Here is a 57,671-nt window from a genome sequence, read left to right as displayed (position 1 = left end):
CGGCATGGCCTTTGCCGTTTTCTTCCTGGCTGAATACGCCAACATGATCCTGATCGCCGCACTGGCCACAATTATGTTTGCCGGCGGCTGGTATTCCATACTCCCCGAGGCATGGATACCCGGCGGCGTTATCGGTAGCTTGCTTGGCCATGGCATACACTGGTTTATTCTGAAGACAGCATTTTTCCTGATCTTCTTTTTATGGTTCCGTGCTACTTTCCCGCGTTATCGCTATGACCAGATCATGCGTCTGGGCTGGAAAGTATTTATTCCTGTTACTATCGTCTGGCTGCTGGTTGTGGGTGTGCTCATCCTTTCCCAGGTCGGGCCATGGTTTGATTAAGAGGGTATACCGATGATCAATTCCATGAAAAAAGTTTTCAAAAGCCTGTTCCTTATTGAGCTGCTGAAGGGGATGGGTCTGACGGGACGTTATTACTTCCGCAAGAAGTTCACGCTTTACTACCCGGAAGAAAAAACGCCACAGTCGCCACGTTTCCGCGGTCTGCATGCGCAGCGTCGTTATGAGAACGGCGAAGAGCGCTGCATCGCCTGCAAGCTGTGCGAGGCTGTTTGTCCGGCAGTGGCGATTACTATCGAGTCTGCCGAACGGGAAGACGGTTCACGCCGGACGACACGTTACGATATTGACCTCTTTAAATGCATTTATTGTGGTTTCTGTGAAGAGGCCTGTCCGGTCGATGCGATTGTTGAGACCCGCCAGCTTGAATATCATTTCGAAAACCGGGGCGAGAACATTATGACCAAGGAAAAATTGCTGCGTAATGGTGATGTATACGAAGCAGAGATCGCCGCAGACCGCGCTCAAGACGCGGCATATCGTTGAGGTTGGTAAGGAATGACTATTGAGCAATTAACCTTTTATGTCTTCGCCTCCATCCTGGTGTTTGCCGCAGTTATGGTGATTACGGTACGCAACCCGGTGCATGCCTCATTGTTTCTGGTGGTCGCGTTTTTTAACAGTGCCGTGTTGTGGTTGCTGCTGGAAGCGGAGTTCCTTGCCATTACCCTGGTGCTGGTCTATGTCGGCGCGGTCATGGTGCTGTTCCTGTTTGTGATCATGATGCTTGATATCAACATTGCCAGACTCCGAGAGGGATTCGCCAAATACCTGCCGATAGCCACGCTGGTTGCCTTTATCATGGTGGTGGAAATGGTATTTGTTGTCGGCCCGGGTAATTTTGGCCTTGAGCAGTTTGCCGAGCCTGCCCGTCACAGCGCTGATTTTAGTAACACCAGGGCACTCGGCAGTGTGCTCTACACGGTTTACCTGTACCCGTTTGAAATCGCAGCTGCCATTTTGCTGGTAGCCATTGTTGCCGCGATTTCCCTGACCCTGCGGCGACGTCCGGGGACACGGCACCAGGAGATTGATAAACAAGTAGCCGTTCGTGCTGCCGATCGTCTTCGCATTGTGAAGATGGATTCCGAGAAGCAGGAGTAGGGCATGATACCGCTTTCAAATTATCTGATTATTGGTGCGATTCTGTTTTGCCTGTCCGTGGCAGGTATTTTCATTAATCGTAAGAACATCATTATTCTGCTCATGGCCATTGAGCTGATGCTGCTGGCCGTGAATATGAATTTTATTGCCTTCTCACATTATCTTGGCGATACCGCCGGACAGGTATTCGTATTCTTTATCCTGACGGTGGCCGCTGCCGAAGCCGCGATTGGCCTGGCCATCCTGGTTGTGCTGTTCCGTAATCGACGTACGATTAATGTCGATGACGTAAGTGAAATGAAGGGCTGATATGGAAAATATCTATCTGACAATTGTCCTTGCACCGCTTCTCGGCTCCATTCTTGCCGGGCTGTTCGGTAAGCAGCTGGGCCGCACTGCCTCGCACTGGGTGACCATTCTGGGTGTTGCCATATCCTGTGTGCTTTCACTGTATGTCATGAAGGCCTTCCTGATTGACGGCATGCCGACCTATAACGAGAGCGTATATACCTGGCTGGTCAGTGATGGCATTCGCTTTGAAATCGGTTTCCTGGTCGACCGCCTGACGGCCATCATGCTCGTCGTGGTGACCTTTGTCTCTCTCATGGTGCATATCTATACCATCGGCTACATGCGTGAAGATCCAGGTTACCAGCGCTTCTTCAGTTATATCGCATTGTTTACCTTCTCTATGCTCATGTTGGTGATGGCTAACAACTTCCTGCAACTGTTCTTCGGCTGGGAGGCCGTGGGCCTGGTTTCTTACTTGTTGATCGGTTTCTGGTATACGCGTGATACAGCGATCTTCGCCAACATGAAGGCCTTCCTCGTCAACCGCGTGGGTGACTTCGGTTTTCTGCTTGGTATCGCCGCAGTGCTCATGTATGCGGGTTCCCTGGATTACGCCACCGTGTTTGCCAGGGCTCCCGGGCTGCTCGGCGAGACCATGCAGATCATCCCGGGCTATGACTGGTCAGTGATGACCGTGATTTGTATCCTGCTCTTCATCGGTGCAATGGGTAAATCGGCACAGGTACCGCTGCATGTCTGGCTGCCGGACTCAATGGAAGGCCCGACCCCGATCTCGGCCCTGATTCACGCCGCGACTATGGTAACCGCGGGTATCTTCATGGTTTCGCGGATGTCGCCGCTGTTTGAACTTTCTACCACGGCGCTCAGCTTTGTATTGGTGATCGGTGCCATCACGGCACTATTCATGGGCTTCCTGGGCCTTGTCCAGCACGACATCAAGCGCGTCATTGCCTATTCGACACTCTCGCAGCTTGGTTATATGACTGTTGCCCTCGGTGCCTCAGCGTATTCGGCGGCGATCTTCCACTTGATGACACATGCCTTCTTCAAGGCCTTACTGTTCCTGGCGGCTGGTTCCGTGATTATCGCCATGCATCACGAGCAGGACATGCGCAAGATGGGCGGCTTGAAAAAATACATGCCCATCACCTACTGGACCTCGCTAATCGGTTCGTTGGCCTTGATCGGCTTCCCGGGCTTCGCCGGCTTCTTCTCCAAGGATACGATCATCGAAGCCGTACATGCCTCGACGATTCCGGGCAGTGACTTTGCCTTCTACGCCGTGCTGGCAGGTGTCTTCATCACCGCCTTGTACAGCTTCCGCCTGTTCTTCCTGGTCTTCCATGGCAAGGAGCGCATGGATGAACATACCCGCGAACACCTGCATGAAACCCCGGCGGTGGTCACCGGTCCGCTTATCATGCTGGCGATTCCTTCGGTGCTGGCCGGTTATCTGATCAGTGATGTGGTCTTCGGTGATTACTTCGGCACGGCTATCTATGTGGCTGCGGAACATGATGTACTGGCAAAGCTCGGTGAGAGCTATCACGGCATATGGGGTTTTGTCCTGCACGGTATTCAGGGGCCGGCCTTCTGGCTGGCGATGGCGGGTCTGTTCAGCGCCTGGTTCATCTACATGCGACGCCCCGATATTGCCGACCTGGCTGAAAAGAAGTTGTCCTTCCTGCACAAGTTGTTTGAACGCAAATACTTTATGGACGACCTGTATATCAACATCTTCGCTGCGGGTGGCCGTGCCACCGGTGGCATCTTCTGGAAATTTGGTGATGTGAAGTTCATTGATGGCCTGCTGGTCAACGGCAGTGCCGCCACTGTTGGCTGGTTTGCCTCCATCGCACGCCGTATCCAGACCGGTTATCTGTATCACTATGCCTTTGCCATGATTGTGGGCCTGCTGCTTCTCATCAGCTGGGTATTGATGGGGGCCTTGGGGAAATAACGCATGTTTGCTGATTTACCATTACTCAGTTTAGTAATATGGACACCAATCATCGGTGGCCTGTTTGTTCTGGCGGTCGGCGACAAGGACCCGTGGGGCGCACGTCCGGTTGCCTTGATCGTGAGCCTGCTGACCTTCCTTCTCAGTATCCCGTTGTATACCGGCTTTGATACCACGACTGCCTCGATGCAGTTTGTCGAGAAGACACCCTGGATTGAGACCTTTGGTATCCACTACTATCTCGGTGTTGACGGCATTTCCATGCCACTGATCCTGCTGACCACCTTTATCACGGTGCTGGTGGTGCTGGCGGGCTGGCAGGTGATCCAGAAACGTGTGGCGCAGTACATGGCCGCCTTCCTGATTATGGAAGGTTTGATGAATGGCGTGTTTGCGGCACTGGATGCGATTCTCTTCTATGTCTTCTGGGAAGGCATGCTAATTCCGATGTTCCTGATCATCGGTATCTGGGGCGGCGCTCGTCGAGTCTATGCGACCATCAAGTTCTTCCTTTACACCTTCCTCGGTTCGGTGTTGATGCTGGTGGCGCTGATCTATATGTTCTACCAGGCCGACAGCTTCGATATCCTGGCCTTCCATAATCTGAAGCTCGGCATGCAGGAACAGATCCTGATCTTCCTTGCCTTCCTCGCGGCCTTTGCCGTCAAGGTGCCCATGTGGCCCGTGCACACGTGGTTGCCGGACGCCCACGTCGAGGCGCCGACCGGTGGCTCGATTGTGCTGGCGGCAATCATGTTGAAGATCGGGGGCTATGGTTTCCTGCGTTTCAGCCTGCCGATTGCGCCGGATGCCAGCCGCAGCCTCGACTGGTTAATTATCGGCATGTCATTGGTCGCCGTGGTCTACATCGGGTTTGTCGCGCTGGCTCAGCGTGATATGAAAAAGCTGATTGCCTATTCATCGATTGCCCATATGGGTTTTGTCACACTCGGTTTCTTCCTCTCGTTCAGCATCTTCGAGGCTACCGGCAGTTACAGTGGTGCGGCGCTGGCCATGGAAGGCGGCATGATTCAAATGATCTCACACGGCTTTATCTCCGGCGCCATGTTCTTCTGCGTGGGGGTCATGTATGACCGTATGCATAGCCGGGAGATTGCCGACTATGGCGGTGTGATCAATACGATGCCGAAATTCGGTGCCTTCATGGTGCTGTTCGCGATGGCGAATGCCGGCCTGCCGGGCACCTCGGGCTTTGTCGGCGAGTTCATGGTTATTCTGGCCAGCTTCAAGTCCAGTTTCTGGATCGCCTTCCTCGCCGCGACCACCCTGGTTCTTGGCGCGGCCTACACCTTGTGGATGGTCAAGCGCGTTATCTTCGGCAAGGTCGCGAATGACAACGTCGCTGCATTAACTGATATTAATAACCGTGAATTCCTGATCCTGGGCGTGTTGGCGATTGCCGTATTGCTATTCGGTGTCTGGCCAAATCCGCTCATTGAGGTCATGCACGTATCTATAGACAACCTGCTGCAGCATATTGCGCAGTCCAAGCTGTGACGGGAGTAGGGTGACAATGACAACAACTTTTACCATGCCGGATTTTGCACTTGCCGCACCCGAGATATACATGCTCATCATGGCCTGTGTCGTTCTCGTGGCTGACCTGTTTATTAGCGACAAGAACCGTATTGTGACTTATGCATTGACCCAGTTAACCCTGCTCGGGGCCGTGTTGATCACGATTATGGGGGCGCCGGCCGTGACCAGCTTCACCTTCAGTGGCTTGTATGTCAGTGATGACCTCTCCATGATCCTGAAGACAGTCATTTATGTCGTGACTGGTTTTGTCTTCCTGTACTCCCGTGATTACCTGCGTGACCGCGACATCTTCAAGGGTGAATATTACGTGCTGGGCCTGTTTGGCGTTCTGGGCATGATGGTCATGGTCTCGGCACACAGTTTCCTGACGGTCTACCTGGGTCTTGAATTACTGTCCTTGTCACTTTATGCCATGGTTGCCTTCCGTCGTGACTCGCTGAGCGCTTCCGAAGCCGCAATGAAGTATTTTATTCTCGGCGCCCTGGCCTCGGGCATGTTGCTGTACGGCATGTCGATGATTTACGGCGCGACGGGGACACTGGATATCGCCGGACTGAGTGACCCCATTATGGCGCGCGGCACGGATGACATCGTGCTAATCTTCGGCCTGGTGTTTATCGTTGTGGGCCTGGCCTTTAAACTTGGTGCCGTACCCTTCCATATGTGGATCCCGGATGTCTATCAGGGCGCGCCGACCTCGGTGACCATGTATATTGGTAGTGCGCCGAAGATCGCCGGGTTTGCGCTGGTCATGCGTGTACTGGCAGAGGGGCTGGGGGATTTGCATAGCGACTGGCAGGGTATGCTCGTCATCCTCGCGGTGCTATCGCTCGCCGTGGGGAATATCATTGCGCTGGCCCAGACTAACCTGAAGCGCATGCTGGCCTATTCAACTATTTCCCATGTCGGTTTCCTGTTACTCGGTATCCTTGCCGGCACCAAGGCCGGTTACGCCGCCTCAATGTTCTACATCATTACCTACGCCATTACCGCCGTCGGTGGTTTTGCCATGGTAATCCTGCTCAGCCGTCGCGGCTTCGAGGCCGAGAATCTGGATGATCTGAAGGGCTTGAATGAACGCAGTCCCTGGCTGGCATTTATGATGCTGTTGCTGATGTTCTCCATGGCCGGGGTTCCACCAACTGTCGGCTTCTATGCCAAGTTGATTGTGCTCAAGTCGGTCATTGATATCCAGATGGTCTGGCTGGCGCTGACGGCTGTTGCCTTCTCTGTAATAGGTGCCTTTTACTACCTGCGCGTCGTCAAACTCATGTACTTTGACGCGCCGGTAGAGAACCCGGAACCAATCCGGATCGGGGCCGATACCAACATCGCCTTCAGCGTAAATGCCCTGTCGGTACTCATGCTGGGCCTGCTGCCGGGCGGTTTGCTGGCACTTTGTACCGCAACGCTGTCCTGATCGGGTATAATCCACGGTATGTGGATTACAATACTTATTATTATTGCCGTTATTGCGGCCAACCTGCCATGGCTGAGCGAACGCCTGTTTCTTATCAAGACATTACCTGAGAATGGCAAGCGTGCATGGATGCGCTTTCTGGAATGGTTCATTCTTTACCTGATCGTCGGCGGCATCGCGATCGGTCTTGAGATTCGGGCTACGGGTGGTTCGCATGCGCAGGACTGGGAGTTTTACGCCGTGACGCTATGCCTGTTCCTGATTTTTGCCTTGCCCGGATTCATTTATCGCCACGATCTCAAACACCTGCTGGATCGTGCGCGACGCTGAACAGCCCTGCCGGCACTCGAGATCTAAACGTCTATCAGCCTCTGGAGGGCGATCCAGACCTCAGACATCATTCCCCGACATCGCTGGAGATGCCCATCGCCCTGCAAAAAAAGCTCAGGGAAGCGACAATGCCGGCAGTCCCGGCCTGGCGAACTCATACGCCGCGCATATCATTGATTGTACATACTAATCCCGCCAATCTTGAATATTAATATGTTCTAATATTCCATAGCATTATGTTTTTTATAAATAAACAGATGTGAACATGAGAATACCTGTGCTAGGATTCTGCATATTGCAATGTTTTCAGGCAGAAGGGCATGCGTTTACGCCAAAAACTATTCCTTATCCTTGGCATGATGACGCTGGTGCCGTTGCTCGTCCTGCAGTTTGGCGTGGTTGAGCAAATCGAGGCCGATTTAGAGCGCCGGATCACCGCCGAACTTCACGGCAAGCTGAGCAAGCTGGGCGTGGAACTCGATACCCTCATCGAAAGCCAGAAGGCGCTGACCGCCGGTCTCGCCGAGGCTCCCGTGCTGCGGAACTTCAGCCGTGTCGCCGCAAGCAAGAGCGATGATAGCGCCTATGATGAGATGGTTCTCACTGTTCAGGATTTCTTCTATAACTACCAGCAGAGAATAGGCAACATACAGGCATTACGTTTTCTGGATAACAATGGCAAGACCGTGCTCAAGGTCAAGGAAGGTCATCGAATAGTGCCGGAACTCTTTGATGATGAGCGTGGTCGTTATTATATTGCTGATCAGTCAAACCGCCCATTCTATAAAGCCGCAATAAAAGATCCGAATGACGTCTACGTATCTGACTTCGAACTTGGCCAGGTACAGAGTGATGCAGACTTTTGCCCGGCGATGATACGTTATTCCGTGCCCATTCGTAACGAGTGGAATGAAATTGAAGCCATGGTGATCATTAATATGTGGGGAACACGTATTGATGAGGCAGTAAAATCCGCGATCAGAGGTTATACCGGCAAGGCCTATATCGTTGAAGTGAATGACAAGCAGCATCGTGATGGTATTTACCTTTTTCACGAAGATGCTGAACAGCGCTTTGCCAACCAGTTAGGTAGTGATTATCGTTTTTCCAATGAAGTCGGTAACGAACACTGGCAGCGAATACGACACGCAGATGCCCCTGGCTATATGCTTATGGATGATGGCCGGATGTTTTTTTACCAGCATTACTCACCGTACCAGGACAAGCGTTCCAGATGGGTGCTTTTGATCGAGACATCACACGATGAAGTCTTTGCGCCGATAAAAAAAATCCGTGCCACAATCTGGTTATTGCTGGGTATGTTATTGATCCTGAGCCTGCTAATGGCACGCTGGGTCGCCTCCAGGCTTGCCCGGCCTGTACAGGACCTGGCGCAAACGATTACCCGTTATGCCGATGGTGAAAGTACGGCACGTTATCGTGACAGGGAGCGCGTCGATGAAGTCGGCGTGGTAGGCAAGGCATTCAATTACCTGTGTAGCACCCTTGAACGCACACGTGATGAACGTGACAAGGCAGTGCAATCGGTATGCCAGTCAGAACGGCTTGCCGCCGTAGGCCAGATGGCCGCGGGGATTGGGCATGAAATCAACAACCCCTTGATGAATATCATGTCATTGGCCAAGCTGATTGAGGAGTCTGTAGCACAATATGACGACGATGAAATCATGGCCGATTTGCAAACCTTGCAGGATGAAGGTAGCCGTTGTGCCCGCATTGTGCAGGGGATTCTGAAATTTGCCCGAGCCAGCGAGCCGAGTTACGAGGACTTTGTGCTGGGCGTATTAATGCATGACACGATACGTTTGCTCAAGCACCGGGCAGATGCCGCCGCATTGACCATCAATGCGGATATCGAAGAAGGCATTGAGATGCAGGGTGATCCTAACCAGTTGCAACAGGTATTCGTTAACGTCTTACTGAATGCCATCCATGCTTCATATTCCGGCGGCAGCATCAGGATCAGGGTATGTCAGCAGGCTGATAATGCACTTATCGAGATAGTTGATCAGGGCAAGGGTATTTCTGAACAGGAAGTGCCGCGGGTTTTTAACCCCTTTTATTCGACTAAGCCGGAAGGCCAGGGAACCGGGCTGGGGCTGGCGGTGAGTTACGGTATTGTCAACAAGCACGGCGGCACCATCACAATTGAAAGTAAAGAAAACAAGGGGACTTGTGTAAGTATGTTGTTGCCACTAATTGCTGTGCCGCTGGAAGATACAACAGAAGATCAAGAGCAGCACCTGAAATATGATATGAATGGAGAATTGAAACGTGCAGGCGGGTAATGTAAAAATCTTGTTCGTGGATGATGACCCGGTAACCTGCAAGGTGATGTCGCGCCAATGTGACAAGGTAGGCTATGACTGTCGTGTCTTCCAGTCAGCACTGGAGTGTCTGGACATATTCGCCAGCTCAGGGGCAGATATTGTGGTCACCGATTTGCGTATGCCGGAGATGAATGGTTTTGACCTGTTAACAGAGCTACGTGCCATTGACCCTGAAATTCCGGTTATGGTGATGACTGGTCATTCGTCGGTTGAAAACGCCGTCGAGGCAATGAAACGTGGTGCGGCCGACTTTATTAAAAAGCCTTTTGATTTTGACGAATTCAAGTTGATCCTGGAAAGAACCATTGAGGCGCAACGACTCAAGAAAGAAAACAAGCTGCTGAAAAAACGTCTGCGTCGTTCAGGTAACCGTTTCGGCATGATTGGAGACAGCCCGGCCATGCGCTCGCTGTTTACCAAGATTGAAAAGGTCTCGGAGGTCAGTTGTAACGTCATTATTACGGGTGACTCGGGTACGGGCAAGGAACTGGTCGCGCATGCCCTGCATGAATACAGTCCACGCAAGGACTCGCCACTGGTAGTAATCGACTGCGGGGCGTTGACCGAGACCTTGCTTGAATCCGAGCTGTTCGGTCACGAGAAAGGGTCTTTCACCGGCGCAACCCACCGCAAGCAGGGGTTGATGGAGCAAGCCAGTGGCGGCACGTTATTCTTTGACGAGATTTGCAACATCTCCGATGCCATGCAGATGAAGCTGATGCGGGCAATCGAGGATCAACGCGTCACCCGTGTTGGTGGCACCAGGTCGACGCCGATCGATCTGCGTATCGTTACCGCGACTAACCGGGATCTGGAAGCGCTGGTCGAGGAAGGCCGCTTCCGCCATGACTTCTATCATCGTCTTAATGTCGTCAATATTCGCGTGCCGTCACTCGATGAACGCCGGGAAGACATTCCCTCGCTGGTGGAGTTTTTCGTTGATGACTTTGCCACCAGGTACAACCGCAACGTGCAGGGCTTTGATACTCCCTCAATGAAGCGCCTCTGCGACGCCCCCTGGCAGGGCAACATCCGTGAGCTGAGAAACAACATCGAGCGCAGCGTCATCCTTGCCGAAGGCCCGGTACTGAAATGGGCCGAGGACGCTGTTGAGGATAAAGACAAGGCGGTCTTTAATGAGGGCTTTTTTGACGGCTCGAGCTTTGTCACCCTGGAAGAGCTGGAACAGGCCTATATCAGTCATGTCCTGAGCCATGCGGCGGGTAAAAAGACACATGCCGCACAGATTCTGGGTATCGACAAGACCACCCTGTGGCGCAAGCTGAAAAAGAATAATGCCGACACATAATAGAGGGTTGTATTTTACAGCAGGAAAGATGGTTAATGGTGCATATTGCAATAATATAAATACGGAACAGTTCCGACTATTCAAGCCTGGATATGTCGTAATTAGTTGTATTTGAAGGGAATTCAAATGCGAGAACGGAATCCGAATTAATGGAATGGTATTTGCTCTGATTTAGATGTTATAAAAGTATTACAACACAACGATATTGTTGATTTGGGAAACGAGAGAGGAGAAATAATATGCTTACAATTAAAAAAAGCCTGACACTTGCGGCCGCTGGTATTGCCGTTATCGCCCTGACCGGTTGTGCTGGAACGAGCAATGACCGCGGCGCTGCCAAGAACGGTTACCAGAAGCAGAAAGTGGTTTACCACATGAATGACATCAACTGGGGTTACCGTGGCCTGAAAAATATGGTGAACCATCTGAATGCCCTCGGTGACGAGAACCTTGACGCTGTCATGGTATTCCATAGTTCAGGTGGCTTTATCCTGGTTGACGGCAAGACAGACAAGAAGGGTCATAGCTTCGGTGATCAGATCCAGGGCCTGGCCAATCGCGGCGTCAAGTTTGCCCTGTGTGCCAACACCGTCCGCGGCAAGAAGATCCCCAAGGACAAGATCAACCTGAATGCCGAGATCGTCCCTTCAGGTGTTGCTGAAGTTGCCGAACTGCAGCACAAGGGTTACGTCTACATTAAGCCTTAAGTCGCAGTTGTTGTACAAAAAACCGGGCCTTGCGGCCCGGTTTTTTTATGCGCGCCCTTGCGCCGGGCGGTGCAAGTCAGTACACTGCGCGCCATTGATGCGGGGTGGAGCAGTCTGGCAGCTCGTCGGGCTCATAACCCGAAGGTCGTAGGTTCGAATCCTGCCCCCGCTACCATTTTTTGTGTTACTGACAATAGCTTATGAGCTGCCTGCTATTGCGTAGTGGCCTGGTACGATAAAAAAGCCTCTGTTAGAGGCTTTTTTTATAGCCGAAGCCCGGTGTTTATTTGTAACTCATTGATTATGAATGAACAATGAAGCGGGATTGAGCAAGTGCCGAAAGGACTACCCTGTGCCTGCCAGAACGCGGATGAATCCGTGGCTTTCACGGCTAACCCCGTGTCGGTACTGGTATTTTATCTGGCACAAGGCTATAATATAGCCCGCTCCAGAAGAGGCCGGTTAGGGGTCTCCTGAGAGTAATGAATATATGGAGTGGGCCTTGTGCCCACTTTTTGTTTCCGGAAGCAGAGAACATGAGCCAGCAAGCAAGCCGCGTAGCAGAATTAATCGAGCCGTCGGTGACGGCGCTGGGCTATGAACTGGTTGGAGTGGAATACCTGCCCCAGGGCAAGCATTCCATTTTACGGGTGTACATCGACCAGGCCGACGGTATTCGGGTCGAAGACTGCCAACAGGTGAGTCGACAGATCAGTGGCGTGCTGGATGTCGAAGACCCCATCGCCGGGCAATTTTCGCTCGAGGTTTCGTCACCGGGAACGGACCGGCCCCTGTTCAAGGCCGAGCACTATGAACGTTTTAGTGGTGAGAAGGCAGAGATAAGGCTGCGCGCACCACGACAAGGTCAGCGTAAGTTTACTGGACGGCTGGCTGGTGTAGAGAACGACTGTGTGTTGTTGGATATGGAAAATGGTGATCAGGTGGATTTACCCATTAACGATATTGAACGCGCACATTTAAAGCCGGAGTGGTAGGCCGGATATCTTGAGTTAGAGGCAGAGGATATGTCGAAAGAAATTTTGTTGGTTGCAGATGCCGTTTCAAATGAAAAGGGCGTCGATAAGGAAATCATTTTCCAGGCGATCGAAGCCGCATTGGCAACCGCCACCAAGAAGCGTCACGAAGGTGATATCGACGTGCGCGTGAATATTGACCGTGAAACGGGTGACTATGAGACCTTCCGTCGTTGGATAGTCATTGCCGATGAGGATTTCGATGTTGAAATTGCCAATCAGATTCTGACTGTTGATGAAGCCCAGGAATATAAACCGGGTGCTGATGTCGGTGACATCATCGAAGAGCAACTTGAGAATGAAGAGTTTGGCCGTATCGCTGCACAAACTGCCAAGCAGGTTATTATGCAGAAGGTGCGTGAAGCCGAGCGCGCCCAGGTGGTTGATGCTTACAAAAGTCGTGTCGGCGAACTGGTTAACGGTATCGTCAAACGTGTAGAACGCGGCAATGTCATCCTGGACCTGGGGAACAATGCCGAGGCCCTTATTGCCCGTGAAGAAATGATCCCGCGTGAACCGGTCCGAAGCGGTGACCGTCTGCGTGGCTACCTTTACGAGGTGCGTTCAGAACCGCGCGGTCCGCAGTTGTTTGTCTCGCGCGTGCGTCCCGAGTTTTTGATTGAACTGTTCAAGCTGGAAGTGCCCGAAGTCGGTGACGAGCTGATTGATATTCTGGCGGCTGCCCGTGACCCGGGCCTGCGTGCCAAGATCGCCGTTCGTAGTAATGACCAGCGCATCGACCCGGTAGGTGCCTGTGTGGGAATGCGCGGTTCGCGCGTCCAGGCCGTTTCTGGTGAAATTGCCGGCGAGCGCGTCGACATTATCCTCTGGGACGATAACCCGGCACAGTTTGTGATTAATGCCATGTCACCGGCAGAAGTACAGTCGATTGTGATCGATGAAGATTCACACAGCATGGATGTCGCCGTTGATGAAGACCAGCTCTCCCAGGCCATTGGTCGTGGCGGCCAGAACGTTCGCCTTGCCAGTGAGTTGACTGGCTGGGAACTGAACGTGATGACCGAAAGCCAGGCTGATGAAAAGAATGAAGTTGAAGCGGGTAAGGCACAGCAATTGTTTGTCGAGCAGCTCGATGTTGATGAGGAAGTGGCTGTTATCCTGGTACAGGAAGGTTTCACTACCATTGAAGAAGTCGCTTATGTGCCAATGGAAGAAATGCTCGAAATCGAAGAGTTTGACGAAGATATTGTGGAAGAACTACGTAACCGTGCCAAGGATGTCCTGTTGACACGAGCTATCGCTACAGAAGAATTGCTCGGCGATAAAAAACCGGCAGATGACCTGTTAAATATGGAAGGCATGGATGAGAGCCTGGCTTACATGCTGGCCAGCAAGAATATTATCACAATGGAAGATCTCGCTGAACAGTCGATTGATGAGTTGATGGAAGTTGAAAACATGGATGAAGAGCGTGCCGGTGCACTGATCATGAAGGCACGTGAGCCATGGTTTGCCGAAGCAGAAGAGTAATCGAAGAGCAAAGCTGAGTATTTACAGCAGAGAGTGACAATTAATGTCAGAAGTTACAGTTAAACAGTTAGCCGAAGTTATCGGAATTTCCGCAGACCGCCTGATCTCCCAGTTGGAAGAGGCTGGCTTGCCCATGAAAGATGCCGATGGCACGATCAGTGATGATGAAAAAGTAAAGCTACTGAGTCATCTGCGCCGATCGCACGGTAAGGCAGCCGATGAAACCGGCGATACTGATATCGCTGAACCGAAGAAGATTACCCTGAAGCGTCGTACGGTTAGTGAACTTCGCCAGAGCGGAAGTGGTCCGGGCAGATCATCGAAGACAGTTAACGTTGAGGTACGCCGCAAACGTACCTATGTAAAACGCAGCGTGGTTCAGGCTGAAGAACAGCGTAAGCTGGATGAACAGGCGCAGATAGAAGAGGAAGCACGCCGCAAGGAAGAAGAGGCCCTGCGCATCGCCGCGGAAGCCGCAGCGCGTGAGGAATCAGAGCGACAGAAAGCTGAAGAAAAAGTCGTCGCCAAATTACAGGCCGAGGAAGAGACCCGTGCCAAGGCCGAGGAAGAAGAACGTGCCCGGCTTGAGGCAGAAAAACGCGTCGCAGCAGAGGCCGCCGCCGCTGCAGAGCCACGTAAGCCAGCTGCCAAGAAAGAGGCACCTTCCAGAACCAAGTACGGCCGCAAGGAATTACATGTTGCCGGTGACAAGTCAGGACGCCGCAAGAAGAAGTCAAGAGGGCGCTCACGGGTAACCTCCCCAGGTGGCGAGCACGGCTTTGAAAGACCGACCGAGCAGGCAGTTCATGAAGTCTCTGTCCCGGAAACTATCTCGGTAGGTGAACTTGCCCAACGCATGAAGATTAAGGCCGGCGAAGTCATCAAGGTCTTGATGGGCATGGGCAGCATGGTCACGATCAACCAGGTGCTTGATCAGGAAACAGCCAGTATTGTTGTTGAAGAGATGGGCCATATTCCCAAGCTGTTCCAGGAAAATGCCATTGAACAAGAGGTGATCGCTACGGTCGCCGGTAATGTGGAGGGCGAAACTATCCCGCGTGCGCCGGTCGTTACCATCATGGGTCATGTTGACCATGGTAAGACCTCCTTGCTGGACTACATTCGACGCACCAAGGTTGCCTCAGGTGAGGCCGGTGGTATTACCCAGCATATCGGCGCATACCATGTTGAGACCGACAAGGGCATGATTACCTTCCTGGATACGCCGGGTCATGCCGCATTTACCGCCATGCGTGCTCGCGGTGCCAAGGTCACGGATATCGTCGTGATCGTTGTAGCCGCGGACGATGGCGTGATGCCGCAAACCCGGGAAGCCATCCAGCATGCCCGCGCCTCCGGCGTGTCCTTGATTATTGCCATTAACAAGATGGACAAAGAAGGCGCAGATCCGAAGCGTGTTTCGCAGGAACTGGTTGCTGAAGAAGTTGTACCTGAATCCTGGGGTGGCGACACGATGTTTGTCGAAGTCTCCGCACAGACCGGTCAGGGTGTTGATAACCTGCTGGATGCAATTTCATTGCAGGCCGAGGTGCTCGAACTGACCGCCATCACAGACTGCCCGGCATCAGGCGTTGTTATCGAGTCGCGTCTGGATAAGGGCCGCGGTACAGTTGCGACTATCCTGGTGCAAAACGGTACCTTGCGGAAGGGCGACTTCCTGCTTACGGGTAGCGAATACGGCCGCGTCCGTGCCATGCTCGACGAAAACAGCAAGCCGATTGATGCCGCCGGCCCTTCTATTCCGGTAGAGATTCTCGGTCTTTCCGGTACGCCGAATGCCGGTGACGATGTGCTGGTGGTCGAAAACGAACGTAAGGCCCGCGAGGTTGCTGAATTCCGTCACAGCAAGGAACGTGACAGCAAGTTGGCACGTCAGCAGGCTGCCAAGCTTGAAAATATGTTCTCGCGCATGGAAGGTGGTGAAGTTACTGATTTGAATATTGTCCTCAAGGCGGATGTGCGTGGTTCCGTTGAGGCGCTGTCCGATGCACTGACTGACCTGTCCTTCGATGAGGTAAGAGTCAAGATCGTTTCCAGCGGTGTTGGTGCTATTAATGAATCGGACGCGCAACTGGCACTGACTTCCGGTGCAATCATAATCGGCTTTAACGTGCGTGCCGATGGTTCAGCGAAGAGACTGATTGCTGACGAGGGCATTGACCTGCATTACTACAGCGTAATCTATGATGCGATTGATGAAATCAAAAGCGCCGTCCTTGGCATGCTTAAACCGATATACAAGGATGAAATCATTGGTCTTGCCGAGGTGCGAGATGTGTTCCGCTCCAGCAAGCTTGGTGCCATCGCCGGTTGTATGGTGGCGGAGGGTACGATTAAACGTAGCAGCCCGATCCGTGTTTTGCGTGATGAAGTGGTGATTTATGAAGGTGAACTCGAATCACTGCGTCGTCACAAGGATGATGTCAATGAAGTTAAATCAGGTACCGAGTGCGGTATCGGCGTGAAAAACTACAATGACGTCAAGCCGGGTGACAAGATCGAAGTCTATGAACGCACACTGGTACAGCGCGAACTCTAGTCGCGCTGCTACTCCCGCACAGCCCTACTAATTTATTGCGAGGCGTTCTTCATGCCAAGAGAATTTGCGCGTAGCCAGCGAGTTGCTGATCAGATTCAGCGTGAACTCGCCCAGCTTGTGCAGCGTGAACTGAAAGACCCGCGCCTGGGTCTTGTCAGTATCGCTGGCGTCAAACTCAGCCGTGATCTTGCCTATGCGCAGGTCTATGTCACCAGTCTTTCCGATACGGAGCATGACGAGATCATCAAGGCCCTGACCAGGGCGGCAGGCTTCCTGCGTCACCAGCTCGGCAAGTCGATGCACCTGCGGATCGTACCTGAACTAAAGTTTGTCTATGACGATACCCTCGAGAAGGGTATCAGTATCTCCCAATTGATCGACGACGCGGTCTCGCAAGAGCGCGGCGAGGAATAAGTATTCATGCGTAGGAAGAATCGTGGCCGCAATGTCAGCGGCATCGTTCTGCTCGACAAGCCACTGGGCCTGAGCTCCAACAAGGCTCTGCAGGAAGTCAAAAACCTGTTTTTTGCCCGCAAGGCGGGGCATACCGGCAGTCTCGACCCGCTCGCCAGTGGCCTGCTGGCGATTTGCTTTGGCGAGGCGACCAAGATCTCCAATTTCCTGTTTGATGCCAACAAGCGTTACCGCGCCACTGGCAAGCTCGGTGAGATCACCGCGACCGGCGATGCCGAAGGCCCGGTACTCGAGACCCGGCCAGTCCCGGCCCTGGATATAGCCGAGGTCGAGACCGTACTCGAGCAGTTTAAAGGCGAGATCAGCCAGGTCCCCCCCATGTACTCGGCCCTCAAGCACAAGGGCGAGCCATTGTATAAGCTCGCCCGGCAGGGCATCGAGATTGAACGCGAGGCCCGCCAGGTCACGATTTACTCGCTGTCGCTGGTCGAACTGACGGCTGACAGCTTCACCATCGAGGTTGAGTGCTCACGCGGCACGTATATCCGTACTCTTATTGAGGATATTGGCGAGGCGCTTGGTTGCGGCGCCTATGTGACGGCCCTGCGCCGTACGGCGCTGGGTCCCTTTGACGAGGCGGATATGGTGACCCTTGATACCCTGCAGGCCGTCTATGAGCAGGACAAGAGCCAACTCAAACAGTTTCTCAAGCCGACCAGCAGTGCGCTGCTGGACTGGCCTGAAGTCAATCTGAGTGAGGATATGGCCTTTTACATGCGCCAGGGCCAGCCTGTCATCGTCCCGCACGCCCCCACCGAGGGCTGGGTGCGGCTGAATGTGGGGGCAGAATGCTTTCTTGGCGTCGGTCAAATCCTTGACGACGGGCGAGTCGCGCCCAAACGCCTGCTCGGTGCAGGCGCTTGAGCCGCAAAAATAGAATTTTTCCTTGTTATATAAAGGCCTGCGGTTTAAAATACGCGCCTTTAAAAATCCAGTTTTGACCCGGGTCAGGAGTAATAAATGAGCGTTAGTACCGAACAGAAAGGACAGATTGTCCAGGACTATAAGCGTGGCGAAAGCGACACAGGATCGCCTGAAGTACAGGTAGCCATTTTGTCTGCACGCATTAATGATTTATCAGGCCACTTTAAAGAGCACATCCACGATCACCATTCCCGTCAGGGTCTGCTGAAAATGGTTAACAAGCGTCGCAAGCTGCTGGACTACATCAAGCGTAAGGACGTAAACCGTTACCGTGAACTCATTTCAAGCCTTGGCCTGAGAAAGTAATAATAATTCCAAGCCAGAAAACCAGAATCCAAGCGTAAGGAATCCCCGTGACTTCAATCAAGAAATCCTTTCAGTATGGCAACCATACTGTCACCATCGAAACAGGTGAAATCGCACGACAGGCAAGCGGCGCCGTTATGGTCAGCATGGGCGACACCGTCCTGCTCGTTACCGCCGTGGCGAGAACGGAAGCAGACACAGGTCGTGACTTCTTTCCACTCACGGTTAACTACCAGGAACGGACCTATGCAGCCGGTGTTATCCCGGGTGGCTTTTTCCGTCGGGAAGGCCGTCCGAGTGAAAAGGAAACACTGACCAGTCGCCTGATTGACCGTCCGATTCGTCCGTTGTTCCCCAAGGGTTTCTATAACGAAGTTCAGGTTATCCCGACCGTCGTCTCGATTGACTCGGATATTGACCCGGATATCCCGGCCATGATTGGTACCTCTGCAGCACTGGCGCTTTCTGGTGCGCCATTCAACGGCCCGATTGGTGCCGCGCGCGTTGGCTACAAAAACGGTGAATACCTGCTGAACCCCGGTTTTGAAGCACTTGAAGAATCCGATCTTAACCTGGTGGTTGCCGGTACCAAGGGCGCGGTGCTGATGGTGGAATCTGAAGCCAACTGCCTGTCCGAAGAGGTTATGCTCGGTGCCGTCATGTTTGGTCATGAACAGCTGCAAATCGTTATTGATACGATTGAAGAGTTCGCCAATGAAGCCGGCGTGAAGCATTGGGACTGGAAAGCTCCCGAGAAAGATACCGCGCTGCACGACAAGGTGGCTGAAGTTGCCACGGCCGGCCTGACCGAGGCTTACCAGATCGCAGAAAAGCTTGCCCGTTACAGCAAGATTGATGAAGTCCGCAATACGACTGTTGAAGCGGTTGCCAGTGAAGATGGCTGGAGTGCCGATGATGTGCGCGGCGCCTTCTCCTCGGTCGAGAAGAAGATCGTACGCAGCCGTATTCTTGAAGGTCATCCGCGCATCGATGGCCGTGACACGCGCACCGTGCGTCCAATAAATGTACGTGTCGGCGTCCTGCCGCGCACCCATGGTTCGGCCCTGTTTACACGTGGCGAAACCCAGGCGCTGGTGGTTACGACGCTGGGTACGCAGCGTGATGCGCAAGTCATTGATGCACTGGAAGGCACCCGCAAAGAGCCGTTCATGCTGCACTACAATTTCCCTCCATACAGCGTAAACGAAACCGGCCGCACCGGCAGCCCGGGCCGTCGTGAAATCGGCCATGGCCGCCTCGCCAAGCGTGGTGTCCTGGGCGTTATGCCAGACATGACTGAGTATCCTTACTCTGTTCGCGTCGTCTCTGAAATCACCGAATCCAACGGCTCCAGCTCGATGGCCTCCGTTTGTGGTTCCAGCCTGGCTATGATGGATGCAGGTGTGCCCCTGAAGGCGCCGGTTGCCGGTATCGCCATGGGTCTTATCCTGGAAGGCGACAAGTTTGCCGTGCTGACCGATATCCTCGGTGATGAAGATCACCTCGGCGATATGGACTTCAAGGTAGCCGGTTCGAAAGAAGGTATCACTGCCTTGCAGATGGATATCAAGATCGAAGGCATTACCCGCGAGATTATGCAGGTCGCCCTTGATCAGGCACTCGAAGCCCGTCTGCATATTCTTGATGAAATGAACAAGGTGCTTGATGCACCACGTCAGGAATTGTCTGACTATGCCCCGCGTATCATGACTTTCAAGATCAACCCGGACAAAATCCGCGATGTGATTGGTAAGGGTGGTGCAACCATTCGCGCCATTACTGAGGAAACCGGTACCAGCATCGATCTCACTGATGACGGTGTGGTAAAGGTATCTTCTGCCGACAATGCCGCGGCACAGGAAGCCCGTCGCCGCATTGAGCAGCTGACGGCCGATGTTGAAGTCGGCACTATTTACGAAGGCAAGGTCGCCAAGATCATGGACTTCGGTGCCTTTGTGACTATCCTGCCGGGTAAAGACGGCCTGGTACACATCTCGCAGATCTCCACCGAACGTGTCGAGAACGTAAGCGACAAGCTCAGCGAAGGTGAAACCATCAAGGTCAAGGTTCTGGAAGTGGACAAACAAGGCCGCATCCGCCTGAGCATGAAGGCCGTGACCGAAGAAGCCTGAGCTTTTCGGTAAGCAAGATTAAAAAAGGAGCCGAATGGCTCCTTTTTTATTGCACCGTATTTATTCGCCCGGTGCGGTATCAAGATCCGGGTACGAGTTTTCGGTGCTAATGACGATCCAGTTCGGCAAGGAAAATTCTGTTTCCTCGCTTTCAATAGTCGGCTCCGGGTCAAGGCCGGGCAGCGAGTTTTCGGTGCTAATGACGATCCAGTCCGGCAAGGAGAATTGTGCTTCCTCGCTCTCAATAGGCGACACCGGCTCAAGGCCGGGCTCCGAATTTTCAGCGCTAACGACTACCCGGTCAGGCAAAGTAGCTTGTGCTTCACCGGCTGGCGCAAGCCCCGGCCCCGGGTTTTCAGTGCTGATAGCAGGTGATTCCTGTACGAAGACGTGCGCGGCTTCCTCGACTTTCTCAGTGACGGGCACAGGCTTTTTGCCGCTAGTGGTAACCGCTGGTGCGGGTGGGTTAACGGCTTCAGGGATAGTGTTGCCTGTCGTTGTTACTGAGTCGGATGGTGAGTGGGTATCGTGTTTAATGGTGGACCCTGGCGTGACGTCCGGTTTAGCCATGGCATTATCAACGGGGGAGGAGGGCAAGGTATCGAGGCGCTTACGGGCCTCTTCCCGACCCTGCACTGCCGCGGCCAGCAGCCAGCGGCGGGCTTCGTTGAGGTCTTTTTCAACCCCAAAGCCCTGTTCATACATGATGCCGAGGTTGTACTGGGCCTGGGCCGAGCCTTGCCTTGCCGCGCGTGTGAACCATTTCACAGCTTCCTTATCATCTTGTTCGGTACCCTCTCCATAGGCATACATCGTGCCGACCAGGGTCTGAACCAGCACATTGCCCTGTTCGGCGAGTGGCAACCAGAGCGCCAGGGAACGGGAAAAATCCTTTTGCTGATAAGCCCTTACGCCATCACGGAAGTCATCGGCGAGGACTTGCCGGGGAACAAGAGTGATGCAGAGACTGATTAAAAAACCAACAAAAAGAACACGCATGGGCTGGAAAATCCTTGGTCACGGCCGTTATAAAGACTACAAGGTAACGGATTCTGCCAGACAGGTGAAGATGAACCTATTGCCCACCATTCATTTCCTCTGCCGCCGGCTGGCGGCTCTGCTCGTTATGTTCACGGTTGCGTTACTGTTGTTCAACGCGCAGGCCCGCGCCGCGGAGGCTATCGAGGATGCCGTGGCTGCGCTTGATGCCGGGCGTTACCAGGCCGCGCGAGAGGGTTTTGAGGCGCTGGCCCAGCATGGCAATACCGATGCCCAGACCCTGCTCGGTATCATGTATAGCGAGGGCAGAGGCGTGACACGCGATATTCAGCAGGCCCGTACCTGGCTGACACGTGCCGCACATCAGGGCAGCCATGATGCCGGTTTTTTGCTTGGCCTGAGCTACCTGGGCAGCTACGGGAAGGGAGGACAAAACGATCCCGCCAAGGCCCGTATCTGGCTGCGCCGTTCCGCCCACCTGGGCAACCCCCTGGCACAACGTTTCCTCATCCGTGCCTACCGGCATGGCTGGTTCGGTTCCGAAAACCCGCAGCATGCCAGTTACTGGCAGGCACGCCTGCAAAGCGTCAACTGAGTGTGTACGAAAGGACTAATTGCCAGCTATCACCCCATAACAGTATTCTACTAAATTCCAGTAAACGCCCTGTTGATACTGGATAGTGATAATACGTATATCCGCTTTTCAATTATCTGTGATACCTTGAGTTTGAAGTAGGGATTAGTTTATTGACTTACCCGAAGCAGCTATTCCGAAGTTGTGGGGGATAACCAAGGTGGAGGAACTTCAGCAATGAAAAAGCATTTTAACCGGTTTATGAAGGAAGAGTCAGGTGCAAGCATGGTCGAATACGCCATTCTTGTCGCGCTGATTTCTGTTGTTGCGATCGTCATTATTGGCGTTCTGGGTCAGCAGATTAACGCCGCATTCACAGCAGTATCGAATCAACTGGCTGCTGCGGGCGTAGTAGCACCGTAGCACCACCAGCTGGTAATTAGGTAGCAGGCCTTCTATGTCCCGTCCAGGTAAGTAAATGTCTGGGGGGCGTAGAAGATATTTCTGAATGATATTGTAATAGGCGGCGACAGTTAACGCGTCGGAGTTTGTAATCAGGAGGCTGCATACACCTTACCGCGCAGTTGCATGAGACTGGCAGTAGACCGTTGATATAAGTAAAAAAACAGGCGAAAAAATTGTGATGAAGAATATCTTCACGGAGGAATCAGGCCAGCGCATAACAGCAGAGCTATTTTCATCATTCCGTCATAAAAAAATTGATTTATATGGCAAACCGGCACCACAGGTGCAATATCCGACTGTTCCGCAAACCCTGCAAGCCCTCGGCATCCCCTTCGACCTGATAACCAAGTTACTCCTCAAACACCTGCTCGTCGGCGGCACCATGCGCAGTGACGAACTCGCGAGCAAAATGGCACTTCCCCTGTCACTAATCGAAGAACCGACCCATTTTCTCCGCGATGAAGCGCTGGTAGAGACACGCGGGGCTCAAGGTGGCTCGGGGGTTAGCGGCATTATGCAGTTGCTGCTCACGGATCGCGGACGCGAGCGGGCACGCAACTATCTGGATGAGAGCAGTTATTGCGGACCGCTGCCGGTGACACTTGAAAACTACAGCAAGCAGGTCATGGCGCAGTCAGTACGTCGACAAATTGCCAGTCGTGACGATGTGCAAAAGGTTTACGCCGATATTGTTGTTAATGAGAATGTGCTCACCCAGATTGGTGCCGCCTTTAACAGTGGCGGTACACTATTTATGTATGGTGCGCCGGGTACCGGAAAGACATTTCTCGCCACGCAGATGCTCAAGATGCTGCAGGGTAATATCGCTATTCCCTATGCAGTGATTGTGGACGGCCAGATCATCCGCGTTTATGACCCGCTGAATCACAAGGTGGTGGGAGAAAACCTGAAGGACAATCCCGTCGTAAGCCCTGACCTGCACAGACACCCGGTGCCAGACGTGGATGCGCGCTGGGTTATCTGTCATCGACCGGTAATCATTTCCGGCAGTGAACTGACCCTGGATATGATCGACCTGCAGTATCAGCCGGATATAGGCTTTTATGAGGCACCGTTGCAGATGAAGGCAAATGGCGGCATTTTCCTGATCGATGACCTGGGGAGGCAGATAGTGCAGCCCAAGACCCTGTTGAATCGCTGGATTGTGCCACTTGAAAACGAAGTTGATTACCTCGGACTCCATACCGGCAGCAAGTTCCAGATACCGTTTGACCTGATCCCGGTATTTGCGACGAACATTCGTCCTGAGGAGCTGGCCGACGAGGCATTCCTGCGACGCCTCGGTTACAAGATCCATATTGATTATGTGACTGAACAGGAGTTTCACAGCATCTTTGAGCAATATTGTCTGGCCGACAATATTGAATACAACGCAGACATGGTGGACTTTCTTATCCATGAATATTATCGGCCTGCCAGTAAACCCATGGCGGCATGCCACCCGAGAGATTTAATTAACAAGGTGATCGATTTTTCCCTGTTTGAGGGAGAAGGGCCACGCTTGAGCAAGGAACTGCTTGCCATGGCATGGGAAGCATATTTCGTAACGAGTGATAACTGAATCAAACATAATCCATCTACTGAGGGGGGGACATCATGCAAATGCGGGCGCTGATAATGTTAGCTGTCGCGTTAATTATGGGTGTGGTAGCGGTATACCTGGTTAATACCCAATTGACGCGAAAAACAGATGACGGGGCGGCGATGATACCGCTTGAGACCAGACAGGTAGTGGTGGCGGCCAACGATATCGATGTTGGCACGCGTCTGGACAAACTGATGTTAAAAACGGTGGACTGGCCAGCCTCAAGTCTGCCTGAAGGATATTTTGGGGAGCTGGCGGCGGTTCTCGGCGATGACGCTCCGGTCGCCGTCAAAGAGATACGCAAGGGCGAAGCAGTTATTCAATACAAGCTTTCCACACACGGCGCCCGTGGTGGTCTCACCCCGAGGATCCCGGCCGAGAAACGTGCGGTTACCATAGCCGTAAACGAAGTGCGCGGTGTGGCTGGTTTCGTACTTCCCGGCGACCGAGTCGATGTCATGTTGACCAGTAGCGCCGGCAGGAAGGACAAGCACCCCGTGACCCGGACATTGTTGCAGAACATCATGGTACTTGGCGTTGACCAGCTAAGCTCGGAAAAAGAGGATACCCCGAAAGTTGTGAATGCGGTGACCTTGTTGGTGATGCCGGAGGAGGGCAAGAAGTTAACCCTTGCCCAGAGCGTTGGTGATCTCAACCTGATGCTCAGGAATGAAGGCGATGTCTCTGTTGCCCCGGATAGTCAGATTACATTGTCCTCGCTAAAAACCTTTACGCCGGTAGTCAGGAAAACCAAAACGGGCAATGTTGTCCAACAAGCTAATAGGCGCAGCAATGTGAATGTTATCCGCGGACTGAGTATCACCCAGTACAAGGTAGACGATATAAAGACCCCGGCAGCTTCGGGTGGTGCGGCTAAAACAGCGAATTGATGTAAGGGAGATGAACATGACTAGGCATATGAGAAGAAGCTATACGGATCTTGTTAAAAAAGGGATCTGGCTTGTGGCGCTTGCCATGTTCTGGGCCTCGCCTCAGGCATTCGCGCTGGAACAATACAGGCTCGAACTTGGCGAGGGTGTTGCATCAAGCGAACTCGAGCTTGCTGTCGGCAAATCGGAGATCATTTATTCGCCGCAACGACTCAAGGAAGTCTTTATAGGTAACCCTGATATTGCAGATGTGAAGCTCCTGTCATCACAACAGGTGCTAGTGCTGGGCAAGGCGCCGGGACGGACCAATCTGGCTTTTCGGAACAAGAATAAGCAGTTGATTGCGCTAATGGACATCGTCGTTGGTTATGACATCGTGGCTATCAAGCGCAAGATTCATGAGGTCTTACCTGAGCAAGATAGCATCGAGGTGCGTAGTTCCAATGATTCGGTGATGCTGGCAGGGCAGGCCTCGAATGCCCTGGCAATGGATACCGCCCTGGCCATTACGAGAAGTTTTGCACCGGGTAAAAATGTGCTCAACCTCATGCAGGTAGGGGGTGGCCAGCAGGTCATGCTCGAGGCACGGATCTCCGAGGTCTCGCGTTCGTCGTTGAAGGACCTTGGCATACAGACCAATATCAAGGGTACCGGTGGTGGCACCAAGGACCTGAGTGTTCTCAGCCTGATTACCGGCACGGCCCTGACTAATTCCTTCGGTACATTCAGCCTGACCGAGACGGGGATCTTTTCATCGCTCGGCCTGACGCTGCAGGCGCTGGAAGAACAGGGTCTGGCAAATACTTTAGCGGAGCCAAATATTGTTGCACTGTCTGGACATGAAGCAAGTTTCCTCGCCGGTGGAGAATTCCCGGTACCAGTGGCGCAGACAGGAAGTGGTGGTGCAGGCGGTACGGCGGGTATTACGGTTGAGTTTAAGGAATTTGGTGTCGGCTTGAAGTTTACACCAACGGTATTAAGCAACAAGAAGATCAACCTGAAGCTGAATACCGAGGTATCGGCAATTGATACCTCGACCGGAACATCAGTCGCGGGTACCGCTGTGCCAGGGATTACCACACGTCGGACAGCCACGACGGTAGAGATGGCGGATGGACAAAGTTTCGCTATTGCGGGATTACTGCAAAATGACATCAATAATGCCGTCGACAAATTCCCCGGTCTGGGTTCACTTCCGGTACTCGGGGCACTGTTCCGCAGTACAGACTTCCAGCGCCATGAAACAGAGCTGGTTGTTCTGGTGACTCCTCGTCTGGTCAAGCCGGTACCACCGGGTCGACTGGTATTGCCGACAGATGGCTTCATCCCGCCGAGCAGCAAGGATCAGTATCTTGACGGTCGTCTCGAAGGTCAGGTGCCGACAGGAAATACCAGTACTGAATCACAGACACCAGCGGGCATTGACGGTGCTCACGGTCATCAACTCTGAGGGGATTAGATCATGGACATTAGATATATAACAGCGGTTCCGGTCATTCTGTCTGTGTACCTGACAGGTTGCAGTCAGGTTCATCAGCCGACCCTGAGCGAGGATTTTGGTAATGCCGTGCGAACCAATATCGCTCAGCAGGTGATCGATCCTAAGGCCGGGCAGGAAGACCTGCCACCAGCAACACTGGGTGGGCAAAAGGTCGAGAATTCCCTGGAACAATACCGCAAGGATGATGGCAAGGTTGATAATGAACGGTTGATAACAGACATGACTTCTTCATCTAATTAATGAAGTAAAGATGTCTTAGTTCGGGTAGGGGTGGGCTATGAACGGATATTCAAGAAAACAGCAGGGGGCAACCCTGGTCATGACGGCGATTTTTATCGTGGTTCTGGTCGGTATCGCTGCGCTGGCGCTGGATTTGGGACGCCTGTTTGTATTGCGCACTGAAGTTCAAAATGCGGTGGACGCGGCGGCCACTGCCGCCGCGGCTGAACTGGACAGTGGCACAGATGCTCGCTTGCGTGCGCGACAGGCCTCCAGGGAGCTACTCGTTGATAGGGGTATCTTCCTGGGGCAATTTACAGCAGATGATGACCTGCAGGATGGTCAATACACCTTCTATTCAAGTATCGATCCTGTCAAGGTACTGGCTACGAATGATGGTGATGCCCGTTTTGTCGATATCACAATCGACCTGACAGGACCCGGCGAGGGGATCCAGTTGTTCTTTCTTCCGGTCTTACAGCTTCTTGGTGAGACAACACCTCTTGAGCAAGGTCTTGCGGCACGCGCACTGGCGGGGCGGCAAACCGTCGTCTGTATCAAGCCACCTTTTCTCATGTGTTTCGATGACGTCACTAACTTTAATAGTACCGACGAGAGCACCTGGCCGATGCAACCGGGTGAAATGGTGCGCCTGCGTCAGCACGGTGATAAGGGTAGTTCATGGGTACCAGGGAATTTTGCCTTCCTGATCCCGGCGGGTTCGAAAGGTGCGCCGGACCTGGCAGAGTTTCTTGCCGGTGCGGTAGAGGAGAGTTGCGACCCGCCGAAAATTACCTCGGCACCAGGGCAAAAGGCCCAGCCGTCACGGCGTGGTTTCAACACGCGTTTCGACCTGTACGAAGGCAAGTTTACGGCCGCGGAGTACCCGCCGGCACCAAACGTAATTAACTATCCACGTGATAATGACATTCTTGCCGCGATTCTTGCCGGTGACGATGCACCTCGTATTGGTAGTGGCATCTGGGATCGCGTCGGATACTGGAATCGATACCATGCAGCACTGGCGGTACGCCCGGCGGGTTACGAGACCTGGTCGCGCCATCGAACCTACCAGTGGGAGCTTGGTTTGATTGGTGATAATGGGGCACCCGTTGCGACGCCGGGTAGTAACACTGAATTCCCGGCTGACCGGGTTTTTGAACCCGCACCGGGGCCGGGTCCATACGCGAATAACCGGGATGATCTGGGCATCGCCTACAATTGTGACCCCAACGACAAGGATTACCGGCCGACGCTGTGTCATGGCGAACCAGTTCCGGCCCATTTCTATTGCCCGGACGGCGATACAACCTGCGATAACTATCAGGTAACTAATAACATATATCCCACCGTGGCTTATCCACTTACACCGCCGATCTTCCCTTCGGATAAGACCGAGGGCGTTACGACTAATGTGAAACGACGCGTCATGCATGTAGCGGCCCTGGATTGTGAATTATTGAACCTGCATGGCAACATCAACGATCTGGAAGTTAGCAGCTTGAATGGACGCTTCCTCGAATTTTTCATGACGCAGCATGCCGAGGATCCCGGTCCCAGCCCGGATAAATTTGAATTATACAGTGAGTTTATCGGCCTGACCGAGGACACCGGTGATGTGCGGGTGGTGATCCAGCTCTATGAATAAACAGCCAGCAAAATTTAGTGCGGGGGCGGCGATGGTCGAATTCGCCCTTATCGTTACATTGCTCGTAATGCTTGTGTTCGGTATCACGGAACTGGGCAGGGCCCTGTTCCAGTGGAATACGCTGACAAAAGCAGTCGTAACGGGTACGCGTTACATGGCCCGGGCCAATGGTGAGGTTGTGAATCCTGACTGTACTGAGGGTGCAAACTGGGCTGCTTTTCGTGATCGTGCAGAAAACCTTGTTAAGACCGGCCAGACTGCTTCCGGGGGTACGGAACTGCTGAATGCGATAACAGTCACTACCTTCGAGGTGTTACCCAGACAATTTTCCTATAGTGGTAATACGAAAAATGCCTGCGTGATAAACATCGTGGCCCAGTCTGAATTTGATTCGATATTTGGCGGCTCCATTATCCCGTTTATCAATCTGGACCTCATTACACTTACGGCGAGAACCGAGGAACGTTACATTGGCGAATAATCGGACATTCCACCTGGCCCTGAAGAGGAAGCATAGGGGGGCGACTATGGTCGAGATGGCCATTGTCATTTCACTGTTCCTGGCGCTGGTCTTTGGTATCATCGAATTTTCCCTCGTGATTTTCAACTGGTCGCGTGTTGTCGAGGCCACCCGTGTCGGCGCGCGCTATGCCATCGTCAATGACCCTGCGTGTGATATTTACGGCACCTCGGAAGGGGTGGCCTGTGCCGGTGGCCCACTTGTCTGTGACAGCGCTTCCACGGAGTTCAATCCGCTTGAAGATGTAAATGTGGCCGGCGATTGCGAGTTCGCCGAGCCATATACGATAGATAATGCAGCCTGCAGTATCGTTGAACAGATGCGTCGGCAACAGCCTTTGATAGAGACATCGGTCGGTGCCAACGTGAAGATCAGTTACTCATGTTCCGATGCCGGGTTTTCGGGTCTGGCACAGACAATTCCGGTTGTGAAAGTGAGTACCAGCGGGGTGCAGTATCGATTTATCGTGCCAGGTATTCTTGGGCTTGATAATGTGGCGATCACAATGCCACCGTTTGAAACAACACGCACGGGTGAGGATCTGGGAACTGTATTACCGGCGCCACCGTAAACGAGAGATACAGGTTTATATCACAATGCTAATTTACGAATGGATTTGAATTCTATGCGTACAATACTAAAAGTCGTTGCCCTTTTGATTCATGAAGAGACACGCAAACAAATCGAGGCGGCATTGAGCCGCATAGAAGGGATTAATATTTCTCTGCGCATGGTTGGCGATGACCGCTCGCTAAGTGAGGTGGGTCTGAAAGAACTGCCAGACGTCGTTATGTTTGAGGTCAATGGGCATAGGGAAAAAGATATAGCTGATATTGAAAACATTCTGAAAGAACATGGAGATCGGATTTCCGTCTTTGTCACGACAAAGGGTAGCGATGTTGATACAACACGTCGTTTGATGCGCGCTGGCGTGAAGGACGTCTATCCGCAACCATTGCAAGTCCAGGAAATGGTGATTGGCGTCAGTAAAGTACTTGCCGATAAGCGTGCAATGCAAAGAAGCGCACAAGGAAAAAGAGGCGGGTTGACAGCGTTTATGAATGCCAAGGGCGGCAGTGGCGCGACGACACTGGCGGTAAATGTTGCTTACTTGCTCAGGAGAAATTATGACGCCAGCGTTGCCCTGATAGATATGGATATCCAGTTTGGCTCGGCAGCCACGCTGCTTGATCTCAAGCCGCGCAGCAATGTAATGGATGCCTTGCTGGAGCCAGACCGACTGGATCCCATTTTCTTGCGGGCATTGATGACCCATCATTCAAGTGGCCTTGAAATTCTGGCCTCACCTGGGGATCTAAGCTCCTATGACGGCATTTCCGAGCAGGCAGTAACCCAGTTAATGCATGTGGCCGTTGAGAATTACGATTTTGTTATTGTTGATATGCCACGCGTTTTTATGCCCTGGACATATGCCATCCTGGCGCTGGCCGAACCGGTGATGCTCGTCGTGCAGAATGATATTCCGACGATTCATGACGCAAGGCTCCTGATTGAGCATCTGCCATTGAAGGGGATAGCTATAGATGCGATTGAGATAGTAAATAACCGTGCCATGTCGAAAATGCACAGTGTCAGTATCGATAGTCTCAAGGAGGTTCTGCACAAGAAAAGAGTTCACAGGGTGCGTAATGACTATGAGGCAGCGGCCGATGCTCAGGATCAGGGCTTGCTGGTTGTGGAAATCGATAAGCGATCAGACATGACCAGGGATATTGAGAGCTTTGCTGAAAATCTTGCAAAAAGTCATTTTGACAGGAAAGAAGACAAATCCGGGCTGTTCAAAAAGCTGTTTGGGCATGCCAACTAGCAGAACGAGATGGGCGGAGATTAAACAGTGCTAATAAAACTATACGGGAGCGAACCATGTCTAATTCAGGAGAAGTGACAAAACTGGAAACAGGGGAGGAACTGCAGGAGATCAAGAGTCGCATTCATCGTCGTTTGCTTGACCGCCTTAACCTGAAGATTATCGATGAGCTGGAACCTGCCCTGGTACGAAGCCAGATAAATGATCTGGTACGAGAAATGCTCGATGAAGAATCGATCCCGCTGAATGCTGCTGAACGGGTTGTGCTTACAAGCGAGATCCAGGATGAAGTGCTGGGCCTGGGGCCGCTTGAACCGTTGCTCGCAGACCCGACTATATCGGATATTCTCGTCAACACCTATAACCAGGTCTATGTTGAACGGCGTGGTTTGCTGGAAAAAACGGACGTCCGTTTCCAGAATAACGAACATCTGCTGCGGATAATTGACAAAATCGCAAGCAGTGTAGGTCGCCGTATCGACGAATCATCGCCTATGGTTGATGCGCGCCTGAAAGATGGTTCACGTGTTAATGCCATTATCAAACCTGCCGCTGTCGATGGTCCGCTTTTGTCGATTCGAAAATTCAGCGTCGACCCCTACACAATGCTGGATTTGATTACCTTTAAATCGCTCACGCCGCCAATGGCAGACTTTTTCGAGGCAGTAATCAAGGCGCGGGTCAATATTATGATTTCCGGCGGCACCGGTAGCGGTAAAACAACATTGCTCAACGCTATGTCAGGCTTTGTTCCGGTGACAGAACGTATTGTCACGATTGAAGACTCTGCGGAACTTCAATTGCAGCAACCTCATGTGGCCAGGTTGGAAGTTCGTCCAGCGAATATTGAGGGAAAGGGAGAGATTACGCAACGTGACCTGGTCAGGAATACATTGCGAATGAGACCGGACAGGATAATCGTAGGTGAGGTCCGTGGTGGCGAGTCACTTGATATGTTGCAGGCGATGAACACGGGGCATGATGGCTCGTTAACGACGATACATGCTAATGGACCACGCGATGCCCTGACCCGACTCGAACACATGGTAGGCATGAGTGGCGTAGCAATTCCTCCTCTGGTGATCAGGCAGCAAATCTCGGCAGCCTTGCATTTGCTAGTAGATGTGGAACGCTTGATAGACGGGCGTCGTGTTATCACCAGTATTCAGGAAATCACCGGCATGGAAGAAACCGTTATCAATATGCAGGAGATTTTCGGTTACAGGCGCAAGACAGTCGATGATAGCGGTCATGTGGTTGGTGAGTTCAGGGCAACGGGTGTCCGTCCTATTATGCTCAAGCGCTTCAAAGAGCGTGGCATTCACCTCGATGATGAGATATTTGATCCGGAACGCGTGTACGAATAGGGGATTATCACCGTGGAGAATATCATCAATATCGTCGTTTCTATATTAGCCTTTATTGCAGTGGTACTTATGATAGAGGGGTTCTACCTGCTTTGGCGTGCCATTCATGAGGAGGGTGATGCCAAAATACAGAAACGCTTACGCACACTGTCAGCAGGTGGTGATCACGGTAAGGAAATCTTGGACCTGATAAAGAACCGCGCGTTGAGTTCTGTACCGATATTGAACCGCGTGCTAATGACTATCCCGCGTGCGCACGCGATAGACCGACTGTTGGGACAAGCCGGCACAAGGTTGACGGTCACCAAATTGATTGGTCTGCAGATTCTTCTATCAGTGCTTATTGTGCTTGCCTTACTGAAATTAACACCTGTTCATACGGCGCTAGCCGTGATTATTGCAATAACTACAGGTTTCGCGGCACCGTACATATATATCCTGAGGCTTCGCAAAAAGCGCCAGCTGCGCTTCACAGAACAATTGCCCGATGCGCTTGATTACATTGCTCGGAGTCTTCGTGCCGGCAACCCCTTCTCTGCCTCATTAAAGTCGGTTGCAGGAGAACTTGGCGACCCTATTGGTAAAGAGTTTGGTATCACTTTTGATGAGATGAACTACGGGCTTGAGATCGAAGATGCCCTGTATAACCTGGGCAATCGTGTCGGCTGTGATGAGCTTCATTATTTTATTACCGCAGTCTTGATCCAGCGCACTACTGGCGGCAATCTTGCCGACGTGCTGAACAAAATTTCCGCTGTCATGCGTGAGCGGGCCAGGACACTTCGCGAAATTATTATTCAGGCTGCTGAGATGCGCTTGTCCGCGCGAATACTCATTGCACTGCCATTTATTGTTGCAGGGGCGATTACTATATTCAATCCGGGCTATCTGGAAACCTTGTTTGAGGAGCCGATGGGCAGAACAATAATTGGCGTCCAGATCTTATTAATGGCTATTGGCTACATCGTTATACGACGCATGATCAATTTCAGAATTTAAAGGCGCAAAAATGACGGACCTGATTGGATTTACTGAAAGTGTGGCGGCAGGCAAGCTGGGTTATATGGCACTGCTGCTGGTTTTCCTGTCCACAGCCCTGATGTTCTATGCAATATTACAATGGTTAATGGGTGGAAAAAATCCAGTACAGCGCAGGCTAGAGTCAATTTCCGAAAAACAGGGTGAGCATGTTCCGCACCAGGAAGGGGAGTTTAATGTGCACTGGGTTGAGCCGCTAGCCAAGGTGTTATTGCCCAAGCAGGGGTGGAAGCGATCAAACCTTAAAACGAAACTGGTGCGTGCAGGCTACAGGCACCCGGGTGCGTTGAATGTGTTTGTCAGTATCAAGATTCTTCTGGCAATATTGCTGCCGTTAATCATTGTGCTGCTATTTCTTATTTTGTCACCGGCATTGATAACCACGCGTACCAATGTGCTGGCCCTTCTTGTGTTGATTGCGATCATCGGTTTTTACCTGCCAGAAATGATTCTTTCCAGAAGAGTGAGTTTACGCCAATTGACGTTTGTTGAGGGGTTTCCGGATGCCATGGACATGCTGGTGGTCTGTGTTGAGTCGGGGCTGGGTCTTGATGCCGCAGTCCAGCGGGTGGGTCTCGAAATGGGTGGTAGCCATCCGCAGCTTGCAGACGAGTTCAATCTTCTCAGTCTGGAGTTGCGCGCGGGCAAAAGCAGAGAAGAGGCCTTGCGTTCCCTGGCCGACAGAACCGGGGTTGATGAGGTGCGTTCCCTGACAACTTTATTGATACAGGCTGAGCATTTTGGCACGAGTGTGGCGACGGCATTGAATGAGCATTCAAAAGAGATGCGTATCAAACGAGTCCAGAATGCGCGCGAAAAAGCCGCAAAACTAGCAGTTAAATTGATTTTCCCAATCATGTTCTTCATTTTTCCGGCCCTGTTTCTGATTGTGCTTGGGCCTGCAATGGTGCGTATCTACAAAGGATTCTTTGTTGCGTTTGGCGGTTAAAAAAATGACAGGTGAGGTGCGATATGGCTAGCAAAATGACCCAGAGACTCAAGTTTAGTGCAACATTACTTAGTACAGCTGTATTGGTCACCGGTTGTGCATCAGGACCTGGGGCAATGGGGTCTCTACAACCTGTTTATCGCGTACAGGGGCAACAGTTAGCGCTCGGGGTCCACAGTTTCTATGAACAGGGCAAGCAGCATTTTGTCAGTCAGCACTATGGATTAGCCTTGCAGGCCTTTCAGTCTGAACTTGTCAGGAATCCGAATTCTGTTCAGGTATTAAATGGTATTGCAGCCTGTTACGACAAGATGCAACGCTATGATCTGGCAGCTAATTATTATTACCAGACACTCGCCATAGAGCCTGATTCCGTGCGTACATTGAGTAACCTGGGTTACTCTTTTATCTTGCAAGGCAGAAATGCAGATGCGAAAAAGGTTCTGAGCCTGGCGTTGATGAAAGACCCGGCTAATGCCATTGCACGCAGTCATCTTGCCCTGGCCAGTGATCATCCGAGTGATCTATCTGGTACTCTGGTAACCCATGCAACACTTCCTGAAAAAATAAAGATTGAGGAAGTTCGCGTCAGTGTGGAGCGTGAAACAGTTATTAATAAACCAATTAAGAAAGCTGAGGAAATAGCGACCAGCTCACAGGTTGTTGTGGCCGAAGAACCCTTGCCCACCGTGACGGCGATGGTTGAGCCGGTAGTTGAAGAATCCCTGCCGACAGTGGCCACAGTTGATGAGATCATAGTCGAATACCCACTTTCTTCTACGGTAACCATAGAGAAGTTTTCGGCAGGATCAGCATTATCTGACGTGGTAGTGACTGATGTAGTCGCTGATATCTCTGTGACCGACAGTGGTAAAGAGGTAATTAAGAATAGTGAATTGATGCCAGTGGGTATCACGATTACGGCGACAATTGATACAGATCAGGGTGGGTTAAGTCCATCCGCTATAGTGGCCACAGTACCGAGTCTATTAAAAGATAATGATGACGTTAATCAGGCGGCATCATACGATAAGTCGAAGACGCTGCAGGTAGCTGACGAACATATGGTCAGTAAACCGGCTGAACGAGCTACCCTGGTTAAGAATGCTACCTACATAACGGAAGCAGGAAGTGTCAGGGCTATGTATGCCGTACACAAGATCCCTACTCAAGATGTGGCATTACGGGATTCTCAGTCTGGCAATGGTGCTATGACGATCGAATGGAAAGAGGATTTGGCAGCGCAGAAAATAGTTCGCCAGGAAGCAGATGCTACGGCGCGTATAGAGTTGTCGAATGGCAACGGCCGTGAAGGAGTCGCACGTTTGCTGCAAAATATACTCAGCAGCAAAGGAATAGTCACAAAGAGTGTTACCAATGCCGATCATTATGATTACAAGGAAACAGTGATCTATTATGCAAGTGGTAGACTTGCTGCTGCGAAAAAGTTGTCCAATAGCCTGCCCAAACAGGCCCGACTGGAAGAAACCTCAAATAATCGCAAGGATATCGATATCACGTTGCTGATTGGCGAGGATTTTCCCGGTTATGGTAACGTTAGCAAGGCACGGGTAGAGGTTTCGAATGGCAATGGTCTCAATGGTCTGGCCAGCCTGATGCAGAATGTGCTGAGGCAATATGGCGAGTCAGTTAACCTGATTACCAATGCCGATCATTTCAACTATGACGATACAGTAGTCTATTACTCCACCGGCAAACTCAAGGCAGCTGAGCAGTTGATGCAACGGTTGCCTGTCAAGGCCATATTGCGTGAGACCCGGGATAACCGCAATGATATCGATGTAAAGGTTGTGTTGGGTAAAGATTTTCTGATCCATGAATTCGCTATGCGTAAGAAAATGGAGACAAATGCCTGATATTTTTACCAGGAAAGCGGTTCTTGTTTCGTTGCTTCTGCTTATAACGGGTTTCACGCAGGGATGCGCAACCCGTGGTGATCTATCGAAGCAGGGGGAGCAAGCTGGAACTGATAGTAGTATGCAGGCTGCTCAACGGGCAGAGGATGCCGGAAAACCCGTTGAAGTGCTTTTTCACTATGACAGGGTTCTGCAACGCGAGCCGGGCAATCGCCATGCACTGATGGGAAGTGGCAGGGCAAGCCGGGACATAGGCGAGCTGGAGCTGGCTGAAGGTTACTTTAGCCGGGTGATTATTAACAATCCGGATGATGTAGAAGCATTGGAGAGGCGTGGCCTTGCGCGGATACTTATGGGCAGGCATGAACAAGCGAAAAAAGATCTACAGCTTGTCACACAGCTCAGCCCTGAACGATGGCGATCCTGGAATGGTTTGGGTGTGCTCGCGGGCATACAATCGGATAATGAAGCGTCAGAGCAATTTTATCGAAAGGCGCTTGCGATCCTCCCGGACTATTCGCCACTGTTGAATAACCTTGGCTATACACTGATGCTGACCCGGCAGTATGCTGAGGCAGAGCAGGTGCTTAGAGCGGGTCTTGTGCATGCGCCAAACAATATCGGGTTAATCAATAATCTCGGTCTGACACTGGCCTGGTCGGGACGCTATGATGAGGCCTTAAAAATTCTCGGCAATGGCATTGGTCGTGCGCAGGCACATAACAATATTGGCTATGTAGCTATGCAGAAGAAGGACTATAAACTGGCAATTAGTCATTTCGAAAATGCACTTAAACTCAAGCCGACATTTTATGTCCTCGCTGCAGAGAACCTGAAAAAAGCCAGGCTCGGCCTCAAACATCGAACAGCGGTTCATTAGAAAGTCTTTATCTTACAGCATTGTTCAGTACTGTTTGATGGTATCGGTTTGTGTCATTACTGAATCTAACGTGTTTGTGTTGAATGCGAGCACGCTATTGAAAGCATGGATTTCACAATATTCCAGAGTGTGCGACACTATTGATTATGGATAAAAAAGGTCAAAAAAGGGTCAGCATTGGTTAATATGCATCTTCGTTAATAAAGCAACCATCATCAGAAAACTATCTGGGCCTGCATGAATCATCTTAGCTGAATAGTTAGGAGAAACCCAGAAATATGAACTCAGTGTAATGCATCTAAATTACTCACTGAATGCCCGCTTTTGGCCGAACTCAGCCTGATGAAGCTATTTTGTTAGCAACTGCTTCGAACTAAGAAACAGGCATGCAAGAGGAGAGAATGCTGAACTTCCTTTTTTCTTGCCGAAAGCAGGCAGGCTATGGTTCTAAATACCAGGAAAATATAGTTCCATGCACATTAAATTTACTCCCTGCGAAGGCGATATGCGGTATATTACGGCGCATGAAGCACGCCGATATCGAATGGCAACAGGGCCAGCCTTTTAGTAACGAGTTCGAAGACATCTATTTCTCGCGTGAAGGTGGGCCCGAGGAAACTGATTATGTCTTCCTGCAGCAAAATCACTTGCCTGATCGCTGGTTGTCCGCGGAACCTGTAGAACAGTTTGTCGTTGCCGAAAGCGGTTTTGGTACCGGCCTGAACTTCCTTGTGACTGCGCAGCAGTGGCTGCTAAAGACCAATGAGCAGGCATGCCTGAATTATATTTCTATCGAGAAGTTTCCCCTCAGCAAGTCCGACCTGAAACAGGCGCTTGCCTGTTGGCCAGAGCTCGAAGCCGTATCGGCGCAACTAATTGCAAATTACCCTCCCGCTGTAAAAGGCTTCCACCATATTCCATTATTTGATGGGCGAGTGGTGTTGACCTTGATCTTTGCTGAGGTAGAGGAGGCACTTCAAGAGCTTCATGCCAGCGTAGATGCCTGGTATCTTGATGGCTTTGCACCGGACAAGAACCCGGCTATGTGGAATGCCTCCGTATTCAGGCAGGTATCACGTCTCGGCAAGGTGGGCACAACCTTCAGCACCTTTACCGCCGCCGGGAGCGTGCGCCGCGGTTTGCAGGAAGCCGGCTTTACGGTCGAGAAGGTGAAGGGCTTTGGTAAAAAGCGTGAAATGCTGCGTGGTGTGCTGACACAGGAAGCGCCGCTCCAGGCCAGGGCACCGTGGTTCGCCTTGCCCCGGCCAACCTCCCGGACCGGGGGCCGTAAACACGCGGTGGTTGTCGGTGCCGGCATTGCCGGTATCACCACCGCCTGGTCACTGGCCAAGCATGGGTGGCAGGTTGACGTCATCGAGCGCCATGCCGCGATCGCGCAAGAAGGTTCCGGTAACCCGCTCGGTCTCGTTATGCCGCGTATTAGTCTGGGTGATAGCGCTGAGCGCGCGTTCTACGACACGGCCTTTCTTAAATCAGTGCGTGAACTTGATCGGCTCAAGCAGCAATACCCGGAACTTAACTGGCAGCGGGGCGGGGTCTTACAGTTAGCCGGTTCGGAGCGGGTTAGCAAGCAAATCGAAAGACTCGACTGCGCGCCGGAACTGGCGCAGAGGGTCAGTGCGGAACAGGCCAGCGATATCGCCGGTATCGAGATCGAAACGCCGGCCCTGTATTTTCCGCAGGCCGGTTGGCTGGATCCCGTGCAGTTATGCCGTGTGCTATTAAACGATGCGGGAGATAACATCCGTCTGCATGCCCAAACCGATGTGGCGGCTATTCAATATATCGATGGTGCCTGGCAGTTACTGGATGCCAGGCAGTCCCTTATCCTGACTGCCGGCACCGTGATTCTTGCCAATGCTGGTGCCGCCAACAGGTTCCTGCCGACGGCCTTTCTGCCCATAGAACAGGCCCGCGGGCAGATAAGTATGATTCCCGCATCAGCAAAGAGCAGTCAACTCCGTTGCGCGATCTGTCATGAAGGTTACATCCTGCCGGCAAGCCAGGGCGAGCATGTGATCGGTGCCAGTTTTCTTGCCGGTGACAGAAGTACTGAGTCAAGGCGAGAAGAAGACATGGAAAATATCCGCCAGTGCCAGGCGGCTCTGCCGGGACTGTTTACAGATAAAACGGCTGTTAGTAAAAGCCGTGCCGCCTTAAGAGCAACAACCGCAGACAGGCTGCCGTTGCTTGGCCCGGTTGCCGATACCGTCTTCCTGGCGGAAAACTACCATGACCTGCACAAGGGCAAACGAGCCTCTGCATACCCGCCAGTTGAATATCTGGATGGCCTGTTTGTGAACACCGGCCATGGCGCGCGCGGCCTGACCTCTGCCTTTCTCGCTGCAGAAATCATTGCCGGTCAGTTGCAGCATGAGCCACTGGCCGTGGCTGAAACCACCTGGCAGGCACTGTATCCGGCACGTTTTCAGATCAGGAAATTCAGAAAAGGTTCTGTTGATTGAGCTGCGCCAGATTTTTTCTTGCAGTGATCAGCCAGCAAGCTGCGGCGACAGACACCGAAAAATAGGCCATGGCGAGGTAATAGGGCCATTGCACAGGGTCCGCGAGGCCGATGAGCAGGGCGGGCAACAGGCTGGCGAGGATGACGGTAAACAGGTTATAGCGACCAGGCCGTTGCAGGAGAAAGTATACTGGCAGACCGTAAAGCAGAGTGGCGGCATAGCCGAAAAACAGGCCAAAGAATGATACCACCAGGCCACCATGATACTGGCGCAGCAGTTCGGCCTGCGCCTCGGGATACATAAGCCGTAATACGCTGACCGCCAGCAGCATGGCCGGGATAACGGCAAGCGGGCCGAGGGCGACGGCGGAGGCGAGGCCGGGGTTTCTGTTCTTGCCGTATCCAGACATAGCGGAATGGTCGAGGTCAGGCAAAACGGTGCAGGAGTTTTTTCCAGCGACTTGGCGGCGTGGTGGCGGCAACAACGTCTATGGGTTTCATCCGCGACAGTACCCATTTCGGCAGTGGCGGGTTGTCGCTAAAGCCGCAGACGACGCCGAGATTGCCGGGATCATAGATCTTGATAAAGGTCGGGTCATCTTCGCTATCTACATAAACGATGCCACAGTAATCTTCTTCGTGCTGTTCACGTAGTTCCCTGTCAGCCTGCTGGATAAACGCCTCGAGTTCATCAACGCGGAGGGGTTCTGCCGGCGGCTGTTCGGCAGTAGCATAGACATACCACTGGCCCTGGTTATGCCGGCGCAAAGTATCCCAGAAGCGGCTGAGATCGTCCCAGCCCTTGAGACCGCGGAAGTAGCCTTTGAAGGCCTGCATGTAGTCGGATTGGTCGCTCATATTTCTGCCTGTTTATTGATACAGACCAAGCATAGATGACTTCTACTCATCTGCTGTTGGTATTTGTTGTTTGGCCGGGATGTTTTCCACACGCCAGTTTTCGATGGCCCATTGCCAAAGTTCATCAAGCTGGCAATCCCTTAATTCATCTGGTGCCTGCTGGCCAAGAAAGTTCAATGCCTTTATCAGGACCGGGCGCGGGTCGGCTACCTCGATGGCACTGGCGTGGGTTTGTTTGCTGAGTTTATCACCGGCATTGTTTACTGCCACTGGCAGGTGCAGGTAGCGCGGTGTCGGGTAACCGAGTTTTTGTTGTAGCCAGATATGGCGCGAGGTTGAGCCGAGCAGATCACTGCCGCGGACGATTTCGCTGATACCTTGCTCCGCATCATCAACGACCACAGCGAATTGATAGGCAAACAGACCATCCCCACGCTTGATGACAAAATCCCCGATTTCACGGAACAGGTACTGGCTTATCTCCCCCTGTAACAGGTCATGAAACCGGATACAGGTATCATCGAGCCTGACGCGAATCGAGCGAGCGATCTTGCCTGCAGCGAGGCCTTCGCGACAGGTACCGGGATAAATTGGCCCTTCACTGCCCTGAACCGCGATGGCCGCGATTTCGCTACGACTGCAGCCACAGGGATAACAGGCATTCAGTGCCTGTAGTTGTGTCAGGACTTCGTTGTAGATCGACTCACGCGGGCTCTGATACATGACCTCACCATCCCAGTGCAAGCCACAGGCTTCAAGCGTGTGAAGGATGTCGGTATCTGCACCGGCGACACAACGTGGCCGGTCGACGTCTTCCATGCGTACCAGCCATTCGCCTTGCTGGTGATGAGCCTGGAGGTAACTGCCGACCGCGGCCACCAGGGAACCGAAGTGCAGGGGCCCTGTGGGCGAGGGGGCAAAGCGCCCCCGGTAGTGTGATGGTGCGGTGTTCATGGCAAAATGATAGTCATATTCAGGCATAAATAAAAATGGCGAGATAACAATCTCGCCATTTTCAGGAACAGGATTTGCTGCAGGGGCCGCCTAGCCCATCTGTTTTTCGCGAATCTCATCCAGGGTCTTGCAGTCGATACACAGGTTTGCCGTCGGCCGTGCCTCGAGACGGCGCACACCTATTTCAACACCGCATATTTCACAGTAGCCGTATTCGTCGTTGCTGAGCATATCGATAGATTCATCGATCTTTCTGATGAGTTTGCGCTCACGGTCACGGGCGCGGAGTTCGAGGGCAAAATCGGTCTCCTGCGATGCGCGGTCATTCGGATCAGGGAAGTTGGCTGCCTCGTCGCGCATATGATGGACAGTGCGATCAACTTCCTGCATCAGGTCGGCCCGCCACATATTGAGGATATTGCGGAAGTGCTCGACCTGATTCGGGTTCATGTATTCTTCGCCTTTTTTCAGTTTGTAAGGCTCGCCGTAAAGCGGCTGAATATCGACGGTTGATGCAGTCTTTTTCGTCGCGGCAGCGGCCTTTTTAGCAGGCGCTTTTTTCACGGCAGCTTTCTTGCTGACGGCCTTTTTTGCTGCAGTTTTTTTCGCGACGGCCTTTTTCGCCGGGGCTTTCCTGGTTACAGCCTTCTTGCTGGCTGCCTTCTTTGCCACTTTTTTCTTTGTAACCATGTACTTACATCCTGTGATGATGCCTGGGTTTGAAAAAACAAGCGGGAATATATACCAAAATCTGGCGGCGGGGGCAAACTATCTTCAATTTGCCGCCGATCAGTAAAAAAACCTGTTCCCGGCCAGGGGCATAGGCAGGCCGGAAAAACGTGACCAGAGTGGTATCATAGGTGCCGTTTTTTCGCCTACCCCCTGAAAAGTGAGGATAAATTGTGGCAACACTGCAAGCACTGATTTTTGATGTAGACGGCACGCTGGCCGATACCGAGCGAGACGGTCACCGTGTGGCCTTTAACCAGGCCTTTGCCGAGGCCGGCCTGGACTGGGTGTGGTCAGTTGAACTGTACGGTGAACTGCTGGCAGTGACGGGGGGCAAGGAACGCATCCGCTACTACCTGGAAAACTTCAATACTGATTTCGTTCTGCCGGAGAATGATGTTGCATTTATTGCGGACTTACATCAATCCAAGACCGCACACTACACGGCATTGCTGGAGTCTGGTGGCATCCCGTTGCGCCCGGGCGTGAAGCGCCTGCTGAACGAGGCCCGTGAGAAGTGTCTGCGCCTGGCTATCGCGACCACGACCACACCCATTAATGTTGAGGCTCTGCTGGTGAATACCCTCGGCAAGGAGTCCATGGAATGGTTCGAGGTGATTGCGGCCGGGGACATCGTGCCGGCGAAAAAACCCGCATCCGATATCTATGACTATGCCTTGCAGGAAATGCAGCTGGATGCCGATGTTTGCATGGCCTTCGAGGATTCCGAGAACGGCATTCTGTCATCGCGTGGTGCCAAGCTGCGTACCATCATTGCTATTAATGATTATACGAAAGACCATGACTTCAGCGGTGCGGCACTGGTGCTGGACCACCTGGGCGAACCGGGGCAGCGCTTTACGGTCCTCAGTGGTGACGCCTATGGGGCTGATTATGTCGACATCGCCCTTATTGAAAAACTGATGCAGGGCTGACGTTACTGACATGGATAACAAGCGGCACATCGCGGCACGCATGAACGACATCCAGCCATTTCATGTGATGGCCCTGTTGGGGCGTGCGCGGGAACTCGAGGCCGAGGGTCGCGATATCGTGCACATGGAGATTGGTGAACCGGATTTTATCACCGCGCAACCGATCATTGATGCAGGTATTCGTGCCCTGCAGAACGGCCAGACGCATTACACGCCGTCAACCGGTTTGCCCGCCCTGCGAGAGGCGGTAAGCCGTTTTTATCAGCAGCGTTATCATATAGACGTGCCTGCCAGCCGTATTGTCATCACGCCGGGTGCCTCGGGTGCCCTGCAGTTGATCTTTAATACGCTGATTAACCCGGGTGACAGCGTGCTCATGGCCGATCCTGGTTACCCGTGTAACCGTCACTTCGTGCGCCTGAACGAAGGTGAGGCGATCGGCATCCCGGTGAATGCCGGGAGTAACTATCAACTCACTGCGGGACTGGTAGAGCAGCACTGGTCAGAGAGCACGGTTGCTGTCATGCTGGCTTCGCCTTCGAACCCCACGGGGACCATTGTCACTGCAGATGACTTGCGGGACATACATGCTGTTACCCGGAAGCGGGGTGGACAACTGATTGTCGACGAGATCTATCACGGGCTTGTCTATGCTGAAGACATCAGTTCAGCGCTGGCACTCGAGGCCGATGATGTCTTTGTGATCAACAGTTTCTCGAAATACTTTGGCATGACGGGTTGGCGGGTCGGCTGGCTGGTTGCACCGACAGGTTATATCGATGCCATTGACCGCCTGGCGCAGAATATCTTTCTCGCCGCCTCAACCCCGGCACAACATGCCGCACTGGCGGCATTCGAACCCGAAAGCCTTGCCATTCATGAACAGCGACGCGCCGACTTTGCCGTAAGGCGAGATTATTTATTACCGGCCTTGCGTGATCTTGGTTTCGGAATACCGGTAACGCCGCAAGGGGCTTTTTACCTTTACGCGGATTGCAGCAAGTTCACCGATGACAGTTATCATTTTGCGGCACAGCTGCTGGAAGAGGCCGGTGTGGCGATTACGCCGGGCAAGGATTTCGGATTCTATAAACCCGAGCAGCATGTGCGCTTTGCCTACACGACCTCGCTGGAAAACCTGCAAAAGGGTGTCGAGCGGATTAAGGGCTTTTTAGATAAAAAATCACTGCTGTCCCGTTAACATAAGCCTGATAAGCCGTAAGCTTCGGATAAATAAGGTAACCAGGCTGATAGATGCGCATGAACACATGAAATTTCATCACCCTCTAATCGGCGTTATCCCTTCTCCCACAGGGAGAAGGCCAGGATGAGGGGGTAAATAAAACAAGGTGTTATCGAATCTAAATCCCCTCACCCTAACCCTCTCCCGAAGGGAGAGGGAATTAACGGGACAGCAGTGATAAAAAATAAAATCAGACAGGATTAACGGGATTTACAGGATTAAACAAAACCTGATCTATGGCGCAAATAAAATCCTGTTAATCCTGTAAATCCTGTCGAGTCGTTTTTGTGCTTTATATTATTCACTTTTTAACTTCTCGACCGCCATGGCGGTGGCGCCGGCGACGGCTGTTGGCATGACAAAGAAGTTTACAACCGGTATCGACATGGCCAGCATGACGCTGCCGCCAAAACCGAATGCCATGAGGCGGCGCTGCTTGAGACGTCGGCGGAGCTCGGCGAAAGAGACCTCGTGGTTACCCATTGGGTAGTCGGTGTATTCCACTGCCATCACCCAGGCGATCATGAGCATCCATAAAAACGGCGCGAGGATATTGACTACCGGGATAATAAACAGGATCAGGAACGGGATGGTGATGAGAATATAATAGGCCATCTTTTTCAGTTCGGCGAACATGATGGGGATAAGGCTTTTCAAAACGGCCTTCCAGTTGCTGTTGCTTTGCGGGAGGCTGCCGGTTAAATGCTTCTCCACTGCCGCCGCCAGCAGGCTGTTAAATGGCGCACCTATCAGGTTGGCGAACAAGGTAAAGGTGAAGAAGACAATGATCAGGCTGGTAACAAAAAAGATCGGGATCAGTATCCAGCGCAACCAGCTGAACCAGCTACTCTCTGACGGGGCAAGATAGTTAACCAGCTCCATGAACTGGCTATAGCCAAAGATAATAAGAGCGGCAAACAACAGAATGTTAATGGTTGCGGGAATAACTACATACAGGCGGATACCCGGTTTGCCGAGCAGCCCGATGCCGCGAATAAAATATCCAATTCCCTGTATTGCGTTTGCGATCATGTTGCTAACCTTGCCTGCTTTTGTCTGAATTTATCTGCATAGTCTATCGAATTTTTTCGAGTCCTGCGCGGGCCAGCCTGGCACTGCCGCAGGCGGCCTCTGCAAAGTCAGCCTTGAGCATGGTTACTGACAGATGCCGGGCGCGTATTTTTTCCCAGACCGCATTGCCGGCGCCGCCGCCGACCGTGCGCACCGAAACCGGCCACGGCGCGCCCAGTTCGTGCAGGCGGCGATAGCCGCGAGCCTCGATGGCCGCGATGCCATCGAACAGGCCATGCAGGAAGGCGGCATCATCATCGGGACGCGGCTCAAGGCAGCCCGCCATATCCGGGTCATTAACCGGAAAGCGCTCGCCCCTGGTCAGCAGCGGGTAATAGTCGAGCGGGCAGTCTGCCGCCGGGTCGATATGGCGGCTGAGCTCGGTTATCTCCGCGTCACTAAAAAAATGCCGCAGCACGGTGCCGCCGCTGTTGGAGGCTCCGCCGATCAGCCACTGTTCGCCGAGGCGGTGACTGTAGACCCCGTATTGTGGGGCAAACACCGGCCTGTCACTGAGGACCTTGACGACCAGGGTCGAACCGAGGGTAGTAACGGCCTCGCCAATCGCATGCGCGCCGGCGGCCAGGAAAGAGGCGGTACTGTCGGTGGTACCCGCGATGAGCTGGCAATCACTGCGGAGACCGAATTCCCTGGCGATGGCCGGGTCGACAGGGCCAAGTGGACTTCCCGCCGGCACGACTGTGGGCAAACAGGCGCTAATGGGATCTCCCGTCGAGAGGGTAAGCTGCTCGAGCCATGTCGGCCATTGCCGCTGTAGCGGGTCATAGCCGAGTTTGAGGGCGTTATTTTCATCACTGCGGTCATAGCGTCCGCCAAGGCGACCGAGCAGCCAGTCGGCCTGGTGTAAGGCCACAAACGGGGTATCCGGTGGCGCATGCTCCAGTAACCAGAGCAGCTTGGCGAGGCTGCTCGAGGGACTGTGCACGGCGGCCTCCAAGGGGGCGATTTTGGCTAGCGAAGCTGCCTGTTCGCGGGCACGGCTATCGTTATACATGAGCGCAGGACCCAGTGGCTGGCCTTGCCTCGTACTCAGCAGCAGGGTTGATGACGTGCCATCGATGGCAATGGCCGCCACCTCACTGGCCGGAACGTTTATGAAGACCTCTCGCAGGGCTTTCTCGCAGGCCTGCCACCATACTAGCGGGTTCTGTTCGATGCCTGTCGGGCTGGTCAGTGGCGCTGGCAGGCTGGCACGCGCCAGTGCCTGGCAATGGCCTTGCTCATCGAGCAAGGCCACGCGGCAGGCAGATGTGCCGAGGTCAATGCCGAGGGTGAGGGACAAAATGAGATAAAAGGGTTTTGCCTGCTGAGCTGAGATCTTTCATTAATAAAACCCTGCAAGCGATTGATTTAATTACTCAGGTATCAGGGAAGCTGGACGAGTTCCGGGGCCTGCCAGCCTTCGGCCCGGTGTTCGGCCACGACCGTGGTGTAGATCCCGCCGCGGACGTTAAATTCTGCCGTCAGGCGCATGAAGCGGGGTGCACAGGCCTTGACCAGGTCATCGAGGATGCGATTGGTCACAGCCTCATGAAAGGCGCCTTCTTCGCGGAAGCTCCAGACATAGAGCTTCAATGCTTTCAGCTCGATACAGCGATCTTGTGGGACATACTCGATATTCAGGGTGGCAAAATCCGGCTGGCCGGTCCTGGGACACAGGCAGGTGAATTCTGGCACATCGATGCGGATGGTGTAGTCCCGGCCGATTTGCGGATTATCGAAAGTTTCAAGTTCTTTAGTAGGTTGTGTGCTCATGGGGCGAAAGATACCCGAAGCGGGATGCGGCTGACAAGTGATGTGTTATTATGCCTCCAATTTAGTAGTTCTAACCGAAGATAAAGAATACGATTGCATGCGCCTCGACAAGATTAAACTGGCCGGTTTCAAGTCCTTCGTGGACCCGACCACCGTCTCTTTTTCCAGTAATTTGACCGGTATTGTGGGCCCGAACGGCTGCGGCAAGTCGAATGTCATCGACGCCGTGCGCTGGGTGATGGGGGAGTCCTCCGCCAAGCACCTGCGCGGTGAGTCCATGGCCGACGTCATTTTTAACGGTTCCTCGACCCGCAAACCGATTGGCCAGGCCAGTATCGAGCTGCTTTTTGATAACAGCGACGGCAGCTGCCCGGGGCAATACGCCAATTTCAACGAGATTTCCGTCAAGCGCTCGGTGAGCCGGGACGGCACCTCGAACTATTACCTCAACGGCACGCGTTGCCGTCGCCGCGACATCATGGATCTGTTCCTGGGTACCGGCATGGGGCCACGCAGTTACTCGATCATCGAGCAGGGCATGATCTCGCGTTTCATCGAGGCCAGACCGGATGACATGCGCGTGTTTATTGAAGAGGCCGCCGGTATCTCCAAGTACAAGGAGCGCCGCCGCGAGACCGAGAACCGCATCAAGCATACTCGCGAGAACCTCGAACGTATTAATGACTTGCGCGAGGAACTCGAAAAACAGATAAGCCATTTGCAGCGCCAGGCCAACACGGCCGAGAAGTACAAGCTTCTGAAGGAAGAGGAGCGGGTTGCCCGGGCACAGTTGTTGGCACTGCGTCGCCGCGGTATCGACGAACAGGCCGACAAACAAAAGCGCGCCATCGCCGAAAAGGAAACCGCCTACGAAGCCGCGGTAGCGGAACTGCGTGGCGTGGAAAGCAAGCTTGAGCACCTGCGCGAGCAGCATACCGAGGCGCATGACAACTTCAACCATGTGCAGGGCCACTACTACAAGCTGGGTGCCGATGTTGCGCGCATCGAACAGGCCATCCAGCACAGCAAGGAAAAGCGCCAGCAGTTGCAGCAAGACAGCCGCGAAGTCGAAAATGCGCTCAACGAGGCCCGCCGCACACTGGAAACCGATAACCGCAAGATCAGTGAACTCGATACGGCTTATGCGGAGATCGAGCCCGCCATGCAGGCCGCCCGCGAGGCGGAACAAACTTCCCGTGAGGCGCTGGCGCGGGCCGAAGAGGCCATGCATGACTGGCAACTGAGCTGGGAAGAGTTTAATAGCCATGCCGCCGAGCCGGGCAAGACCGTGCAGGTTGAGCAGACACGCATCCAGCATCTCGAGGGACATCAGCAACAGATCAATGACCGCGTTGGCCGTTACCGGCAGGAATTGCAAGGGCTGGAAACGCAGGCGCTTGAAGACGAGATCAATTCCATACGTACGCAGTTGGGCGAGGTGGATAGCGAAGTCAACGGCCTGGCCGGGCAGTTGCAAAGCACACAGCAGCAGATCAGCCAGAGTCGCGAGCATAATGAGAATATTGTCGAGACGCTGAATGCCTCGCGTAGTGACCTGCAAAGCCAGCAGGGGCGACTGTCTTCACTCGAGGCCCTGCAGGAAGATGCACTTGGCAAGGGCGAGAGCGTGGTTTCCGACTGGCTTGATCAGAACGGCCTGAAAGATGCGCAGCGTCTTGCCGAGACAATCGATGTTGAACAACGCTGGCAGACAGCGGTTGAAACCGTGCTGGGTTTCCACTTGCAGGCCGTGAGCGTCGATGACGCCGGTAATCTTGGCCAGGCACTGGCCGGTCTGGATAAAGGCGCGATAGGTATTATTGAACGTGGTGCGGTCAAGCATGCCGCGGTACGCGATTTCGCGACGCCACTGGTTCGGCATGTCCGCTCGGAATGGTCTCTTGACTCACTGCTGGCGGGCATCTATACCGCAGACTCGATTGAGCAGGCCTTGTCCCTGCGCGGTCAATTGCAGGCACATGAATCCATCGTTACCGCGGAAGGCGTCTGGTTAGGCCCTAACTGGATGCGGATGACGCGTAATACCGACGAACAGGCCGGTGTACTGCAACGTGAAGCCGAGATCCGCGAAACCGAAAAGCGTATTGCCGAATTAACGGCACATGTTGATGACCTGCAACAGCAGCTCGATGCCGGCCGCGATGCCCTGCATGGGCATGAAAGGGCGCGTGACGAAATTCAGGCCTCGCTGGACACCGCCAATCGCCAGCACGCTGAATACAAGTCCAAGCTCGGTAGCCGCGAAACAACACTCGAACAGATGCGTTCACGTAGCCAGCAGATAGAAAGCCAGCTCGGTGAACTGCGTGCGGAACTCGAACAGGACAGCAGTGCCTTGCAAGAGGCGCGCGCCCGTTTGCAGGAAGCCGAAGCGACAGCGACCAAACTCGATGTCGAACGTGCCGAGCTACAATTGCGACGCGACAACCTGCGTGAAACGCTGGATCAGGCCCGCGAACAGGCGCGAGCCGACCGTGATACCGCGCATCAACATGCCCTGCGTGCCGAGTCGAACCGTACCGAGCTGAGTTCCACCAGGCAGGCCATGCAGCGTATCGAAAGCCAGATCAGCACGCTTGAGCAACGCCATGCCGAACTGCAGCAGTTTGTGACCGATAGCGAAGCGCCTCTAAAGAACATGGAAGAGGAACTGGCTCAGGCCTTAAGCAGTCGCCAGGAAGCAGAGGAACAGCTTAACGCGGCCCGTAAACAGGTGCAGGACATTGAGCACGCTATGCGCGAGGCCGGGGATGATAACGGCAAGGCTGATCAACAGGTTCAGGACGTGCGCGGCGAGCTGGAACAGCTACGTATGGACTTTCAGGGCATCAGTGTGCGTTTGCAGACCTTGCAGGAACAGATCGATGAAACCGGTTTTGAACTGGCCGCCTTATACGCGGGTCTGCCCGAGGATGCGACCGAGCAGCAGTGGCAAGAGGATGTCAGCAAACTCGAGAGCCGCATCCAGCGCCTTGGTGCTATCAACCTGGCGGCGATCGATGAGTTCAAGGAACGCTCTGAACGCAAGGAGTACCTCGACAGGCAGATGACAGACCTCGAGGATGCACTGAATACACTCGAGAACGCGATCAGCAAGATCGACCGCGAGACCCGTACACGCTTCAAGGAAACCTTTGATACCGTGAATAACGGCTTCAAGGCCATGTTCCCGCGCCTGTTTGGCGGTGGTCATGCCTACATGGAACTGACAGACGATGACCTGCTCAGCACCGGCATTACGGTGATGGCACGTCCACCAGGCAAGCGTAACGGCACCATCCACCTGCTCTCCGGTGGTGAGAAGGCACTGACCGCGGTGGCGCTGGTGTTTGCTATTTTCGAGTTGAACCCGGCACCTTTCTGTATGCTCGACGAGGTCGACGCGCCACTCGATGATGCCAATGTCGCTCGTTTCTGTGAACTGGTGCAGTCCATGTCGGATCGTATCCAGTTTATCTTTATTACTCATAACAAGGTCACCATGGAACTGGCTGGCCAATTGATGGGGGTAACGATGAGCGAACCCGGTGTATCGCGACTCGTTGCCGTGGACGTGGACGAAGCAGCATCGCTGGCGGCGATGTAAAACAAGGCATAAACGGAGCGCTCATGGACTCGTTGCGCATTTCACTTATCCTGCTTGGTGCGGTTTTGATCCTCGCCTTCTATCTTTGGGAGCGTATCAGGCGCCGTCGCGAGGATGATCGTTACCAACGCTGGGGCGGTGTCCGTGAAGAAGGCACCGAAACCCATGTGGTCTCGGCCCGGCAGAAAAGCAATCTGCACGACGACCTCGGCGATATCGAGTCGTTTTCCACCACGGACTCGCCGTTATCGCGACCCGAAAATGACGCTTACCACAGGCAGGAACCGGATCTTGAATCGGATCCGGAACTCGATAACGATCCCATTTACGATATTCGTGGCGAACTTGAAGCACTCGAGGAAATCATCACGGCCACTGACGCAGATGCCGGACAAATGGACATCGGCGACTTCGATGTCAATACGGATTCACGTGGTGAACAAAAACACCCTCAGCCCGAAGAGCCCGCCGAACCAGAACGGATTATTGCCCTGCATGTGTTGTCCCAGGAAGGGCAACGCTTTAATGGTGCGGATCTCCTGCATGCCTTTATGCAGGTCGGCCTGCAATATGGTGAGATGAATATCTTCCATCGTCTGCAGGAGGGCAGTGACATGCCCGTGTTTAGCCTGGCTAACGCCATCGAGCCAGGCTACTTTGAGCTGGCGACGATGGCAGAAACATCCACGCCGGCGCTGTTGCTTCTCATGACCTTGCCGCATCGTCTGGATGCACTGGCGGTATTTGATGACATGCTGGATACGGCGCGCAAGCTCGCCGATGAACTGCATGGCCGACTTTGTGATGATCATCGCAGCGTGCTGACACGCCAGGCGATTGATGATCTGCGCGCCAGCCTGAATACCTACGTTCTGAACAAGTCGCTTGCCGAACAGAGTCGCTAACGGATTTTTACGAACACGCCCCCCGGCTGTGATGGCTTTATATTATCCAGACGGAAGCAGGGCACGCTAGCTGGTAGCGCATATGGCGAGTGGCTTATGTCGGAAATAAAAAAACGGGGCCGTCGGCCCCGTTTTTTATGATTGAAGCCAGGCCCTCTTCAGGTAAACAGGTGGCTGTTAATCCAGAAGTGTGTGGCGATGCTGGCCGCATAGCCGAGGGCGATGACGGGCGTCCACTTCAGGTGGCTGAAGAAGGTGTACTTGCCGCGGGCCTGACCCATGAGGGCAACACCGGCAGCGGAGCCAATCGATAACAGTGAGCCGCCCACACCGGCGGTCAGGGTAACCAGTAACCACTGGCCTGTATCCATTGCCGGGTTCATGGTCAGTACGGCGAACATGACCGGAATGTTATCAACGATCGCAGAGAGAATGCCGACAGCGATGTTCGCACTGGTGGCACCCCACTGGTTATACATAATATCCGAGGCCATACCGAGATAACCGAGGAAACCGAGACCCCCGACACAGGCGACAACGCCGTAGAAAAACAGCAGGGTGTCCCACTCTGCACGGGCGATGGGGTTAAAGACATCGAAGGCGACCGGGCTGCCGATCTGCTCATCTTGTTCAGCAGCTTCAGTATCATCTGCAACGCTAATTTCCCGATGGGCGGTCTTTTTCAGAAAGAAACCAAAGACCTGCAGGTAGCCCAGGCCAGTCAGCATGCCGATGACCGGCGGCAGCTGCAGGAAGTTATGGAATGACACGGCGGTGGCAATCGTTGCCAGGAACAGCAGAATAATCTGTTTCGCGCCACGCTGCATAACGACCTTTTCATCAGAGACAGTGGGGTGCTCATTGGGGATAGCGAAATGCATGATAGCCGAGGGCACGAGGAAGTTGACGGCGGCGGGAATAAACAGCGCAAAGAATCCCCAGAAATCGATAATGCCTTTCTGCCAGACCATCAGCGTGGTGATATCGCCAAACGGGGAGAAGGCTCCACCGGCATTTGCCGCCACCACAATGTTGATACAGGCGAGGGTAACGAATTTCAGGTTGTCACCACCAACGGCTAATACGACAGCACACATGAGCAGGGCTGTCGTCAGGTTGTCGGCAACAGGTGAAATGAAGAATGCCAGTATGCCCGTGATCCAGAACAGCGCGCGGAAACCAAAACCTGAACTGATCAGCCAGGAGCGCAGAGCCTCGAAGACGCGGCGTTCTTCCATGGTGTTGATGTAGGTCATCGCCACAAGCAGGAATAACATGAGTTCGGCGTATTCGAGCAGATTGTGGCGGATGGCCTCTTCAGGCAGGTTTGCCGGCAGGCCGTTTGCCTGATAGGTCCAGGCGATAGCCGCCCAGATGATGCCGGCAGCAATGATAACCGGCTTGGACTTGCGCAGATGCGTAAACTCCTCGGCCATGACGAGGACGTAGGCAAGGACAAAAATGCCAATGGCAAACAGGCCAACACTGCTGCCGGTCAAATCAATCGGTGTACTGCCATCGGCATTTGCCGCGAAGGCCATGCCGGGAAGCAATGTCATGCAAACGCTCAGTAGCAGGTTTGTTATGTTTATTTTTTTCACATCGGGTACCTTAGAATACGAGGTTCATCATTAACAGCATGACGACGAGGAACAATATGGTCATGACGCTACCGGCGCGGAGGAAATCGGGTACGCGGTAACCGGCTGGCCCCATGATCAGGGCATTTACCTGGTGAGTCGGGATCAGGAATGAGTTCGACGTTGCTATCGCTACGGTCAGCGCAAAGACTGCCGGGTTGGCGCCTACCCCAAGGGCAATGTTTACGGCCAGTGGCACCAGCAGTACGGTGGCGCCGACGTTCGACATGACCAGGGTAAAGAAAGTGGCGAGGATGGCAACGGCAGCCTGGATTACCCATATCGGCGCATCACCTACGACATAGAGAACCTGTTCGGCAATCCATTTGGCGGTGCCGGTCGTTTCTACGGCCAACCCCAGTGGAATCAGCGAGGCAAGCAGGAACACGGTCTTCCAGCTAACCGCCTCGTAGGCTTCTTCAACTGTCAGCACGCGAGATAATATCATCCCGACAGCACCGGTCAGTAGCGCCACAGAGAGGAGGATATCGGTAAACAATATCATGCTCAGGGCGATGGCAAAGAAAACGATTGCCCACCCCAGCTTGTTAGGTCGCATTTTTTCTTCACGCGGGTATTCGGTTGTCACGACCACGAAGTTACGATCTGAGGAGATGCGTTCGAGTGCCGGCCACGGGGTGTGAACCACCAGCGTGTCACCGGCCTGGAAGGGGGTGTTTCGGATGTCATCGCCTTCACGGAGCGTTTCACCATTGCGGTGCAGCCCGACCATGGCCATGCCATAGGTCTTGCGCATCCATATATCGCGGGCACTCTTGCCGATTAGCCCCGAGCCTGGCGGGATGACCACTTCAGCAATACCGGACTTGTTCGGAGACAGGGATTCAGAAAAGGTGCGCAGCTTGTCGCGTTTCTTCAGGCTGTATTTTTCGATAAAGGCACTTAGTGAGTCCGGTTCGGCAACAACACCGAGCACCATGCCTGCCGTCATCTCGGTGTCACGTGCCAGGGTGCCCGGGCCCATGCGGGTTTCTTCGCCGGCGCGTTTGCTGGCGATGATGCGAATGCGGTTGGCCGTCTCGATTTCGTCAAGGCGTTTTCCGACCAGGTTACTGCCTTCCGGCACCACAATCTCTGACATTGAATAGTCAATGTTGTAGACATCACGGAAATACTGCATGGGATCGGTACCACGGGTGGTGCTTTCAGTGGCGGTGGGCAGGACAAAACGACCAGCGACAACGAAATAGATAATGCCTGAGGCGATCAGTGTCAGACCAATCGGGGTTACAGAGAACAGGCTCCAGGCTTCCATCTGCTGGTCAGCAGGCAGGGCCTGGTTGGAAGTCATCATCAGGTCATTCAGCAGGATCAGCGGGCTGGAGCCGACCATGGTCATTGTGCCACCAAGGATGGCACAAAAGCCCATCGGCATCAGCAGGCGTGACATGGGCAAGCCGGAACGTGCCGAGATGCGCGACACCACAGGCAGGAACAGGGCGGCAGCACCAACGTTTTGCATGAACGAGGAGATCACCGCTACCGTAGAGGAGATAATCGGGATGATACGGCCTTCTGTGGTACCGCCTACTTTCAGAATAAAGCTGGCGACCTTGGACATGATGCCGGTTCTGTCGAGACCGGCGCCGATGATCATAACGGCAATAATCGAGATGACAGCGTTCGAGGCAAAACCGTCAAACAGGTTTGCGGTGTCTACCAGACCCTGTTCCAGTCCCATGATGGGGGCGAACAAGGTGGTGAGACCGAGTAGCACCATGATTGAGACGGCGGCCACATCCACAGGAACGACTTCAAATACAAACAGGTAGATAGTAAGAATAAGAATAGCGCTGACCCAGGCAATCTCAATCGAGGGTACGATCATCGCTACGTAAACGGCGAACAGGGTAAAAACCACGGCGCCGATAATTTCTTTTAGAGGGGGGCGACCTGTTTTGGGGGCAGTTTTCTGTTCTTCGTCAGCAAGCGCATTCATGCTTAAAACCTCATGTTTTTTCTGTGTTAAAACACAAAAGACTATCTTGTCTCACGCCGGAGCGTAGCGATGAGTCAATTTAACAGCTTGGTTATATATATTCCCGATTGGAAATTCAATTTACAGCGGCCAGGCAGGCCGGTATTCACGAAAAATTAACAAATATGTATGAAGACGCAGGATGGTACGTGCTGATTGCTAAGTATTCAAATGAATAAATAACTACTAATATTCCCGCAAGGAATATAAAAGAGTGCCAGGCACTGGCACGACACGGGTTAATTAGGCTTCCGGTTAAGCGTCTTTGCAAATCAGCACGGCGAATATAATGGTGCCCCTGCCCCTGGGGCGTGTTTGAGGCGCTGAAGATTATTAAAAGGCAGGCCATGAACGAGTTGCATACTTATAATCGCTTATTATTATGTAGTGGTTATTAGTGAATGGGCGTGATTATACGCAAGCTCTATATACAAGCCCAGTCGCCAGGCAACAGTATGCGCTTGAAGATATAAACCTGGCCGCACATATAGTAAAGTTATTGGCATACTTGCCTGAAGAATGAAAAAATCCAGTAAATGAGTTATTCGAGTAAAACCATTCCTGCCAGTGATAAGAGGCGCGCTGCCGAACTCCATGAGCAGCTCAATTATCATAATTATCGTTATTACGTGCTGGATAACCCCGAGATCCCGGATGCGGAATACGACCGCATGTTGCGTGAGCTACAGGAACTGGAGGCGCGTTATCCGACATTACGCAGTGCAGACTCACCGACGCAGCGTGTCGGGGGCGAGGCCCAGGCGGCATTTACCGAGGTGCGGCATGAAGTGCCCATGCTGTCACTTGGCAACGTATTCTCGACGGAGGAACTGGAAGACTTTGATCGGCGCTGCCGCCAGACGCTGGACGTGGACGAAATTGAATACCTCGCCGAGCCAAAAATCGATGGCCTGGCGATTAGCCTTCTATATGAGGACGGGGTACTGGTGCGCGGTGCGACCCGTGGTGATGGGGCTACCGGTGAAGATGTTACGCACAACGTAAAGACCATCGGCGCGATCCCGCTGCGCTTGAGCGGCCAGGGTATTCCCCGGCGGCTGGAAGTGCGGGGCGAGATCTATATGCCCAAAAAAGGCTTCGAGGAATTGAATCAGCGTCAACGCATGAATAATGCGAAGCCCTTTGCCAATCCCCGCAATGCCGCTGCCGGTTCGTTAAGGCAGCTGGATTCTTCGATTACGGCGAGTCGTCCCCTCACGATGTATTGTTATGGTGTTGGCGTGATAGAAGGTGTCCGTTTGCCCGAGACCCACCATGCAACACTGGAACAATTACGCGACTGGGGTTTGCGCGTCTCGGATGAGCCTGCAATCGTGAAAGGCGTGGAAGGCTGCGAGGCTTATTACCAACGGCTGCTCGAACGGCGCGATGCGCTTGATTACGAGATAGACGGGATTGTGTACAAGGTCAACCGGTATGAGCAGCAACAGGTACTCGGTTTTGTCTCGCGGGCACCACGCTGGGCGATTGCCTATAAATTTCCGGCGCAGGAAGAGATGACTAAATTGATTGCGGTGGAATGGCAGGTGGGGCGCACGGGTGCCCTGACGCCGGTGGCACGGCTTGAACCGGTGCTTGTCGGAGGAGTTATGGTCAGTAACGCCACGCTGCACAATGTCGACGAGATCCGACGCAAGGATGTGAGGCTCGGCGACACGGTTGTGGTGCGGCGGGCCGGCGATGTCATTCCGGAAGTCGTCAGTAGCGTCAAGAGTGAACGCAAAAAAGGTGCTCGCCAGTTAAAGGTTCCGGCAAAATGCCCGGAGTGCGGTTCCGAGGTCGTGCGTGTCGAGGGTGAGGCAGTCGCTCGCTGTAGTGGCGGCCTGTTCTGCCCGGCACAGCGCAAGGAAAGCATCAAGCATTTTGCCTCGCGGCGCGCCATGGATATTGATGGACTGGGTGACAAACTGGTCGAACAGCTTGTCGATGCCGGCATGATTCATGATGTTGCCGATCTCTACAGCCTCACGGTTGAACAACTGGCCGGCATGGAACGCATGGGAGCGAAGTCGGCTGACAATCTTATCGCGGCCCTGGAGAAGAGCAAGCAGACAACCCTGCCGAGGTTCATATTTGCACTGGGTATTCGCGAGGTTGGCGAGGCGACAGCGCGCAACCTGGCCATGCACTTTGGCAATCTGCACGCAATTATAGAGGCCACAGAGGAGCAACTGGAATCGGTACCTGATGTCGGGCCGGTGGTGGCCAAAAATATTGCCGCCTTTGATCACCAGCCACATAACCGCGAGGTGATTAAAAAGTTAATCGAGGCGGGTGTATTCTGGGAGGAAATTGAACCTGAAGCAGCTGGAGAACAACCGCTGGCTGGCAAGAGCATTGTGCTGACCGGGACATTGTCTCTGCCGCGTAATGAAATCAAGGATAAGCTGCAGAAGCTTGGCGCCAAGGTTAGTGGCAGCGTGTCAAAGAAAACCGCCTGCGTCATAGCCGGTGCTGATGCGGGCTCAAAGCTGGCCAAAGCAGAGGCGCTCGGTGTCCCGGTAGTCGATGAAGAGGCCCTGAAGAAACTTCTTGACGGGGACTTGTCCGCCTTCGACTGAAGACGTCTTTTCTGGCTGTCAGGTCGGGTGGATGCCATGATCCCCCCTGTCTTGTGTGGCTGAATGGCCGCTGGCTTTGCAGCTATGCCTTTCCCCTTAAATTAATCACCAAAAGTCACTGCTGTCCCGTTAATTCCCTCTCCCTTCGGGAGAGGGTTAGGGTGAGGGGATTTAGATTCGATAACACATTG

Annotated in this window: 49 protein-coding genes and 1 tRNA gene (1 of these 50 running past the window's edge); 40 read left to right on the top strand and 10 right to left on the bottom strand. The window is 53.2% G+C overall.

Annotation, left to right across the window (positions count from 1 at the left end; translation table 11 throughout):
- The 19 genes from nuoH to pnp form a co-directional block, all read left to right on the top strand.
- Positions 1 to 343, top strand: partial view of an NADH-quinone oxidoreductase subunit NuoH gene (gene nuoH / locus RQ738_RS00625; protein ID WP_314161436.1) — the end only. 737 nt of this gene lie to the left of the window's left edge; 343 of the gene's 1,080 nt are visible here — the last part of the coding sequence; its start codon lies off the left edge, out of view; the stop codon is at positions 341 to 343.
- A gap of 24 nt (positions 344 to 367) precedes the next feature.
- Positions 368 to 847 (top strand): NADH-quinone oxidoreductase subunit NuoI, encoded by a 480-nt coding sequence (nuoI, locus tag RQ738_RS00620; RefSeq protein WP_409929503.1) that lies wholly within the window; start codon positions 368 to 370, stop codon positions 845 to 847.
- 12 nt (positions 848 to 859) lie between these two features.
- The gene (locus tag RQ738_RS00615) at positions 860 to 1,465 is read left to right on the top strand and encodes an NADH-quinone oxidoreductase subunit J (protein WP_314161435.1); all 606 of its coding nucleotides are present in this window, start codon (positions 860 to 862) and stop codon (positions 1,463 to 1,465) included.
- A gap of 3 nt (positions 1,466 to 1,468) precedes the next feature.
- On the top strand, positions 1,469 to 1,774 hold the full coding sequence (nuoK, locus tag RQ738_RS00610; protein WP_314161434.1) for an NADH-quinone oxidoreductase subunit NuoK: 306 nt from the start codon (positions 1,469 to 1,471) through the stop codon (positions 1,772 to 1,774).
- 1 nt (position 1,775) lies between these two features.
- Positions 1,776 to 3,737, top strand: a complete 1,962-nt coding sequence (gene nuoL / locus RQ738_RS00605) for an NADH-quinone oxidoreductase subunit L (RefSeq protein ID WP_314161433.1) — start codon at positions 1,776 to 1,778, stop codon at positions 3,735 to 3,737.
- A 3-nt stretch (positions 3,738 to 3,740) separates the two neighbouring features.
- Complete coding sequence (locus RQ738_RS00600; RefSeq protein WP_314161432.1) at positions 3,741 to 5,255, top strand: NADH-quinone oxidoreductase subunit M; 1,515 nt, start codon at positions 3,741 to 3,743, stop codon at positions 5,253 to 5,255.
- Positions 5,256 to 5,271: 16 nt separating this feature from the next.
- Positions 5,272 to 6,717 (top strand): NADH-quinone oxidoreductase subunit NuoN, encoded by a 1,446-nt coding sequence (gene nuoN / locus RQ738_RS00595; protein WP_314161431.1) that lies wholly within the window; start codon positions 5,272 to 5,274, stop codon positions 6,715 to 6,717.
- Between the two features lie 18 nt (positions 6,718 to 6,735).
- Positions 6,736 to 7,047: a DUF2818 family protein gene (locus RQ738_RS00590; protein ID WP_314161430.1), complete on the top strand. Its 312-nt coding sequence runs from the start codon at positions 6,736 to 6,738 to the stop codon at positions 7,045 to 7,047.
- 320 nt (positions 7,048 to 7,367) lie between these two features.
- Complete coding sequence (locus tag RQ738_RS00585; RefSeq protein WP_314161429.1) at positions 7,368 to 9,356, top strand: sensor histidine kinase; 1,989 nt, start codon at positions 7,368 to 7,370, stop codon at positions 9,354 to 9,356.
- Positions 9,343 to 10,707, top strand: coding sequence for a sigma-54 dependent transcriptional regulator (locus RQ738_RS00580; protein WP_314161428.1), 1,365 nt, complete (start codon positions 9,343 to 9,345; stop codon positions 10,705 to 10,707). The genes RQ738_RS00585 and RQ738_RS00580 overlap by 14 nt, the downstream gene beginning before the upstream one ends.
- Positions 10,708 to 10,946: 239 nt before the next feature.
- On the top strand, positions 10,947 to 11,414 hold the full coding sequence (locus RQ738_RS00575; protein ID WP_314161427.1) for a DsrE family protein: 468 nt from the start codon (positions 10,947 to 10,949) through the stop codon (positions 11,412 to 11,414).
- A gap of 98 nt (positions 11,415 to 11,512) precedes the next feature.
- A tRNA-Met gene (locus RQ738_RS00570) sits at positions 11,513 to 11,589 on the top strand.
- Positions 11,590 to 11,950: 361 nt separating this feature from the next.
- Positions 11,951 to 12,409 (top strand): ribosome maturation factor RimP, encoded by a 459-nt coding sequence (rimP, locus tag RQ738_RS00565; protein WP_314161426.1) that lies wholly within the window; start codon positions 11,951 to 11,953, stop codon positions 12,407 to 12,409.
- 30 nt (positions 12,410 to 12,439) lie between these two features.
- Positions 12,440 to 13,939 (top strand): transcription termination factor NusA, encoded by a 1,500-nt coding sequence (gene nusA / locus RQ738_RS00560; RefSeq protein ID WP_314161425.1) that lies wholly within the window; start codon positions 12,440 to 12,442, stop codon positions 13,937 to 13,939.
- Positions 13,940 to 13,982: 43 nt separating this feature from the next.
- Positions 13,983 to 16,499, top strand: coding sequence for a translation initiation factor IF-2 (gene infB / locus RQ738_RS00555; protein ID WP_314161424.1), 2,517 nt, complete (start codon positions 13,983 to 13,985; stop codon positions 16,497 to 16,499).
- 51 nt (positions 16,500 to 16,550) lie between these two features.
- Positions 16,551 to 16,913, top strand: a complete 363-nt coding sequence (rbfA, locus tag RQ738_RS00550) for a 30S ribosome-binding factor RbfA (protein ID WP_314161423.1) — start codon at positions 16,551 to 16,553, stop codon at positions 16,911 to 16,913.
- A gap of 6 nt (positions 16,914 to 16,919) precedes the next feature.
- Positions 16,920 to 17,837, top strand: coding sequence for a tRNA pseudouridine(55) synthase TruB (gene truB, locus RQ738_RS00545; protein ID WP_314161422.1), 918 nt, complete (start codon positions 16,920 to 16,922; stop codon positions 17,835 to 17,837).
- A gap of 96 nt (positions 17,838 to 17,933) precedes the next feature.
- Positions 17,934 to 18,203: a 30S ribosomal protein S15 gene (gene rpsO / locus RQ738_RS00540; protein ID WP_314161421.1), complete on the top strand. Its 270-nt coding sequence runs from the start codon at positions 17,934 to 17,936 to the stop codon at positions 18,201 to 18,203.
- 47 nt (positions 18,204 to 18,250) lie between these two features.
- Positions 18,251 to 20,335 (top strand): polyribonucleotide nucleotidyltransferase, encoded by a 2,085-nt coding sequence (gene pnp, locus RQ738_RS00535; RefSeq protein ID WP_314161420.1) that lies wholly within the window; start codon positions 18,251 to 18,253, stop codon positions 20,333 to 20,335.
- A 60-nt stretch (positions 20,336 to 20,395) separates the two neighbouring features.
- Here the strand turns inward: pnp and RQ738_RS00530 are convergent, their stop codons facing one another.
- A complete protein-coding gene (locus tag RQ738_RS00530; RefSeq protein WP_314161419.1) occupies positions 20,396 to 21,334 on the bottom strand; it encodes a hypothetical protein in 939 nt (312 codons plus the stop codon).
- On the opposite strand from RQ738_RS00530, the gene RQ738_RS00525 reads away from it, so the two are divergent.
- From RQ738_RS00525 to mnmC, 16 genes are all read left to right on the top strand, one after another.
- The gene (locus RQ738_RS00525) at positions 21,333 to 21,929 is read left to right on the top strand and encodes a tetratricopeptide repeat protein (protein WP_314161418.1); all 597 of its coding nucleotides are present in this window, start codon (positions 21,333 to 21,335) and stop codon (positions 21,927 to 21,929) included. The two genes, RQ738_RS00530 and RQ738_RS00525, sit on opposite strands and share 2 nt — an antisense overlap.
- Before the next feature lie 216 nt (positions 21,930 to 22,145).
- Entirely contained in the window at positions 22,146 to 22,331 is a 186-nt protein-coding gene (locus tag RQ738_RS00520; RefSeq protein WP_314161417.1) for a Flp family type IVb pilin, read from the top strand.
- A 220-nt stretch (positions 22,332 to 22,551) separates the two neighbouring features.
- Positions 22,552 to 23,955: an AAA family ATPase gene (locus RQ738_RS00515; protein WP_314161416.1), complete on the top strand. Its 1,404-nt coding sequence runs from the start codon at positions 22,552 to 22,554 to the stop codon at positions 23,953 to 23,955.
- 56 nt (positions 23,956 to 24,011) lie between these two features.
- The gene (cpaB, locus tag RQ738_RS00510) at positions 24,012 to 24,869 is read left to right on the top strand and encodes a Flp pilus assembly protein CpaB (protein ID WP_314161415.1); all 858 of its coding nucleotides are present in this window, start codon (positions 24,012 to 24,014) and stop codon (positions 24,867 to 24,869) included.
- A 16-nt stretch (positions 24,870 to 24,885) separates the two neighbouring features.
- Positions 24,886 to 26,319, top strand: a complete 1,434-nt coding sequence (locus RQ738_RS00505; RefSeq protein WP_314161414.1) for a type II and III secretion system protein family protein — start codon at positions 24,886 to 24,888, stop codon at positions 26,317 to 26,319.
- 12 nt (positions 26,320 to 26,331) lie between these two features.
- Positions 26,332 to 26,610, top strand: a complete 279-nt coding sequence (locus RQ738_RS00500; RefSeq protein WP_314161413.1) for a hypothetical protein — start codon at positions 26,332 to 26,334, stop codon at positions 26,608 to 26,610.
- A gap of 37 nt (positions 26,611 to 26,647) precedes the next feature.
- Positions 26,648 to 28,237: a pilus assembly protein TadG-related protein gene (locus RQ738_RS00495; RefSeq protein ID WP_314161412.1), complete on the top strand. Its 1,590-nt coding sequence runs from the start codon at positions 26,648 to 26,650 to the stop codon at positions 28,235 to 28,237.
- Entirely contained in the window at positions 28,230 to 28,718 is a 489-nt protein-coding gene (locus tag RQ738_RS00490; protein ID WP_314161410.1) for a TadE family protein, read from the top strand. Before RQ738_RS00495 ends, RQ738_RS00490 begins: the two co-directional genes overlap by 8 nt.
- Positions 28,719 to 28,764: 46 nt before the next feature.
- Positions 28,765 to 29,328 (top strand): pilus assembly protein, encoded by a 564-nt coding sequence (locus RQ738_RS00485; RefSeq protein ID WP_314161408.1) that lies wholly within the window; start codon positions 28,765 to 28,767, stop codon positions 29,326 to 29,328.
- 39 nt (positions 29,329 to 29,367) lie between these two features.
- A complete protein-coding gene (locus RQ738_RS00480; protein ID WP_314161407.1) occupies positions 29,368 to 30,585 on the top strand; it encodes a CpaE family protein in 1,218 nt (405 codons plus the stop codon).
- 56 nt (positions 30,586 to 30,641) lie between these two features.
- Positions 30,642 to 31,952 carry a CpaF family protein gene (locus tag RQ738_RS00475; protein ID WP_314161405.1) on the top strand — a complete coding sequence of 437 codons (1,311 nt, stop codon included), beginning with the start codon at positions 30,642 to 30,644 and terminating at the stop codon, positions 31,950 to 31,952.
- 12 nt (positions 31,953 to 31,964) lie between these two features.
- Entirely contained in the window at positions 31,965 to 32,951 is a 987-nt protein-coding gene (locus RQ738_RS00470) for a type II secretion system F family protein (protein WP_314161403.1), read from the top strand.
- 10 nt (positions 32,952 to 32,961) lie between these two features.
- Entirely contained in the window at positions 32,962 to 33,939 is a 978-nt protein-coding gene (locus RQ738_RS00465; RefSeq protein ID WP_314161402.1) for a type II secretion system F family protein, read from the top strand.
- Between the two features lie 23 nt (positions 33,940 to 33,962).
- Positions 33,963 to 35,816 (top strand): LytR C-terminal domain-containing protein, encoded by a 1,854-nt coding sequence (locus tag RQ738_RS00460; protein ID WP_314161401.1) that lies wholly within the window; start codon positions 33,963 to 33,965, stop codon positions 35,814 to 35,816.
- Entirely contained in the window at positions 35,809 to 36,696 is an 888-nt protein-coding gene (locus tag RQ738_RS00455; RefSeq protein ID WP_314161400.1) for a tetratricopeptide repeat protein, read from the top strand. Before RQ738_RS00460 ends, RQ738_RS00455 begins: the two co-directional genes overlap by 8 nt.
- A gap of 524 nt (positions 36,697 to 37,220) precedes the next feature.
- Complete coding sequence (gene mnmC / locus RQ738_RS00450; protein WP_314161399.1) at positions 37,221 to 39,182, top strand: bifunctional tRNA (5-methylaminomethyl-2-thiouridine)(34)-methyltransferase MnmD/FAD-dependent 5-carboxymethylaminomethyl-2-thiouridine(34) oxidoreductase MnmC; 1,962 nt, start codon at positions 37,221 to 37,223, stop codon at positions 39,180 to 39,182.
- Here mnmC and RQ738_RS00445 read toward each other — a convergent pair.
- From RQ738_RS00445 to dksA, 4 genes are all read right to left on the bottom strand, one after another.
- Entirely contained in the window at positions 39,160 to 39,591 is a 432-nt protein-coding gene (locus RQ738_RS00445; RefSeq protein WP_314161398.1) for a hypothetical protein, read from the bottom strand. The two genes, mnmC and RQ738_RS00445, sit on opposite strands and share 23 nt — an antisense overlap.
- A 16-nt stretch (positions 39,592 to 39,607) precedes the next feature.
- Positions 39,608 to 40,039, bottom strand: coding sequence for a hypothetical protein (locus tag RQ738_RS00440; RefSeq protein ID WP_314161397.1), 432 nt, complete (start codon positions 40,037 to 40,039; stop codon positions 39,608 to 39,610).
- Positions 40,040 to 40,081: 42 nt separating this feature from the next.
- Positions 40,082 to 40,993, bottom strand: coding sequence for a tRNA glutamyl-Q(34) synthetase GluQRS (gluQRS, locus tag RQ738_RS00435; RefSeq protein WP_314161396.1), 912 nt, complete (start codon positions 40,991 to 40,993; stop codon positions 40,082 to 40,084).
- A 90-nt stretch (positions 40,994 to 41,083) separates the two neighbouring features.
- Positions 41,084 to 41,494 (bottom strand): RNA polymerase-binding protein DksA, encoded by a 411-nt coding sequence (gene dksA, locus RQ738_RS00430; protein ID WP_314161452.1) that lies wholly within the window; start codon positions 41,492 to 41,494, stop codon positions 41,084 to 41,086.
- Positions 41,495 to 41,895: 401 nt separating this feature from the next.
- Here dksA and RQ738_RS00425 point away from each other — a divergent pair, with 401 nt between their 5' ends.
- Positions 41,896 to 42,657 carry an HAD family hydrolase gene (locus tag RQ738_RS00425; RefSeq protein ID WP_314161395.1) on the top strand — a complete coding sequence of 254 codons (762 nt, stop codon included), beginning with the start codon at positions 41,896 to 41,898 and terminating at the stop codon, positions 42,655 to 42,657.
- A 10-nt stretch (positions 42,658 to 42,667) separates the two neighbouring features.
- Positions 42,668 to 43,858 carry a pyridoxal phosphate-dependent aminotransferase gene (locus RQ738_RS00420; protein ID WP_314161394.1) on the top strand — a complete coding sequence of 397 codons (1,191 nt, stop codon included), beginning with the start codon at positions 42,668 to 42,670 and terminating at the stop codon, positions 43,856 to 43,858.
- A 339-nt stretch (positions 43,859 to 44,197) separates the two neighbouring features.
- Here RQ738_RS00420 and cysZ read toward each other — a convergent pair whose 3' ends face one another.
- The 3 genes from cysZ to queF all read right to left on the bottom strand — a co-directional run bounded on the left by cysZ (position 44,198) and on the right by queF (position 46,747).
- Positions 44,198 to 44,932, bottom strand: coding sequence for a sulfate transporter CysZ (gene cysZ / locus RQ738_RS00415; protein ID WP_314161392.1), 735 nt, complete (start codon positions 44,930 to 44,932; stop codon positions 44,198 to 44,200).
- Positions 44,933 to 44,975: 43 nt separating this feature from the next.
- Positions 44,976 to 46,274, bottom strand: a complete 1,299-nt coding sequence (locus RQ738_RS00410; RefSeq protein WP_314161391.1) for an FGGY-family carbohydrate kinase — start codon at positions 46,272 to 46,274, stop codon at positions 44,976 to 44,978.
- An 83-nt stretch (positions 46,275 to 46,357) separates the two neighbouring features.
- A complete protein-coding gene (queF, locus tag RQ738_RS00405; protein WP_314161390.1) occupies positions 46,358 to 46,747 on the bottom strand; it encodes a preQ(1) synthase in 390 nt (129 codons plus the stop codon).
- 97 nt (positions 46,748 to 46,844) lie between these two features.
- Here queF and smc point away from each other — a divergent pair, with 97 nt between their 5' ends.
- A complete protein-coding gene (gene smc / locus RQ738_RS00400; RefSeq protein WP_314161389.1) occupies positions 46,845 to 50,354 on the top strand; it encodes a chromosome segregation protein SMC in 3,510 nt (1,169 codons plus the stop codon).
- A gap of 23 nt (positions 50,355 to 50,377) precedes the next feature.
- Entirely contained in the window at positions 50,378 to 51,259 is an 882-nt protein-coding gene (zipA, locus tag RQ738_RS00395; protein ID WP_314161388.1) for a cell division protein ZipA, read from the top strand.
- Positions 51,260 to 51,417: 158 nt separating this feature from the next.
- Here zipA and nhaD read toward each other — a convergent pair whose 3' ends face one another.
- Positions 51,418 to 52,818, bottom strand: a complete 1,401-nt coding sequence (gene nhaD, locus RQ738_RS00390) for a sodium:proton antiporter NhaD (protein ID WP_314161387.1) — start codon at positions 52,816 to 52,818, stop codon at positions 51,418 to 51,420.
- A 52-nt stretch (positions 52,819 to 52,870) separates the two neighbouring features.
- Entirely contained in the window at positions 52,871 to 54,748 is a 1,878-nt protein-coding gene (locus tag RQ738_RS00385) for an SLC13 family permease (RefSeq protein ID WP_314161451.1), read from the bottom strand.
- Positions 54,749 to 55,434: 686 nt separating this feature from the next.
- Between RQ738_RS00385 and ligA the strand changes: the two genes are divergently transcribed.
- Positions 55,435 to 57,480 (top strand): NAD-dependent DNA ligase LigA, encoded by a 2,046-nt coding sequence (gene ligA / locus RQ738_RS00380; RefSeq protein ID WP_314161386.1) that lies wholly within the window; start codon positions 55,435 to 55,437, stop codon positions 57,478 to 57,480.
- Positions 57,481 to 57,671: the final 191 nt, after the last annotated feature.

Source organism: Sulfuriflexus sp. (assembly GCF_032250955.1).
In the GTDB taxonomy this organism is placed as follows: domain Bacteria; phylum Pseudomonadota; class Gammaproteobacteria; order AKS1; family AKS1; genus Sulfuriflexus.
The sequence above is the reverse complement of the archived record's forward strand: the minus strand, read 5'-3'. Positions and strand labels throughout refer to the sequence as shown.

Coding starts and splice junctions, on each gene's coding strand:
- RQ738_RS00490 (WP_314161410.1), top strand. CDS start 28,230: ATGAATAAACAGCCAGCAAAATTTAGTGCGGGGGCGGCGATGGTCGAA.
- RQ738_RS00485 (WP_314161408.1), top strand. CDS start 28,765: ATGGTCGAGATGGCCATTGTCATTTCACTGTTCCTGGCGCTGGTCTTT.
- zipA (WP_314161388.1), top strand. CDS start 50,378: ATGGACTCGTTGCGCATTTCACTTATCCTGCTTGGTGCGGTTTTGATC.
- truB (WP_314161422.1), top strand. CDS start 16,920: ATGCGTAGGAAGAATCGTGGCCGCAATGTCAGCGGCATCGTTCTGCTC.
- RQ738_RS00495 (WP_314161412.1), top strand. CDS start 26,648: ATGAACGGATATTCAAGAAAACAGCAGGGGGCAACCCTGGTCATGACG.
- gluQRS (WP_314161396.1), bottom strand. CDS start 40,993: ATGAACACCGCACCATCACACTACCGGGGGCGCTTTGCCCCCTCGCCC.
- RQ738_RS00515 (WP_314161416.1), top strand. CDS start 22,552: ATGAAGAATATCTTCACGGAGGAATCAGGCCAGCGCATAACAGCAGAG.
- RQ738_RS00615 (WP_314161435.1), top strand. CDS start 860: ATGACTATTGAGCAATTAACCTTTTATGTCTTCGCCTCCATCCTGGTG.
- RQ738_RS00420 (WP_314161394.1), top strand. CDS start 42,668: ATGGATAACAAGCGGCACATCGCGGCACGCATGAACGACATCCAGCCA.
- RQ738_RS00480 (WP_314161407.1), top strand. CDS start 29,368: ATGGATTTGAATTCTATGCGTACAATACTAAAAGTCGTTGCCCTTTTG.
- smc (WP_314161389.1), top strand. CDS start 46,845: ATGCGCCTCGACAAGATTAAACTGGCCGGTTTCAAGTCCTTCGTGGAC.
- RQ738_RS00505 (WP_314161414.1), top strand. CDS start 24,886: ATGACTAGGCATATGAGAAGAAGCTATACGGATCTTGTTAAAAAAGGG.
- RQ738_RS00385 (WP_314161451.1), bottom strand. CDS start 54,748: ATGATCGTACCCTCGATTGAGATTGCCTGGGTCAGCGCTATTCTTATT.
- nhaD (WP_314161387.1), bottom strand. CDS start 52,818: ATGACATTGCTTCCCGGCATGGCCTTCGCGGCAAATGCCGATGGCAGT.
- RQ738_RS00530 (WP_314161419.1), bottom strand. CDS start 21,334: ATGCGTGTTCTTTTTGTTGGTTTTTTAATCAGTCTCTGCATCACTCTT.
- queF (WP_314161390.1), bottom strand. CDS start 46,747: ATGAGCACACAACCTACTAAAGAACTTGAAACTTTCGATAATCCGCAA.
- cysZ (WP_314161392.1), bottom strand. CDS start 44,932: ATGATCGCAAACGCAATACAGGGAATTGGATATTTTATTCGCGGCATC.
- RQ738_RS00520 (WP_314161417.1), top strand. CDS start 22,146: ATGAAAAAGCATTTTAACCGGTTTATGAAGGAAGAGTCAGGTGCAAGC.
- nusA (WP_314161425.1), top strand. CDS start 12,440: ATGTCGAAAGAAATTTTGTTGGTTGCAGATGCCGTTTCAAATGAAAAG.
- RQ738_RS00460 (WP_314161401.1), top strand. CDS start 33,963: ATGGCTAGCAAAATGACCCAGAGACTCAAGTTTAGTGCAACATTACTT.
- mnmC (WP_314161399.1), top strand. CDS start 37,221: ATGAAGCACGCCGATATCGAATGGCAACAGGGCCAGCCTTTTAGTAAC.
- ligA (WP_314161386.1), top strand. CDS start 55,435: ATGAGTTATTCGAGTAAAACCATTCCTGCCAGTGATAAGAGGCGCGCT.
- RQ738_RS00465 (WP_314161402.1), top strand. CDS start 32,962: ATGACGGACCTGATTGGATTTACTGAAAGTGTGGCGGCAGGCAAGCTG.
- RQ738_RS00475 (WP_314161405.1), top strand. CDS start 30,642: ATGTCTAATTCAGGAGAAGTGACAAAACTGGAAACAGGGGAGGAACTG.
- nuoK (WP_314161434.1), top strand. CDS start 1,469: ATGATACCGCTTTCAAATTATCTGATTATTGGTGCGATTCTGTTTTGC.
- rimP (WP_314161426.1), top strand. CDS start 11,951: ATGAGCCAGCAAGCAAGCCGCGTAGCAGAATTAATCGAGCCGTCGGTG.
- RQ738_RS00600 (WP_314161432.1), top strand. CDS start 3,741: ATGTTTGCTGATTTACCATTACTCAGTTTAGTAATATGGACACCAATC.
- rpsO (WP_314161421.1), top strand. CDS start 17,934: ATGAGCGTTAGTACCGAACAGAAAGGACAGATTGTCCAGGACTATAAG.
- nuoN (WP_314161431.1), top strand. CDS start 5,272: ATGACAACAACTTTTACCATGCCGGATTTTGCACTTGCCGCACCCGAG.
- RQ738_RS00590 (WP_314161430.1), top strand. CDS start 6,736: ATGTGGATTACAATACTTATTATTATTGCCGTTATTGCGGCCAACCTG.
- RQ738_RS00455 (WP_314161400.1), top strand. CDS start 35,809: ATGCCTGATATTTTTACCAGGAAAGCGGTTCTTGTTTCGTTGCTTCTG.
- RQ738_RS00440 (WP_314161397.1), bottom strand. CDS start 40,039: ATGAGCGACCAATCCGACTACATGCAGGCCTTCAAAGGCTACTTCCGC.
- RQ738_RS00575 (WP_314161427.1), top strand. CDS start 10,947: ATGCTTACAATTAAAAAAAGCCTGACACTTGCGGCCGCTGGTATTGCC.
- RQ738_RS00525 (WP_314161418.1), top strand. CDS start 21,333: ATGGGCTGGAAAATCCTTGGTCACGGCCGTTATAAAGACTACAAGGTA.
- cpaB (WP_314161415.1), top strand. CDS start 24,012: ATGTTAGCTGTCGCGTTAATTATGGGTGTGGTAGCGGTATACCTGGTT.
- infB (WP_314161424.1), top strand. CDS start 13,983: ATGTCAGAAGTTACAGTTAAACAGTTAGCCGAAGTTATCGGAATTTCC.
- rbfA (WP_314161423.1), top strand. CDS start 16,551: ATGCCAAGAGAATTTGCGCGTAGCCAGCGAGTTGCTGATCAGATTCAG.
- RQ738_RS00500 (WP_314161413.1), top strand. CDS start 26,332: ATGGACATTAGATATATAACAGCGGTTCCGGTCATTCTGTCTGTGTAC.
- RQ738_RS00585 (WP_314161429.1), top strand. CDS start 7,368: ATGCGTTTACGCCAAAAACTATTCCTTATCCTTGGCATGATGACGCTG.
- nuoL (WP_314161433.1), top strand. CDS start 1,776: ATGGAAAATATCTATCTGACAATTGTCCTTGCACCGCTTCTCGGCTCC.
- RQ738_RS00445 (WP_314161398.1), bottom strand. CDS start 39,591: ATGTCTGGATACGGCAAGAACAGAAACCCCGGCCTCGCCTCCGCCGTC.
- nuoI (WP_409929503.1), top strand. CDS start 368: ATGAAAAAAGTTTTCAAAAGCCTGTTCCTTATTGAGCTGCTGAAGGGG.